Source organism: Paenibacillus sp. FSL R7-0272 (assembly GCF_037969905.1).
Lineage (GTDB): Bacteria > Bacillota > Bacilli > Paenibacillales > Paenibacillaceae > Paenibacillus > Paenibacillus polysaccharolyticus.
In genome coordinates, this window is sequence record NZ_CP150221.1 from 3,861,746 (window position 1) to 3,919,416 (window position 57,671).

A 57,671-nucleotide genomic window follows, 5' to 3' on the forward strand; every position below is an offset into this window, starting at 1 on the left:
TATCATCTGGAGCAAATTCAGGAGAAACGGCATAAAAGCAACCCTGGCCCCGGAATCCGCTGGACGGTCTATGTAAGCCGTGCCTTGCTCGTATATTCCATGGCTCTGTTAATCTATAGTGCGCAAGATGTAGAGCTACTCCTTGATTCACGCGTTGTGCTTCTTACTGGCTGGGTATACCTTGGAGGCTGGGTATCTCTGACGATTCTCGGGTATGCTTCCAAAATCGTACCTTTTCTATGGTGGACCCACAAATACGGCAAGCTTGCCGGACGTCCTGGCACTCCACTCATGGCTGGCATGTTAAGTGAAAAAAGGATCAATCATGGAATACTTGCGATGGTCGCAGCCAGTCTGCTCTTAGTCAGCGGTATTCTGATTAATTTGGCGGAAGTGATGATGGTTGGCGGAACATTACTGTCTATGATCTCTATCGTGTATATTTCAAATATAGCCTTGGTATTCAGACGTTAACAAGATGGATTGGAGCGTGGAAAAGATGGAACAAACCTCACAGTTACTAGAGTATTTAAAAGAAGTATATGACCCGGAGCTTGGTGTCAACATCGTTGACCTCGGCCTTGTGTATGAAGTAAAGGAAGAACCTGAGCGCATTCAGGTGCGAATGACGCTGACTACGCCAGGATGTCCCCTGCATGACACCATCGTTGGTGCGGTGAAATGGGTTTTACAAGAAAATACCGACAAAACCGATATTGACGTACAGGTGGTATGGGAACCGCAATGGTCTCCGCAGCTGATGTCCAGAGAAGCCAAAGAAATGCTCGGATATTTTTAAACAGGTGTTTATAATTAAGGATGTCGGCACAAGGATATATGTCCAAACAACTCTGTCTGATGAACATCAATACCCGAAAAAACGTACCCAAGCTCTGATCCAGTCAGGCCAAGGTACGTTTTTGTATGTGTTCCTTTTTGCATGGAAAGGAGAGGCACTTCACCAAAGAAAAAGAACTCCTCGCGGAGTCCCCATTCCCTATTATTCATCCGGCTCTATCGGATATTAGATATCTTTGGCGTAAGAAGCTTCCGGCACTTTATTCAATACCACGAACAAACGAACTTCCGCATCACTTGTGTTATGGAACGCGAATTCCGTCTCTCCTCCGCAGGATACCACATCTTCTGCCTGAATCTCATGCTCTATTCCGTCCAGAATCAGTGTGCCCTTGCCTTCAACAACAAGCAACGTGAGGTCTGCACCGGGATGTTTGTGAACGGGAAGCTGTTGTCCTGGCAGAAAATGAAGCATGAAGGTTACACCGCCTCCTTGTTGAAACAACACCCGTTTCGTGAAACGTTCCGTACTGTATGCTTTAACTTCTTGTAATGACGTGATACTCATGATCATCATCCTCCTGTATTTGTTCTGGTTATGTATTCATCTTATCGCAAAAAAACCTGCAACTCCTTGATTCAAATCAAGAAAATGCAGGCGTGAATTTAGGATTTACATTCTAAAATATCACTTGTTTTATATATCAGTAAATACAAGAACAAATACCAATATAATATATATCCATACTATAATAGAAGAAACTCATTCATATTACCAATTGTCCTCTCTTTTCCGCCAAACCAATCGTTGCGTGCACACCCGAGTTAAATTCCAGAAAATCCTGCTCCACCCCGTCACTGAAAATAACTCCATCCTCCGGCATTTGTGAAACAATGTGAAGGGGTTGCTTCGCATGAATCTGTCCAAACACGAGATTTGCCGCCGTGGTTCGACTCGGGAACGGTTCACGTACCGTAAAATATAAATAAGGGGAATCCCACGAAAACTCGTTCTTGTTCAATCCTCCCTCAGAAGCCGTTCCTCTTAAATCAACTGATCTTTCATCACTAGTCAATTGCTGGTGCTCCCCCCTGCTCACATGTTGCCAAGCCGCTGAACGGACAATACCTGAAGCACCAGCCAGCACACTCTTAAACCATCCGGTTGATCCCATGCCTGTAGATACAATAATACCGCTGGATGATTGATTTTCAGTGGAGGCTCCCAAACGCACTTCATAACGGGCAGATACATGTGTCTTCCGACCAATAAAGAGATCATTGACACCGTACAGCACCTGCCCGTCATTCAGCTCAACTTTGGCAAGGGTGACTTCCTTAAGCGAGCGCTGTCTACGTATCACGTCTGGAACAATGAAGCTTAAATCCTCCACTGTAAAAGGCAACAGCACCCCGTCCCACCGCATCGGATCTGGATTAACACCGATAAGCGGCTGCTCGGTAACATATTTCAACGTATTGGCAACCAGACCATCCTGTCCGACCACTACTACAATATCTTGCTCTCCAAAAATAAAGTTTGGCACATGCTCCCGGTCAATCATCTGAACACGTCCAAGTTGACTCAGTTGTTGCTGAGCAAGCTGTATCGATTGCTTATAACGGCGATCTTCCTCGACGTAATCGCTAAAGTCAGCACCAAGACGTTCAATGTAAAACTGAGCCTGCTGTACAGTGTTGTAACGTACAATCATTTCCTCCAGCCGGGTTCTGCGCTTAACCAAAATTAATTTATGCTCACTCATGGGTTCATTTATCTTAACCATCTGTGATTCCACCTCCCGCTTTCCCTTTGACTTAAGGAAAACCATTATTGATTTTTTTGGTTTTTTTGAATTTTTGAACTTGTCTCACTTGTTTCATTTGTCTCACTTGTCTCACTTGTCTCACTTGCCCGACTCACCAGATTGACTTGATTATCTGACACGTTTTGACTAACTCGACTGGATCGTATAAACCGTGTTCTGGAAGCGGATAGATTGGTTTGTTTCCCCCATCCAACAATCATCGTGTTGCCCCTCCCTTACCTCTTCCTTCTGCTGGTGCCATCAGACCCTGTAGCAGATCTGGTGAGATATTCAGCTGCCCGATTTTGCCAGCATTCTCGGCCAGTTCCTGGAACGCAAGTGCAATCAGTTTATCCGAATTCATGCCCATATTGGCCATGGCCTGTAATACGTTCGGCTGTACATGCTGAAGCGAATTCATGACTGCTGCAATCTCATACGCTTTGGCATCCGCTTCCGCATTCTGATTCGCAATGGTGAGCTCGATTAACTGTTGCTTGCGCTCTTCCATCGCGGTATTAAACTGGAGCTGCTCCTGTTCCATCTCGTTCTGCTTCTGTTTCACCGAGCGTTCGGCCTGTAATTGGGTTTCCCGAATCTGTTGTTTCTTCGTCTCCACCGCAATCTCGGTATTCAGTTCATTTTCTTTCACACGGCGTTCCTGCTCAATGGAAGCATTGCGCCGCACATATAAAGCTTCGTCGGCCTGCTTCAGAATTTCTTCCCGCGCCTGTGCTTCCAGCGCACGCATCGTTTCCTTATTAGGCAAAATAGCCAAAATGGACAGATTCATCAGCTCTACGCCCAGCTTTTCCAACTCTTCATGTTGTGCGACCTCTCGTTTCATGTTGCTGGCAAGCCGTTCGCTGGATTGAATCGCTTCTTTTAACGGCAACTGCTCCAAATATTTCTTCGTGAGCACTTTTGCTATGGTAATCACCCGCTGATCCAGCTTGTGAGGATCGTCAGACATATATTGATTTTTGCGCAAATTGTACGTGTAATTCAGGCTCTGTGTAATCTTGCTGTAATCCATAATGCGATAGCTAAGCTGTCCCTGTACGGTAACCGTCTGATAATCCGCTGTAATCTCTTCAAACATAAACGGCACATCCACCGAAGAAACAGGCAATACAACCACCGAAGTCGTCGGCTCATAATAATAAAAAGATAAGCCCACGCCTTGGCGCTGTACCTTGCCGTTCTTCACTTTCATAACATATTCACTCGGCTGAAACTTTACAAATCGGAATCCTAACATGGCTCATTCCTCATTTCTTATTAATGTCGTTTTGATATTATCGAAATGATAACAAACGATCTCGATATTGTCAATACGACATTAACAAATTCCGCACGAAAAAAGAGACCGAATCTTGGATTCGACCTCTTTCTTGTCTACATGTTATTTACTTTCCATTAAATCAAGTTACCGTTTCTAATACAGCTGTTCCATCAATCTCGCTACTGCAACGGCGCCTTGCGCACGATTAGCGGTTTGCTTGGGAGCAAATGTGTTATCAGGCAAGCCGTTTAGCACACCGAGATGCGACATGAATGCCACGGCGTCTTTGGCATAATCGGCAATATCTGCTTGATCTCTGAACTTCATCTGACCCGTGTTTACAGTAGCAGAGTTGTTATTACGTTCTGCTGCTTCCATCGCTCGATGTAGCATAACACCCATATCCTGCCGGGAAATGAGATCATTCGCACCGAATGTTCCGTCCGCTCTGCCCTGAATAATGTTCATTGCAAGACCTGCGCGAACCGCATCCGCATACCATTGATCTGACTTGACGTCTGTCGGTAGTTGGGTAGCCGAAGAATCAGTGAGATTTGTTTTGCCAATCCCTTTAACGAGCATCTGTAAAAATTGGGCACGGGTGAGTTCACCCTGCGGTTCAAAACGTGTGTCACTCATTCCCGCGATGATGCCTTTGCTATAGAGATGTTGAACCTCTTGAATTGCCCAGGCGTGTTGCTGCAAGTCGGTTAACGGCACTTCAATATTGGTTATAACGTAACTTCCAGGCTTAGACGGCTTGAATGCCATCGTAGCTGTGGTCTGCTCATACTTCGTATACGTCACAGGATGGAGTTCACCGTTTGTTGAGATGGAGTTGACAACCATGACCGTATGATCTGTTTTGACAGGTTGCACATCGGACAAAAGCACTTCAACCGTCTTGTCAGCCCACTGGATTGACTTGTTATTGAGCAGCATCTGCACATCAACTACAGGATGATTGCCCATATTGGCTCGCTGGGTATCGTTCACTTGCGCAGCTGAGCCTTCCGCAACGATAACGTCAAACGTACCTGTGTTCTCGGCAATCGTGAGGGGCAGGGACCGAAGCGGGATCCGAACTGTCGTTTTGCCTGCAACCACCTCAATAGACTGCACTTCCTCTGAACGAACCCATGAAGAGAGCTGACCTGCTGGTACTTGGAACTTCACTGTTTTGGAACTGTCTGGTACATCGGCCACCAGCTTCAATGTACGTTTACCTGTGTCCATTGATTTCAAGGCCTGAGCAAGCTCCGCTGTACTTGGACGCACCGCATATGTGCCATCTCCAGTTGCTGTTCCTTTTACAATAATAGAACCGCTCGCAGTTTCGCTACCAGGTGTTGGCTGAGGAGTAGTTGATGGGTTGTCCGTACTTGTTGAAGGTGCCGATGACCCGGACGGATTACTAGGCTGAGATGGCTGTCCTGTGCCCGGATTTGTCGTCTGACGTGCCAATTGTGCCATGGCTTCCTTCAGAAGTTGTTCCGCACTGGTGAGCTCTTCTTCTGTAGCTTCCGCATCCAGAACCAACTGCTGCGCTTGCCCCAACGCTTTACTGAACACACTCCAGCTTGAGGCCGTGTAATCCGTTTGTTTCAATGCTTCCGCAGATGCAACGGTTGATTTCAATACGGTCCTGTCACCCGGAATTGTGCCATATGCCTCAAATTCCATGAATCCAACCCATGTCGGACCAGCTGTAATGGTTACACGAATATAACGCCCATCTGTTCCCTCGGGGAGAACATGACTTGGGGATGTCGATACGACAACATCACTGGTTGTATCCACTACGGTCTTGAAATGCTCATTATCATCGGAGACATCTATTCTGTATTTGATCCCACCGCTCCACATCGACATTTCAATTTTCCGAAGATTGGCAACCTGTCCCAAGTCCACCTTCCACCAAGTATCGTTACCCGGGCCCTGATCCGTTCCCCATGACGTATTTGGATTATCATCAATTGCACCTGACGGGGCGTTGTCTTTACCGCCTCCATTTCCAGCACTACTATATGCAGTAGCGGTTTTACCCGTGGTCAAGGCTTCTAGTTTAACCAGATTTGTAAAAGCTTGTTTTAATGTATCCAGTGCTGCATTTACCTGAGATTGCATCGCATCTGCTTGGTCTCTCACCTGAATAGCAGCCTGTAAAGCTTGCTGTAGAACTGACCAGCTGCGGTGTGTATATGAAGATTCATTTTCCAGCTGCATGAGCTGAATGTACTGGTGCAGTTCTGTTTTATCCACGTCAGACAAGCCCTTAATGGCTGCTTCGAGACGCTCTACCGCTTTATTTGCATCAGTCTGAGTAGCTCGTGAGTTAGCCACAACGGATTTTGCATGTTCCAGTGCTTTACTGAATACGCTCCATGTTGCATCCGACCAGTTATTCCGTTGAATCTTCTCTGCTTCTGCAATTGCCGCTTGAAGTGGCTCCAGTTCTGGTGTAATCACGCCAAGCTGTAACATCACATTTTCCAAAGATGCTGATGCAGCATCGGTTTCCTCTTGACTCACACCACCTGACGTATACGCTTTGGCGTATACCCCTTTAGCTTCAACAATTGCAGGAGCCAGACTGCCCCAGCTTTCTGGTGTAAAATCACTTTCTACAAGCGAGTTTGCTCGTGTCAGTGCCGCTGCGAGCTGCTGCCGATCTGTCGGCATCTGTTCCATTCCTCTTTTGTACACATCGAGTGACCATAACGCTCTTCCTTCATAAGAATGCCCGCCATTCGCTGGATACTCATCGTAATCAAACATGCCCTGGTTCTCCCACGCATCGCCTTCGGATGCAATCCAGCCTACATCTGCCGGAATCCATGCCGGCTCCCAGTAAAAGAAACCTGCACCGCGATTATTCGGTACATTGGCAATCAAATCCATGATGCCAGCGATGGCATCGTATTGACCTTGCACTGTTGCCGGGAATGTGGCTCCACCATGAAAGAGCGCTTGATCCGAACCGATAATATTTCCATGCGCGTCCCCGTTTTTATAAGTGAACGGATAAGACGTTTCAGCTATAATGACATCTTTCCCAAAGGCTGCTGAAACTTCGTTCATCGTTTTCTGCACATCAGCAAATGTCCCGTGCCAGAACGGATAATAGGATAGTCCAATGATGTCATAATCGGAGCCCAGTCCTTGTTTTTTCAACTCCTCAAAATACCATTTGAATGTCTCTGCCTTGCCACCTTCAGCCAGATGAATCATGATCTTCGCCCGATCAGCTGCATTAACGTTTCCTTCAACTGCGCGAACCCCGTTGATTCCCTGCTTCAGCAAAGCTGCATTTCCCTCAAAATTCACATCGCTGCTTAGTCCATTGAGGAGACCACTGTTGATCTCGTTACCAATCTGCACCATATCCGGCATGGCTCCTGCCTTCTTCAGATCCCCAACGACTTCAACCGTATAATCATACACCGCTTGCTTAAGCTCTTCGAAACTTAACTTTTCCCACGCTTTCGGTCTGAGCTGTTGACCCGGGTGTGCCCACTCATCGGAGTAATGGAAATCCAGCAGCACCTTTAACCCTTTTTGCTTCGCGCGTACGGCCATGGTGATGACGTCAGCTTTATCGTTATAGCCGCCTGATTTTTGTGGGTCATTCCACAACCGCAGACGTACATAATTGACACCTCGATCTTTGAGAATATCAAGCAAGTCCCGCTCGGTGCCGTTGATATCCAGGTATTTTCCACCTTTATCCTCGATAGCCGTGAGTGTGGAAATATCGACGCCCCTCACATAATCGGAACGATAACCTTGTACAGCAACTGTTGCTTCGGGTTTAAGATTCGTACCATATACGGTACCCGTGACAGAGAATGAACCTGTTTTTTCATATTTCGTTGGATCAACGCTGTCCCATGTGACAGGAACGAGACCCGACTTATCATTCTTATAGTTGGCCTTGACTTCCGCAGGCAGAATCGGCGCACTTCGTGGAAGTGTGCTCACTTGAACGGAATCAAAATGGGTAATATTAGCCGGTTCCATGCCCTCCGATTCTCCCCACACTTTAAACTCCAATATTTGTGGCCAAGCTCCGCCCTCTTTATAAAAGGCTATGTTGAGCTTAATGTATCGTACATTATTTTGTTGAAATGTCAGATCAGCAATCTGTTTCGCATCTGCATTATCACTTTGATCCGTAACGGTAGACCAATGCTGCTGGTCAGCAGACGTTTCAACCGTATACTTCACTACCGTACTGTCTCTCCATGTTATTTCCGCTCCGGATAGATTGTACGTTTCACCCAGATCTATGATGACCCACTCCGGTTTTTCAGCAGTTACTCCCGTTTCTGTACTCCAATAGGTGCTCGCATCCCCATCTACCAGATGCGTTTTATCGCCTCCCCATCTTTTTTCATCCGAACTCACCGTTACCGTTTTGTTCAGCGCGATATTATTTTTTGCCGCCTCTGCGGGCCTGGCAATCAGACCCAGATCACAGAATAACAACAACAAAACAAGACAGCCGCTTATGTACCTTTTGTTCACCCTTGATCTCCCCTTCTTGTGTTTGTTTGTGCTTGGATCAATGAATGTCATGAATCCTCCCCATTGTAAGCGCTTCATGATCCTTAGCAACACGGCATTATGCAAAGGAAACAGCAGTTTTTTTAACAATGTCGACTTTTCTAACCATAATCCAGCCTAGCGTAATCCTTATTTTCCAGCCTCAGGGAGATGAACAGGTGTATTCTTTTTCCCAACAAAAATATCAAAAGCAAAAAATCTGTTTGCCCGCCCGGAGGCGGAACACAACAGATTTAGTGGCTTACTATATTAAAATCGTTCAATAGAATTCTTTACTAGAATATTTCAATAGAATAGTTTAAATCCATCTATTATTTCGCCAGCTTCAATTCAAGACGAACCTGGATATCATTTTCAGTAGAAAGCACAACCGAGTGTGGATTTTTCATACCAAAATCTTCGAATGTAACCATTGTTGTGCCTGACAACAGCACTTCATTATTTTGATAAGCCGCTTTAGCGTCAAACGTAACTTCCTTTTCAATGCCTCTTACGTTAAGTGTGCCTTTCATTTTCAAATCAGCCGTCTGTCCTTCTGTCCATTCCGAAGGCAGACCTTCAAATGAAGTCGCTTTGAATGTTGCTTGCGGATGTTTAGCCATATCGAAGAAGTCTGCACTTTTCACATGCTCGTCGCGCTGTCCATTACCAGAATCAATGCCGTTTACCTCGATTGTTCCTTCTGCTTTCGACTGGGCCGGGTCATTCACATTAATCGTCCATTTCCCGCTAACCTGCTCGTCCACAAAATTTACGGTTTCTTGTGAAGTGGTTACTGAGAAATATACTTTCGACCCCTGACTGATATTCCAGTCTCCGTTCAGCTGGTCTGCTCCAACCTTTTTATTTTCCACTGCTTTGCCCGTGCCGCTATCTGCAGCTGTAGTGGATGCAGCCGCGTTTGCCGGAAGTACCTGTTCAATCTCAACATTGTTACCCAAGTAACTATTTGCAAAGTAATAACCGCCCCCACCAATGATGGCTACTGCTGCTACCCCTGTAATAATCCACGTTTTGGCCTTTTTACTCATCTCTATTATTCCTCCAGTACAGTATGGTTTCGTTACCTCTTGATATGGATAGTAACAGTCCAATGTGTCAGGAAGAAGTCAAGATGAAATTCTTTTTCATTTTTTTTCAAAATGTGAAAACAGGATTGGCTTTATGTCCCGCCTCATGTAAAATCAGTACACAAGCTTGTCTGTGAAAGGAGAACACCCTGTTTGAAATCTGTACTCATCGTAGAGGATGAGCAAGCAATCGCACGCGTTCTGGCTGCTTATCTGAGAAAAGCTGAATTTGAAGTTCATCATGCAGCGGATGGCAAGACTGCTTTAACCCTTTTTGATTCCGAAAATCCTTCTATCGTATTACTCGATGTTATGCTACCCGGAATGGATGGATGGGATCTGTTACGAATTATTCGGGAAAAGAGTGCTTGTCCCGTCATTATGTTAACTGCACTGGACGATATTACAGATCGGCTTAACGGTCTGAATGCCGGTGCTGACGATTATATGAGCAAACCGTTTGTACCTGAAGAAGTGGTTGCACGCGTGAACGCTGTACTGCGACGAAACCCGCACTGGACTTCCGGAGGGCAGGACAAGCGTTCTTTTGGCAACCTGGTCATTGACCTTGCGGCTAAGCAAGTGCTACTGAACGGTGCGGAGGTCGCACTTACACCACGTGACCTGTCTCTTCTTATTTTTCTGTCCGAGTATCCCAACCGCACATTCACTAGAGATCATCTGATTGAACAAGTCTGGGGACTCGATTATGAAGGCAGTGATCGTGCTGTAGATCTATCGATCAAACGACTGCGTCAGGCACTCTCTCACTGGACAACAGACACAGGAGAAATCCGGACGTTGCGAGGAATGGGGTATCAATTTTGGATCGCCAACTAACATCATCAACCAAACCCAAACGAACAACATCTATTTTGTCACATTGGACACTACGTTACTTTCTGATTTTATGTATCGGCTTCTCCGTAATTGCTGCGGGTGCGCTGTACTGGATACGAACAACATCGATTGAGAAAAGTTTGAAAACGGCTGAGCTACTCGGTTGGGAGATTGCTGATCGAGTAGCAGTGAAGGATCATAAGCTTCAGGTACCACCTGATCTGAATACGATCGTAAGCAGCCGGGAGAAGCTGTTTAATACCGATAACTATTTTTGCGTCATGGTGCTCGACAATAACAACAAACTGATTTTCTCCCAGCCAAAAATGCAACAAGAGGATGTTTATTACCGACTGTCCGATGATTTTCTTGAACCGCGTAACAGCAAGTATGCTGGTGTAACGGTAGATATTGCTGACGGGAATCAAACGATTGGCAAAGTATGGGTCATGCAATCCAAACAATCTATCACCTTCGGTCCTGAAACGGTCTGGCTCGTCGCATTGATTTTTGGAGGCCTTATTCTCTGCGGCTGGTTCACGATTTATCTCCTGTCGAGCAAACTATCTAGACCGATTCGTCAGGTCGCTTACGCGGCAGAACAGATCCGAGGTGGAAATTATGATGTAAACCTAGATATTAAAACACGTGAACGGGAAATGAACGAACTTGTAGGTTCTTTTGGGGATATGGCAACCCGTCTGCGTCAACTCGAAGAATGGCGTGCACTTTCTCTTGCAGGCGTTAGCCATGAGCTAAAAACGCCTGTCACCTCGATCAAAGGATTGGTGATGGCTGTTCGCGACGATGTCGTCAGTCCGCAGGAAGGCAAAGAGTTTCTAGATATTGCTCTGAAAGAATCAGAACGCATGGAACGAATGATTGCGGACCTACTGGATTATAATGCCATGACCGCTGGAAGTGTTGCTGTTCGGAAGGAACGTACCGACCTGAAGTTGCTTGTTGGCGAGATCATTTACCAATGGAAAATTGCCTATGAGGAACATATGCCAGAAGTTCAGCTTCATGCGCCGTCAGACGCACTATACGTGATGGGTGATGCGCTCCGGATCCAGCAGATTATTGTAAATTTGCTTAACAATGGACTGCATGCCACAATACCTGGCCAACAAGCCCTCTTCCAGATGCATTTAAGCGTAGAGGAAGACATGTTACATGTCGATGTGCAGGACAACGGCACGGGAATTTCCATAGAGGATCAGCATAACATATTCGAACGATTCTATCGGGGAGAGTTGAAAAAACGCCGTAATCGTGGCTTGGGTCTCGGTTTAACATACAGCCGTCTTCTTGCACACGAGCAAGGTGGTACGTTAACCCTCGTTTCCAGCAGTCCAGATGGAAGTACGTTTAGATTAAGCTTGCCACGCTGGATTGCTCAGCAGGAAACATCTATTCCAGAGAAAACCTATCGTTCACCTGTCAAAGCGAAATCAGCATTATGATAAAAAGGCCCGGTGTTCCTTACAAGAAGGAAGCCGGGCTTTCGTTATTCGCCCAGGTACTGACTTCACCTCTACCCTTGTAGCACTCGAGGTCTGTATTCCTCGTACGCATCAGAGATCAACTGCCTGTGCAGAGCACTGCTTCCAATAATAGCTTTACGCTTTGCTTTTAACACAATCTGCTCCACATCCGCATAGCTGCAGCCAGCCAGACGTTCACAGATATAATCCTCCAGCCTGTGCTCCTGTTCAAACGTTCCAACCAGTTTGCTAATATACAGTCTACGGCTATCTTCATCTGGCATCGCGTACGTCATCTTGGTATCAAATCGGCGCCAGATCGCATGATCAAGCTGTGTCTCCAGATTCGTGGCAGCAACCAGAATGCTGTCCCCTTCGAATTCATCCAAACATTGCAAAAGGGTATTCACCACCCTGGCCATCTCTTTTACCTCGTCGTTACTTTCCCTTGTCCGGCCAATGGCATCAAATTCATCAAGAAACAATACGCAAGGATTAAGGCGAGCATATTCAAACAACTTGCGTACGTTACTTCCCGTTTCTCCCAAGTGGCTGTGAATAAGGGCATCCAGCCTGACCAGTACAAGAGGCAGTTCCAATCTCTGAGCCAGATATGACGCGGTTAACGTTTTTCCTGTGCCGGGAGGGCCAAACATGACCATTTTATTAGGAATGGATACATCATGTTCCCTGAACTTTTCTTTCATGCCAAGAATCGTAATGAACTCTTCGACAATGCGTTCATTTTCCGCCGAGAAGACAATATGTTGTGCTTTTCGTTTACATTCCTTCGGCGTGAAGAATGCCGCCATATCGATTCCTTTTGCACGAGGGATGCGGTTTGCGTGATTCATTTTACTCATGTGTATATGTAGCTCCTTCAAAAAAGATAGTCATTCGTATCGTCGTTATTTATTGTTAAAGATTTTGTTGTTGCGGACTGCTTGCTAATTAATCGTAATTTTTACTATTAAATAATAACATACAGATGCCTCTTTGCAAAGATTAGACTCCTGATCTGCATCCGTATGTCTCCTGAGCCGCCATTCAGTTGCATGGGAAAGCAAAATTTGCTATTCTGAAAGTGCATCGTTGTGTATAACACAAAAAAGCCCTCCAAATTCATGAGAGCGTGAAAATGGTTCCAGATTCTCAAGCGGCAACTTGCGAATCCGGATCTTTATACCAACGAATGTAAATCCAACTAAAAGTGAGGTTAACAATCATGGCAAAAGACGTATTGTGTGAAGTAAACTCCTGTCGTCACTGGGCTCAAGAAAACAAATGTAATGCTTCTTCCATCTACATCGTGAGCCACGCTTCCAAAGAAGCAAGCGAGTCTGCTGAAACAGACTGCAAAACGTTTGAAGTTAAATAAAAAGATCTGTTTCATTCCAAGGAGCCCACTCGGGTTCCTTTTTCTTTGTTTATTGTAGCAAGAATGATAATTATTATCAAGCCCTCGATGCAAATTTTTCACCCCATGGTCCGTAGCACATTAGACAACAGCTTCACGTAGTATAGGATAGAAATAAATGTGCTCATGAACCATGACCAAGAGGTGAAGAACTATGCCCGCTAAAACCGGCATGCAGTATTGTGAACGAATTAACGCCCAGACCGTACCCTGCTGGTATAAAGGAGAACTGCTTACTGCTAAACGCTCCGAGCACATCGCCTTCTCCGGTTTGATGAAAACTCAAATGAATATGTACGACCTGCAGTATGACCCGCAGCTTACAGAACTTATGACGTATCCTTCTCCTACCGATGGAAAGCCTGTAGGAATGTCCTTCCTGCCTCCAACCAGCGTCAACGATCTCCGCAAACGCCGTGAAGCGATGACGATATGGGCTCAGACTCATCACGGTTTTCTGGGACGCTCACCCGATTACATGAACACAGCGATGATGGCGTTTTTTACTGCTGCCGACTTGTTGAACGATCTCTCTCCACAATATGCTGAAAATCTGAGAAATTACTACGCCTATTGTCGTGATCATGACATCACACTATCCCATGCCTTTATTCAGCCACATGCCAGTAAAATTTCAGGACAGATGGATGCTACTGAAGATGCCATCGCTGCCAAGGTTGTTGATCGAACTGATGAAGGACTCATTATAAACGGTGCATTTATGATGGCCACACAGGCTGCTACTTCAGATGAAATTTTTGTCTATCCATCACCTTCTCCTGCACCTTTTGATGATGAAAATCCATTTGCTTTTTCGTTTGCTGTTCCTAATGATCTGCCTGGCATCACTCTGATCTGCCGAGATACGTATGCAGCTGAATCCAACTACAATTACCCCTTAAGCTCCAGATATGAGGAGATGGACAATATCGTCATCTTTGACCACGTGCTTGTGCCGCATAACCGCATTTTTTTTGCAGGTCATGAGCAGATGTCTTCGACTCTTTTCAGCGGCAGTAACTTCCATATCCATGCGGGGCATCAGGTGTTATGTCGTTATATTGCCAAAACCGAATTTATGCTCGGCACCATTCAACTATTAACCGATACGCTTGATCTGTCGAACGAGGCGCATGTTTTAGAAAAAACTGCACGTGCTCTCGCAGGTCTTGAATCCTTAAAAGCACTTGCTCTAGCTGCTGAGGCAGGCGCAATACCGGACGGACGAGGATATATCCTGCCAGCGCCTAAACCGCTTATGGCTGCCAATCTTCTCTATCCGAAACTGTATCCTGAAATGATCGAGATATTGCAGTTGCTCAGTTCCAGCGGCATGATCATGGTTCCTCAGGAAGAGGATTTCCAGTCCGGAACAGCTGACTCTTTAAACGTCTACCTCAAAGGCTCCGACATGGAATCCAAAGAACGAAACGCACTGTTTCGCCTGATCTGGGAACTTGGTGCAGGTTCATTTGGAGGCAGACAGACTCAGTTTGAACGATTTTTCTTTGGTAACAACATTACCGTTTCAAATCGCTTATATAAAGCCAGTTCTCAAGATCATTCTCAGCGAGAACGTGTTCGTCAGTTCCTCGGAAACCTTGCACGGTAACATTCACTGAATCAAATATCCGTAACCGCACCCCGGCAACGCAGCTGTCAGGCTCGTTGCCCTTCACTCCAAATGGTCATATACCGTCATGAGTTCTGAAGCTGGTCTACCTGTTGCCACACTGGGTAATCCACACTGCTCACCGTAACCGATGTGAAATACGCCAAGCACCCTTTCGCTCGATGTAAGTCCCATCAAGTTCATGAATACGGGATGTTGCTGATAATCATTCATCTTCCAGACGGCGTGTACCCCCTGTTCAGCAGCCAGAATAGAGAATCGTTTGCTCCATGCCTTCGCAGGCAAAACATGATCCTCTGGAGAATTGCCGGGGGCAACCACCACCAAATGAGCTGGGATCGCTTCCGTGTATTGATACGCAGCCCAGCTCCCGTGAGAATCTGCAAGATGAGGCGGATAGCTCTGTCTGACAGCTTCCATATAGAGCTGTCGCCCTTCACCGGAAAACAGCATAAAACGCCAGGGCGCTGAACTCATAACATATAATGATGGATCAGCTTCATCCAGCAACTTTCTTATGACAGCTTGAGGTACAGGCATGGAGCTGAACTCACATGTTCCTGCTCTTCTTTTTCCATTACCGATATCTTGCCTGAATAACGTCGTCACCTGTATTCCCTCCTCCGAAATAAGTGCTATCAACAGCTTCGAGTGTCACATCAACCATGTTTTTTGTGGCTTCGTCCCTTCCGTTCTCCAACGGTCCACTTCTTCATGCACACGGATCTTATCCTTTGAGGTAAAGTGCTCTGATTCTTGCTCCTCGGCAATGGGAATGCTGTCCCGAACAAGACGGATATAATCCATCGAACGCTGTAATGATTGGCGACCTGGTATGTACCTGATCTTCCGCCCTTCCAGCAGACAGTAAATTTCAATCATGCCTGGCAACTTGCCAAATGCTTCCCAGCAAAACACACTGACCATATGTTGAAAGGCTTCCACAACGTTGGCATCATGAACCACCATATATTTCTGAACAAGCAGTGCATCCCAGCCTTCTGGTTGCCAAGCCGCCTGAAAGATGACGGATAAAGACATCTGTAAAGAAGGTACTTCTGTTTTCCATTGTTCGAACAAGATCGCAGGCCGCTTTAAGTCATCATTCGCTGCAATGGCCAGTGACAGTTCATCAATCATTTTCTGCTTCACATCCCAATAATGAAGAACGGAATCAAAACCGTCCGTTTTTCTAGGCCACCATTTTTCGAGTACATATTGAATCGGGATTTCTTTGCGTACGTCAGGGTCCACACTGTAAAAATGATTAATGGCATGACTCACCGCATATTGCACACGATGTCTCCATTGTAGCGCTGGACGTTGCTCAGCCGAAGGTTCAGGGCGGATAAACCGGTGCGGGCTACGCAACATCTCTTCCAGCTTATAGTCCTCAAGCAAACGTTCAGGGAGCCCATCGCTCCCCTGAGCCTTTGCTGTATAGGCATCACGCTGTAACATTTCGATCAGGATATCTCCGCACCAGCAGTAACAAAACGTCTGCCGAAATCCCGGCATGATTCTTTTTCCTGCTCGAGCGGACTGTATTCAATTTTCAACATCTCTGGTGATACTTCCGCCCCACGTTCCTTCAGCTTCTCCGCTGTTAGATCAACTGCTCCGCAAAATTGTTCATAGGACGTATCTCCGCTTCCGAAGACAGCCGCTCTCTTTCCATGCAAATCAAGCTCATCCAGTTCTTCATAGAAGTCCAGAAATTCATCCGGCAGTTCACCATCTCCCCATGTGTACACACCAATCATAAAGCCCTCATAATTCAAAACTTCTGCGGCATTAAAGTCGGTTACGGATTTCAAGTCAGCTTCATAACCACTTGCTGTAATGCCTTCCACAATGAGTTCCGCAATCTCTTCTGTGTTCCCTGTCATACTGGCATACGCCACTAACCATTTAGCCATCTATTGTCCCTCACTTTGGTTTCGTTATATGGATTGAATTTCCTTAAAATACGTCTCGCATAGATTGCATATTGCAATATCAAAATCATAAGTGATAATGATTATCATTGTCAAATTAATTTTATTCAGATCTTCATTTTATGTTATGTCGAAATTCGTCTGCACATTGCCTTAATCCCCTGAGGCTAACTGGCGTACAGCCCCTTTTTTGTTGTACAATAGTATCCAAATGAATTTTGAAGGATGGATAAACCACTATGTACGTAGCTAAGAACTGGAAAGACTATGAAGTAATCGATACGGGAGGCGGCGAGAAGCTGGAGCGCTGGGGAGATGTCATCTTGCGCAGACCTGATCCACAGATTATCTGGCCGCTTGAACAAGAAACCCATGAATGGCGCCAAGCTCACGGTCACTATCACCGCAGCTCTTCTGGCGGCGGAAACTGGGATATGAAAAAGCCCATTCCTGAACGCTGGACGATCGGATATGAAAACCTGAAATTCCATATTAAACCGACAAGCTTCAAACACACCGGATTGTTCCCCGAACAAGCTGCCAACTGGAGCTGGATGATGGATAAAATTTCGAATGCAGGACGCCCCATCTCTGTCTTGAATCTATTCGCCTACACCGGCGGAGCAACCGTAGCAGCGGCTTACGCTGGCGCTTCTGTTGTACACTGTGATGCAGCGAAAGGTATGGTCCAATGGGCGAAAGAAAATGTGCAATTGTCCGGACTTGCTGATCGACCTGTTCGTTTCATCACCGATGATGTGTTCAAATTTGTACAGCGCGAACAGCGCCGTGGTAACAAATACGATGCGATTATTATGGACCCTCCTTCTTATGGACGTGGCCCGAACGGTGAAACATGGAAACTGGAGGAAAACCTCTATCCTTTCCTGAAATCCTGTATGACGATTCTTTCGGATAATCCGTTGTTTATGCTGGTGAACTCTTATACCACAGGTATCTCTTCAACGGTATTACGAAACATGCTGACGATGACGATGTCTGCCAAGTATGGTGGAGAGATTACTGCCGGAGAAATCGGATTGCCGATTACACGCAGCGGTCTCGATCTGCCTTGCGGTATTTTGGGCCGCTGGGAGTCCTGATTATGTCTCATGATGTGCAAAAAACTGGAGATATCGAGATTCTGTATGAGGATAATCATCTGTTAGGCATCACAAAACCGGTGAATGTCCCTACGCAGGAAGATGCTTCCGGTGATCCGGATCTGCTCACTTTACTCAAACAGGATCTGAAAGAACGTTATAATAAACCTGGCAATGTATATCTGGGACTGGTGCATCGCCTGGATCGCCCGGTTGGAGGTGCCATGATCTTTGCCAAAACCTCCAAAGCGGCTTCCCGTTTGTCCGAAACCGTGCGTGGACGTCATTTCCGTAAAATCTATGCAGCTGTTGTTCATGGCAAGTTGCCAGCACGTCAGGGCACGTTGAAGCACACGCTGCTAAAAGACAGCAAAACAAACACCGTAACCGCTGTACCCAAAGGTACGCCTGGCGGTAAAGATGCGGTTCTAGACTACGAGGTCGTCGGAGAAACCGATCGTTACAGCCTTGTGCATATCGAGCTTCATACAGGTCGATCCCATCAGATACGTGTGCAGATGAAAGAAGCCGGCTGTCCACTATTCGGAGATCAGAAATATGGCGCCAAAATAAACAAACCGGGGCAACAGATCGCGTTATGGTCTGTCATTGCTGCACTCCCCCATCCTGTCACCAAAGAGGAAGTTGTGCTGCAATCCCTGCCTGCACGAGAATTTCCTTGGGCTGAATGGCCTTTGGATATATACGAAAAAGCTTTCACATTGAAGATATAAACTGCATATAAGAAGATTGGATCAACTAGAAGCAGTAGCTTTCTGCACCTGTAACGTGTCGTTCGGATGCTACATCCGGGCGACACTTTTTTAATCGAAAAATCATATAACAACTCTTTCTATCTGCGTTCAATATTTTAATCTTCTAAGACAGGAGCCGATATTCATGACCCCGTTCACACAGCAGGTTGTCGCCATTATTGCTGCGATCCCTGAAGGAAAGGTAATGACGTACGGACAGATTGCAGCCTGCGCTGGGAGCCCAAGGGCGGCAAGACAGGTCGTTCGTATTCTGCACTCTATGAGCCGGAAGGAACGCTTACCCTGGCATCGGGTCGTCAATGCGAAAGGACAAATTGCCATAACCGATGAAGAATCACGCATGATGCAGGAAACCGAGCTTGTCAGTGAAGGTGTGGAATTCCAGCTGGATGGGAGCATTGATCTCCAACGTTTCGGTTATGAACCTGATCCAGATTGCTTACTGCATGATATGACTTCAATTAAAGATGAAAATGAATGACAGTATATTCTTTCGTTTGCTTAGTGATATGTCATCTGTAAAACCAAAAAAGAGAGCTCTCGTTGCCCTAGAAGATGTGTCCTACTGGCAGCCTGAGAGTTCTCTTTTTCTTATTTATTCGTTATACAAGTCTAATTTTAAGCTGTTGCTACTTTTTTGGCTTTTTCTTTCTCTGCGTTTACCGGCTCGGTAGCTGGTTTGGTTTTCTGAATGAAGAAAGCCATAATCAGCGCTGCAATTGTCATAAAGGTGGCTACCGTAAAGGCATAGTTGACACCATAGATGGTTGCATCTGCTGTAGCAGCCAGCACCGCTGTTTTGTTGTTCGGGTCAATTGTACCCGTAGCCATCGTTTCCGCCAGATGCGACTTGAGCTTGCTACTCATGATCGTTACGAGAATCGCTGTACCAATCGCACCTGCCACTGTACGCAGTGTGTTCGACATGGCTGTACCATGTGCATTAAGTCGTTGAGGCAACTGATTCAGACCAGCCGTCTGAATCGGCATCATCAGCATCGACATACCAAACATACGAGCAGTGTAGATAAACATCATGTATCCATACGTGGTGTCAATGGCCAAACGGCTGAGTCCCCATGTGGTAACCGCTGTAATAGCCAGACCTGTAACGGAGAGCCAACGTGCACCCACTTTATCGAAGATGCGACCTGTAATCGGAGACATAATTCCCATTAGGATGGCACCTGGCATCATAAGCAAGCCGGATTCAATCGGTGAGAACCCACGGATATTTTGCAGAAAGATTGGGAGCAAGATCATGCCTGCAAACATCGCCATCGTAACAAGCATATTAATAATGGTTGTTAAGGTATACATGTTGTATTTGAAAATACGGAACTCCAAAAGCGGATGATCGGTCGTCAACTGACGAATAACAAACAGAATCAGGGAAATGACACCAACGACGAGGCAGCTGATGACAACAGCACTTCCCCATCCGTCTGTACCCGCATCACTGAAACCATACAGCAAGCTACCGAATCCGAGTGTGGATAGAATTACGCCAACAGAGTCCAGTTTCGGCTTGGACTGACGTGTTACGTTTTTGACAAACGCAATACCAATCGCTGTTGCGATCACGGAGAATGGCAGAATGATGTAGAATAACAATCTCCAGGAATAGTGCTCAACGATATAACCGGACAACGTAGGACCAATTGCTGGTGCGAGAATCATAGCTATCCCCATCGTTCCCATCGCCTGCCCACGCTTCTCAATCGGGAAAATCGTCAGAAACACAACGGTCATCAGCGGCATCAGAATACCGGCACCCGCGGCTTGAATAACACGACCCACCATAAGAATCGAGAAGTTCGGACTTAGTCCGCAGACTAGCGTACCGATCGTAAATAAGGTCATAGCTGTTATAAAAATTTGCCTTGTTGAAAATTTGGCAATCAAGTATGCCGTAACCGGGATTAACACCCCGTTGACAAGCATGTAACCCGTCGTAAGCCACTGGGCTTTGTTCGGCCCGATGCCGAGATCCTCCATAATTTTGGGAAGAGCCACGTTCATCAGGGTCTGGTTCAAAAATGCCACAAAGGCACCAATTAACAAGGCCGCTACAATGGGGCCTTTCTTGATGTTGTCCATCGCAGAGGACGGAGCTGTAGCAGTTGTTGTGCTCATAAGTTGTTCATCTCTCTTCCTTGTAACTTTTCAATCATCAGACTATGAATACGAAGCAGGTGCTCTAGATCTTCCTTCGATATATCCAGTATAGGTGATACACGCTCCATCCAGAGCTGTTGTGTCTCCTGTTGAGCCTTTTCCCCTTTGGCTGTAATCTGTAGTACCACAGAACGGCGATCTGCATCAGATCGTGTCCGTACGATGTACTCGCCTTTCACGAGACGTTCTACTACAGCGCTCATCGAGCTACTACCCATATGGCACAGATCAGCAATCTCGTTAATGCCAAGTGCAGGTCGCTCCTTAAGGATGGATAACACCATAAACTGGATCGAAGTGAGCTCGATCTCCTTGTTTTCATTCCAGAATGCCCGGAAAAGCATCTGATTCACTTGTCGAAATGAGTTGATAATGTAAAATACCTCGTACGTATCCGTCATTGTTTCACCCTTTTACTTATGGAATATAATATTTCGTACACGAAATATCAGGGGAACAATTACTTATTATAACAAAAATATTTACATAGTCAACTCTTTACATATGATTTCAAGAAAATAATATTAAGACATATTATATTTGATATATACATTATATAAGCAAGCCCAATAGCAGCTAATCAGTTTGGTTGTAGCTTTTCCCTGAGTGATAAGATTATGCACCGTAGTCTAGACCTTCGATGTTGATGTTCTTGTCATCATGTAAAATAAAAAAAAACCTCCATTCCACTTTAGGTGAAATAGAGGTTTGTTACGATTAATAAGTTTAAACATAAGATCAGTTTTAGCTTTTGGTTAATATACACGCTCTAGATAAACAAATTATGATTTGCATGATCCGCTTGTCCGAGATAATAACCCACACCGCCAATGACAGCCTGATCGATCAATTCCTCACGTTGTATGCCCATCAGATCCATCGACATCTGACAAGCTACGATCTCAACCCCTTGATCGAGAGCCGATTGCATAAGTTGTTCCAGCGAAGCGACATTATTTTTTTTCATTAACCCTCGGATCATCTTCGGCCCTGCACCAAACATATTCATCTTGGAAAGTCCCAGCTTCAGACTGTTGCTCGGCAACATCAGATCGAACATACGGGCCATGCCTGTTTTGACAGGTGCCTGCTGCATCTCTTGTTTTCGAATAATGTTTAACCCCCAGAAGGTGAAAAACATCGTTACTTTACGTCCGCTGGCTGCTGCTCCATTAGCAATAATGAAGGAGGCGATGGCCTTATCGAGTTCACCACTGAATACGACCATTGTACTTGCTTTTTCAAGTTGCATTGAACCGCTTGTGACAGGCGAAGTATTCTTGGCCAGAACGGCCTCGATTACCCCGCCCTTATCCCGCTCCAGCTTGAGTACGTCAGACCCCGACATGGTTGCCCAAGCCTTCACATCCTCATAAAATCCTGGATCTGAAGCTTTGACCCGTAGGGTCTGTCCGTCTGCCAACTGATCCATTTTTTGTTTAACCTCGATTAGCGGGCCAGGGCAACTCAAACCACATACATTCAGTTCATTATCAATATGGAGCTCCTGTGATGAATCTGCTTGTGCTCCTTTGCTTACATTGCCACTGCCAGTCATCTGACTCCTCCCCTGTTCTTCTTGTTCTTGTAGTATGACATTACCACCAGTGCTGTTACTTTCATTCCTATTGTTATCACTATGGCTACTCCCACTTATCACGGCAGCAGGTTTGAATTGTGCCTGACGATAGGTTTTGTAGCCCCCGCTCAAATTTTTCACTTGATAGCCGTGCTGACGAAGAATTTGTGAAGCGGTATAACCACGAAGTCCAACCTGACAATACACCCAAATTTCTTTAGATACGTCCAGCTCATCGAGCCGCTGACGCAGCTCATCAACCGGAATCGACTTCGAACCTGGAATATGCCCGTTGCGGTGCTCCAGTTCACTTCTAACATCCAGCAATACAGAATTAGCAGGATTACGTTCTGCCAACTGAACATAGGTGTAAGACTCTACACGTTCGTCCATGATATTTTCAGACGCATAACCTAACATATTCACCGGGTCTTTCGCGGATGAGTATGGAGGTGCATAGCTCAGTTCAAGTTCAGTCAGATCTCGTACATTTCCACCGAAGTGAATCGCCACTGCAATATCATCAATTCGTTTGTCCACACCTTCGTAACCAACAGCTTGTGCACCTAGAATTTTCCCATCCGGAGCAAAGAGCAATTTCAACGCAATTGCGCTAGATCCCGGATAATAGGAAGCATGGGATGCGGGATGTACGATAACAGTGCGGTAGTCTTTCTGCATTCGTTGGAGTGTCTTCTCATTGCTGCCAGTGGTTGCCCCTGTCAAACCAAACACTTTAATGATCGATGTTCCCTGAGTCCCTTTATACGTTGTTGAAAGACCTGCGATTTGATCCGCTACGATGCGCCCTTGTTTGTTTGCAGGCCCCGCAAGCGGAATGGCTGTCTGTGTACCATGAATGTAATCCTTCACCTCGATGGCATCGCCCACGGCGTAGATATGCGGAACACTGCTCTCCATTTTTTCATTGACTAGAATGTGTCCGCGCGAACCGAGAGCTACTCCGCTGCCCTGCAAAAATGAAGTATCCGGTACAACTCCAATGGCCAGAATGACAAGATCAGCCGAGAGTACCGTGCCATCCGACAATTCCACACCGATCCCTTGATCCACTGTACGGAAGCCTTGAACACGCTGCGAGAATAAAAGCTTTACTCCATTTTGCTCCATCTCTTGAGCTAGCATAGATGCCAATTCCGGATCAAACGGGGTTAACAGCTGATCATTCCCCTCAATCAAAGTTACATCCAGCCCAGCTTCCTTCAAATTTTCAGCCATCTCTACACCGATAAACCCACCGCCAATGACAATCGAAGTACGGTTGTTATCAGAACTTATTTGTTCTTTGATTCGATCAATATCAGGAATGTTCCTCACGGTATATATCAATGGATTCTCTTTGCCGGGCAGATCGGGCACAAGTGGACGAGCACCAGGTGACAAAATTAATTCATCATAGTTTTCCTCGTATAAACCACGCTCGGCACTACGTACCTGCACGGTTCGTTTACTTGGATCAACAGCGATAACCTCACTTTGTGTACGAACATCGATATTGAAACGATCCTCCATACCCTTCGGTGTCTGTACGAGCAGTCGCCCCCGTTCTTCAATCGTACCTCCAATGTAATAAGGCAATCCGCAATTGGCAAATGAGATATATGGGCCTTTTTCAAACATAATAATCTCGGCATGTTCGTCCAGACGACGGAGGCGTGCAGCAGCAGATGCACCGCCTGCTACGCCCCCCACGATTAACACTTTTTTAGGTTTATTCATCTTCGCAACCATCCTCTTTAAATAAAATCATGACTAACTGCTCCGCGCGTGAGTCAGCCAGTACGTAATTGACTTCAAGGCCATTTCGCTCTGTAGCAACAATACCCGCACTGCGAAGCTTCTGCAGATGCTGTGACACCGTCGACTGCGGGAGATCCAGACATTCCTGCATATATGAAACATTACATTTTTTTTTGCGCATCAAACCACGGACGATACATAAACGTACGGGATGAGACAGCGCTTTAAGAAACTCTGCTGGCTCGTCAAACTGTTTTAATTGATTCCGATCGAACGCAGGCAACTCCAAAATGATTCCTCCTCAAACGTATAACGTAATATTACGATATAGTGATTTAATTGTCAATGTGTATTCTTTACAAACCATACTCAATAACGAATTGAGTTTCAGTCCTGTTGGCTATACATAAGAAAAGTTTCACATAACAAGAAAAAATAAAAAGACAAAAGCATACACCTGGCCCTAATGACCAGAAGTATGCTTATTGATCATTGCATTATTCGTTTTGTTTTTTTACATCATCAGATTATTTACTACACTCATTTCACGATCAGATTTTGCTCGTTTAACCTGAACTCGTTAAGGCAGGCTCTTGCGCATTCGTTTTGGGTGCAGTCATTTTCCCAAGCAGATATACAAGCAATTGTTGATTGTGCATCGAGATGTTGCTCAGTACGGAATTCATAAACTCATTACGGATCGTGATACCGCGCGTGGTTTCCATTCTGCCCTTATCGGATAATGAAACCCACACAATCCGCCTGTCCTGATCATCACGAACTCTGCATATGAGGCCATTTTTCTCCATTCGATCCAATAACATCGTTACTGCAGCAGGTGTTGTCGCAAGAAATGGAATCAAATCAGATGGTTTCATCTTTGCATGATCTTCGAGCACCTCAAGTACCGCAAGCTGTGCCTCTGTTAACGAAGGGGCTAATTCCTGATCCATATGCAGTTTATAATCTTTGGTTAATCTGGACCAGCATTTAGCAAAATCGGAATTATACATCGAACATCACTCCTCCTGCAACGGATAATCATTTCATTTGCTTAAGTTTTCGCGCTTCAAAGCCGCATTCCTGCTGCATTTTTTCAATTTCCCAGCGATCGACTGTAATCGACGAAGGTTGTTAAACTTCGCTTGATGATGCACTTCTCATCCGCCCAAGAACAACAAAAAAAGACTCTTCACCCGACAGAATCAGCACTGTCGGCAAAGAGTCTTTTATCTTTTTTAGGAGGTTGTCCCCGGTTGATTCTCATTAAAATCCTGAATAAGCTCGGTAATTTCGTCCTGTTTGTCCACAGGAACAAGTAATTTACCGATGTGTTTACGTTCTGTGAGTGGAACGCTCTCGGATGAGATCGTATGGGCTTGTCCCTCTTTGGTCATCACCGTCAACTGACGTTGCTCTTTACAGTAGAATGCACCTGCAATACGGCTACCATTCGGTTTAACACGTTTACCTTCCTTGAATTCAAAGGTAACCACGCCTTTACCACCACGGCTCTGCGGGGCATAGTCCAGAAGCAAGGATCGTTTACCATAACCGAGGTCACTCAATACAGCAACCTCTCCCTCATCTCCCTCTACCCATAGCACAGAGACAACTTCATCCGTATCTTTCAATTGAATACCACGAACACCACCAGAGACACGTCCCATCGGATTCACTTCATCTTCACGGAAACGAATCGCCATCGCTTCTTTGGTAATCAGCATGATGTCTTTCCCGCCCGTACTTAGATGTACGGACAGCACTTCATCATCTTTAGCAACCTTGCATGCCGCTACGGCACCCGAGCGCTTTGTAATGTATTCCTTAAGTTCAGTTCGTTTGACCTGTCCCTTGCGGGTTACAAATACCAGACTGTGATCTGGTTCCTCGAACGATTTGATCGCCAGTACACTGGTGATCCGATCATCCTTCGCCAGAGGAATTACATTAACGATGGCGGTACCCGGATCTTTCCACTTAAACTCCGGCACCTGATGCACAGGCAGGAGGAAATATTGCCCTTTTTGTGTGAAGACAAGCAAATTCTCCAATGTATTTACTTCAAGCACCTGGGAGATATAATCTCCTTCTTTTACACCGCTAGCACTTCGCTCACCGCCAGAACGTGTGAAGGACTGCATGCTCGAACGTTTAACATATCCTTCTTTGGACAATGTCACAAATACATCTTCTGCGTTGACCAATACTTCGAGATTAACCTTAAGTTCCTCTACTTCACCCTGAATGGCGGAGCGGCGCTCAATTCCGTACTTCTCTTTGATCTCCAGCAGTTCTTTACGAATGACCCCGATCAGCTTCCGATCACTATCGAGAATCGAGCGTAGCTGTGAAATTTTCTTCATGAGATCATCCAGCTCTTTTTGCAACGAATTAATCTCCAGATTCGTCAAACGATACAATTGCAAGGTGAGAATAGAATCCGCTTGACGTTCCGTGAACCCAAACATCCAGATCAGATTGTTTTGAGCATCCTGACGATTCTTCGAAGCTTTAATCGCTGCGATTACTTCATCCAAAATGTTAAGGGCTTTCACCAGCCCCTCCAGGACATGAGCACGGTCTTCCGCTTTCTCCAGCTCATACTTGGTTCGGAAAGTTACTACTTCGCGTTGGTGAGCAATATAAGCTTCCAGAATCGCTTTTAGACCAAGTTGCTGCGGCGCTTTGTTCACAATCGCGACCATATTGAAGTTGTATGTGACTTGCAGGTCGGTTTTTTTCAGCAAATAAGCCAAAATCCCTTGTGCATCCGCATCTTTTTTCAGCTCAACAACAATCCGTAATCCTTCGCGTCCACTTTCATCCCGAACTTCTGCGATACCTTCAACCTTTTTCTCCAGGCGGATATTTTCCATGGCCGTAACAAGACGGGATTTGACCACCTGATAAGGAATCTCCGTAATAACGATCTGCTGCTTGCCGCCACGCATATTTTCGATCTCGGTTTTGGAACGTATGTAGATTCGTCCTTTACCTGTACGATATGCATCCAGTATACCGTCGCCGCCCATAATTAAGCCGCCTGTTGGAAAATCAGGGCCCTTGATGAACATCATGATTTCGTCCAGTTCAATGGATGGTTTCTCCATTACAGCAATACAAGCATCAATCGTTTCACGCAAATTATGCGGTGGAATCTCGGTTGCAAAACCGGAAGAAATTCCGCTTACCCCATTGACCAGCAGGTTGGGATAACGGGAAGGTAACACAACCGGTTCCTTGGCTGTATTATCAAAGTTATCTTTAAACAACACGGTGCGTTTCTCAATATCACGAAGCATCTCCATTGCAATAGATGACAAACGAGCCTCTGTATAACGCATAGCTGCAGCCGGATCATCGTCTTGTGAGCCCCAGTTACCGTGTCCGTCTACAAGCATATGGCCCATTTTCCATGGCTGTGCCATTCGTACCATACCTTCATAGATCGAGGAGTCGCCATGAGGGTGATAATTACCCATAACGTCTCCTACCGTTTTGGCAGATTTACGATATGGCTTCTCCGGTGTATTGCCCGAGTCGTACATGGCGTAAAGAATACGCCGCTGTACTGGCTTTAATCCATCCCGCACATCGGGAATCGCTCGATCCTGAATAATATATTTGGAGTAGCGACCAAAACGGTCACCAACGACCTCTTCAAGAAAGGCCGGCATAAATTGTTCTGATAGACTCATTCCAAGCACCTTCTATTCTTCGTACTCTGTAAAGTCGACATTCTCTACAATCCAGCGTTTGCGTGGATCCACTTTGTCACCCATCAATGTAGATACACGACGCTCTGCTTTGGCTGCATCCACAATCTCCACTTTTAGCATAGCGCGTGTCTCCGGGTTCATCGTTGTTTCCCACAGTTGATCCGGGTTCATCTCACCAAGTCCTTTATAACGCTGTAATTCGACATTATTTCCGAACTCTTTCATATAATTCGCAAGTTCTTCATCCGTCCAGGCGTATCTTACAGTTGCCAACTTGCCGGATTTACGAGTGAGCTTATATAAAGGCGGTTGTGCAATATATACTTTCCCTGCATCAATTAACGGTTTCATGTAACGGTAAAAGAACGTAAGTAGCAACACCTGGATATGTGCGCCATCCGTATCTGCATCCGTCATGATAATGATTTTGGAATAATTGCTGTCCTCTACGGCAAACTCCGTTCCGATTCCTGCGCCTATTGCTGCTGTAATTGCACGATACTCTTCATTTTTCAGAATATCCGCAAGCTTCGATTTTTCCGGATTCAACGGTTTTCCCTTTAACGGCAGAATCGCCTGTATTTTGGAATCCCGTCCTTGCTTGGCTGAACCACCTGCAGAGTCACCTTCCACAATAAACAATTCATTGCGTGTAAAATCTTTCGATTGCGCAGGCGTCAGCTTGCCATTCAAGTTAGAACTTTCACTGCGCTTTTTCCCTGTTCGCATCTCGTCACGGGCTTTCCGCGCGGCTTCTCTCGCTTTGGACGCCTGCACTGCTTTGCGAATCAAGGTCTGTGCGACCTGCGGGTTCTCTTCCAGAAAACGTTGAATATTTTCGGAGACCACTGAATCAACTGCACTTCGAGCAGAAGCACTTCCGAGCTGATCTTTGGTCTGACCGACAAATTCCACTTCAGACATTTTGACGCTAATTACCGCCATCATGCCTTCACGCAGATCATTACCTTCCAGATTTTTATCTTTTTCCTTGATCATGCTGGTACGCCGAGCGTAGTCGTTCATTACACGGGTATAGGCTGCCCTGAATCCGGTCTCATGCGTTCCTCCACCACGGGTCGGGATCGAATTGACAAAGGAAGCAAGTGTTTCTGTATAACCCGCATTATACTGGATTGCCACTTCTACCTCGATATCGTCCTTATCTGCGTAGAAGTGTATAACGTCATGAAGTACATCTTTATTTTCGTTCAAAAACTCAACAAACTGGCTCGCGCCGCCCTCGTACATATATTCATCTTGGTTGCCTGAACGTTCGTCCTTAAGCACAATTTTCAGACCCGAGTTCAGGAAAGCAATCTCCTGAAGGCGTTCTGCCAGTGTATCATAATTCAACTGAATTCCATTCTGAAAAACGCGAATATCCGGTTTAAACGTAACTTTGGTGCCTGTGCGATTGGTATTACCCAATACTTCAAGACCAGTCACGGGTTCTCCTACATGTTCGACGCCTTTTTTGTCCTGCCAATATTCAAAACGTTGACGATGGATCTTACCATCACGGAAAATTTCGACTTCAAGCCACTCTGACAATGCGTTGGTGACCGAAGCCCCTACACCGTGCAGACCACCTGATTTTTTATATCCTGATCCACCGAACTTACCGCCTGCGTGCAAAATCGTAAACACGACCTGGGGAGTGGGAATCCCTGTTTTATGTATACCTGTCGGAATTCCCCTTCCGTTATCCTGAACTGTAATAGAACCGTCCTTATGCAGCGTGATATCGATTTTGGAGCAGAATTTGGCTAGGTGCTCATCGACAGCGTTGTCTACGATCTCCCATACCAAATGATGTAGACCTGAAGTACTGGTGCTGCCGATGTACATCCCCGGCCTTTTCCGAACCGCTACCAGTCCTTCAAGTACTTGAATGTCGTCCGCGTCGTAGCCCGAGGCGCCCTGTCCTCCGCCTGTCGAACCTGCCGACATATCGATTTGCTCGACCATTCATGCTCCCCCTTCTTAACTTGAAACTACAAAAATGCCTGAAATGCAAACAGATGTTTTCTTATCCTTGTCCATTTTAATTCAAGATATCCCGTTTCGTAAAGACAAGGAATGATACAATGAGTGATGCAACGCCCCAAACACTAAGCACAATAAGGGAAAATCCAAGGTTCATGCCTTCAATTGGTGGCAATCCGCCAGACAAATAATCAGGCAGTTCCAGGTTCACCATAAACAAATACTTCGCTGTTTCCCACGAAGCTGCCATATTGGTTAGAATCGTTCCAGCGATCAGCGCAGCCATCATAATTACGATACTTGCCGCTGTACTGCGAACAAGAACCGATACCATAAACGCCAGCATAGCCACGATGATACTTACAAACCAGATCAAACCTGCTTGCATCAGCATGTACTGCCATTGACTTACCGCATGTACGGCAGACATATCCACTTCGGTGCCAACCACTTTGAATCCAGTGAAGACAGGCATGCCGAAACCTTTGTAACCAAAAACGGCCCCGGATATCCCGTAACAGATCACATAAGCAGAAACGACGATGATCGAAACAAACATGATCAATGTGATCAGTTTGCTTAGAAGCACTTTCCACCGTCTAACGGGGCGAGTCAGCAACATTTTGATCGTGCCTGTCGTCCGTTCTCCTGACACTAGGTCTGAAGCAATTGCCATAATCAAAAGCGGGATAAACAATCCAACGGCATTGTTCATAAATTCCCTTGTAAACGTCACACCGCCTGGTTCTTTGGGATTAATGTTATTTTCCAGATAGTATTGCATCTGCTGGATATAGACGGTTCTATACTTTTTGTATTCCTCGGGAACCCGATCACTGCCTAGTGAGTTCTGATTATCCGTAATCGCTTGTTGTAATTCAAGCCTCCAGTCACCACCGAACTTGTCTTGGTTATTCTGAGCCGATTTCATCTGTGCATACGTGAACATCGGAACAAGGATGGCCAGAACGATAAAAATAATATAAAGGCGTTTCTTCTTGACCATTTTAATGGTCTCATTACGAATGAGCGGCATGATATTATTCAATGGATTCACCTTCTGTCATTTTTAAGAATAGTTGCTCAAGTGTAGGCTGAATCCGTTGTACGCCCTCAACCTGAATGCCTGCTTCAACCATCTGCTGTACCAGCTCCGGTATACGTTCTTCATGCATCTCGGCAACAACAGCATTCGCACCGAGCCCTGCAACAATAGTATCATCCATGACATCACCGGGGCGGCTAACCAGCGTAACCCCCTTATCAAGTAAAAGCTGACGGCCTGCATCAAAAGGTGTAAGATGCCATATCGCCACCTTGGAATGGTCTTCGATCAGTTCATTCACACCACCAACTGCAAGCACACGGCCGGTACTGATTATGGCTACCCGATCACAGAGAAGTTGAATTTCACTTAACAAGTGACTGCTGACGAACACTGCCATCCCCTCACTGGCAAGCTGTTTGATAAATTCACGTAACTCCTTAATCCCTTTGGGATCAAGTCCATTCGTTGGTTCATCCAGAATCAGCAACCGTGGTCTTCCAAGTAATGCCTGGGCAATTCCGAGCCGCTGGCGCATACCCAGTGAATAGGTTCTAACTTTATCATGAATACGTTGATCCAGACGCACAATATTAACCACTTCCTGAATGCGGTCATGATCAACGCCTGGTTGCATCCGGGCAAAGTGCTCCAGGTTTTCCCACCCGGTCAAATATGTATATACCTCAGGATTTTCCACGATGGAACCGACATATTTGAGCGCTCGTTCGGGATCACGATTCACGTCGTAACCACAGACCGAAATTTTTCCTTCTGTTGGTTTAATCAGATCAACCAGCATACGAATCGTTGTCGTTTTCCCCGCACCATTCGGCCCCAAAAAACCGAAAATTTCACCAGGTTTGACATCAAAAGTGACGTCTTTAATAATCCATTTCCGTCCAATTTTTTTCTTCAGGTGTTGTACGGACAAGACGGAATCATACTGCTTCTCTGCCATTTATTTCGCGCTCCCTTCTGCCGGTTTATTCCCTTTATATTCCTGTGCAATGCGAACGGCCATCTGCTGATAACCTTGTCCATTCGGATGGAAGTGATCAGATGAAAGATACTCGTCCAGATGATTCTCAAACAGATCAAAGGTTGGCACAAGTGTCATGTTATTTTCATTGTTCAAGATAGACATCGCCGCGTCATTCCAGGCCGCAACAACTGCGTTGCCCGGCTTCTCCAGTTCCTTCACATTACCAAACGGATTATATAATCCGATATATGCAATCTGAGCATTCGGATTGATTTCTTTCACTTTCTTCAAAATTTCCTGTAGACGTTTGGATGTCTCCGGCAAGGCGGCAGCCAGTTTCTCGGCTGTTGGCGGGTCTTCACCTTGAAGAACCTGTCCACCTTGAAACAGGTCATTCGCACCGATAGAGAGTAAAATAAAGTTGGATTGTTGCAAAACATATTGAACCCCTTGTTCATCCAGCTTTTTTAACAACGCATCTGTTCGCAGACCGTTTACACCCAGATTGTTAAGTACCTGTACATCATGACCCTCATCTTTGAGCAGATTAGCCGCCCGTCTAACAAATCCAAGTCCTTCATCATCCCCCGTTCCTCTTGCAAGGGAATCGCCAATGACAGCCATTCGGATTTTGCCGTCTTCTACAATCGCTTTATTGCCCCCATTTTGAGCATCTTTAGCTGGAGCCGCAGCCTTCTGTCCCTCATTTAACGTTGAATCCCCTTGCGGAAAAATAACATCTTTTATGGCGTAAGCAAATCCAAATATCAATAGCAGTGTTGCTACTATGGATATCGTGCTTACACTTCTCCAGATCCAAGGCGCTGAATCAAGATTTTTGTTCTTTTTCATCCATCACATCTCCAGTCAGTTACAAATAATTTATAATGGCTTTCACATCAAGATATTGCTTATTCTAAATAACATAAGTCTTCTGTCGTTAATTTGCAAATTTTGCTGTTATATTCGGAAAGCAGATCATTTCTCAACTCAAAAAGTGGAAAAAAGCCATAGTACACACAGCTTTTCGGCTATGTGCACATATGACTTCTTTTATTATAAAATAAGTTATATATTATTCATTTCCAACTCTTATTTACCGATAAACTCTTGAGCCCAATATCCGTTATAGTAGCCTACACCAATTTGCGTAAAGTTTTTGCTCAGGATGTTTGCACGGTGACCCGCACTGTTCATCCAGGCTGTTACAACTTCCTGAGGTGTTTTTTGACCTTTAGCGATATTTTCACCAGCGTAGCTGTACGTTACTCCGAATTGTTTCATCATGTCAAACGGAGAACCGTACGTTGGGGACTGATGATCAAAATAGTTGTTGTTGCTCATATCTTTTACTTTAGCCATAGCGACCTTGTCCAGAAGAGCGTCGGATGTCAGTGCACCAAGGCCTGCTTTGGCACGTTCAGCGTTCACGAGTTTCACCACTTGTGTAGCAAAATCAGATTGTGTGCTTTGTGTACCGCCGTTATTACCTGTGCTTGAAGGATCTTTTGCTGGTGTGGTCGTAGCTGGTTTCTCTTCTTGTACCGGCTTAGCAGGTGTACTTGGTTGTTCAGGCTTGGTTACAGGCTGTGTTGTTGGTTGCTCAGCTGTTTGACCTTCCGAGACTTTGTATCCGTTCTGCTTCAGCCATTGCTCAATATAAGCTTTCAAGCTATCCGCATTAACCACTTTATACGTTGTAACCGTCGTTGCTTTATATGTTGAATCTGCAGCAGACGCGGAGGCGGGAAGCATAATCCCTACGGCGAGTGCAGCTGTCAGACTGCCTGTCACAACTTTTTTCATCCAGTTCTTCTTCAAATTCATTCATCTCCTTAGAATTAATTATTACAACTTTGTAATGTCTACTCTAGGAGTATATCAATTCATTAGGAGATTGTGAACCCGTAAATACTGGAAAAATGACTTTTTTGTCATTATTGATTGTTTCAAAACAACCTTGGACAGTTTATATATGTAGGCTATACATCCGGCCTTATACGTCACAAAAACGAAGTTCCTTGTGGGTCTTTTCAATAAAATGATGTACACACCATATAAAAAAAAGGCACTCAGTCAAGTTTTCACTTGCTGAATGCCGTTTCATCTATTATAAAAGAACTTTACTGAAACGATAGCCTTTTTTCTGGAAGCCAATGTGCTCATAGAAGGAATACGTCGTTGAAGTTACTTCACGATTCGCCCCAGTGACAAATAATTGCTTACCACCTTGCTTTTTGCCCCAGTCTTCAGCACGAGCCATTAAACGGCGGGCAATTCCGCTACCGCGATGTTCCTGACCCACGATCAACGAAGTAATCTGGGCAGCAGGCTCCGGATAGGCATGACTTTGAACACATTGCAAGCCAATCACACCAATAATCTGTTCATCCACTTCGGCAACGAGCATGCACGCGTTCGGATTGCTCTCCAAACCTTCAATGCGTTCTTTCATTACATTGGTGGTTGTCGGATAGCTGACCTCTCGCATCAATCCTGTTACCGCTTCAGCATCTCGCAGTTCACACTCTCGGATCATCAGTACAGGGGCCTCCACATTATTGGACATGATTTACCTCCACTTTCAGCATATTTGCGGCTTGAACCGCTGTTTTACGAGCTTCTTCCACATCTGTTCCAGCACTAAGGGCTACAGCCATTCGGCGTCCTTGTTTCGTTTCAGGTTTGCCAAACACACGAACCTGAGTACGAGGTAATGCAAGTGCATCTTCAATTCCACCTATGGTGAAATCAGATGTTTCGACATCGGCCTTCAGCGTCGCTGAGGCTCCTGGTGTCAGCAAATGTACTTCTGTGACGGGAAATCCAAGAATGGCACGCACGTGAAGCGCGAACTCTGAATTATCCTGTGTAACCATCGTGACCATACCTGTATCATGTGGACGTGGCGAGATTTCACTAAATACCACTCCATCAGCTGTGAGAAAGAGTTCAACGCCAAAAAGGCCGTACCCGCCGAGCTCATCCGTAACCGTTTTTGCGATGTGACAAGCTTGCTTCCATTGCTCCGATGTCATCGCATGAGGTTGCCATGATTCGACATAATCCCCATCTTTTTGAATATGACCGATCGGCGGACAAAATACAGTGCCTGATGCCGATCTGACGGTAAGTAGCGTAATTTCACTCTCAAACTTCACAAAGCTTTCCACGATAACACGAACAGACTTGCCTCTCGCTCCCGAAAGAGCTATGTCCCAGCAGTCCGCTGCGTCATCCGGTATACGGCATACACTCTGGCCTTTACCAGATGAACTCATCAATGGTTTGATAACACAAGGTGTACCTAGTTCACGAACAGCCTCTTGCAACTGTTCTAAACTATCCGCAAAGAGATAAGCGGCTGTAGGGAGATTCAATTGTTCGGCCGCAAGACGACGAATGCCTTCGCGATCCATAGTCAAACGAGCGGCACGGGCCGTTGGCACGACACAAAAGCCTTCTTCCTCAAGTTCCAGCAATGCCTCAGTAGCAATGGCTTCAATCTCAGGTACGATGTAATGCGGTTGTTCCTTACGGATCAATTGTTTCAATGCCTCGCCATCTAACATGTCGATGCAGTAAGATCGATGTGCGACCTGCATGGCCGGTGCGTTCTCATAACGATCAACAGCGATCGTTTCCACACCGAGACGTGCAGCCTCAATCACGACCTCTTTACCCAATTCTCCGCTGCCTAGCAGCAGCATTTTTTTGGCTTGAGCCGAAAAAGGAGCACCCCACATGTTCTTTCCAATCCTCCCAAAGAGAAATCTTCTATATCTGTCTCTCTATTTTCGGGGTTTTGGTTAAAGATTGCAAGAGTACTCCCTATTTTTCTTGTGAATTTTACAAGATTTTTTGTGTTTTTTCGATCAAATTTTACAAATTACATTCCCGGATTCGATACTCTTTCCATTCCTCCCATTTTTAAGGATATAAAATTAAAGAAGCATACAACCTAATTTTTCCTGTTTTATAATTCATCCTTTTAATGAGTCACTTTTCTCCAAATCACGATTTTTCTCCCGAAACAGTTCATTATGGGACGAAACATATCCCATCCCAGCCGCGGTTGGTTCAACGTAAGTTTTGGCACTGTTGACCGCAACAATCGCATCATTAAAAGCTCCCGCAATCAAACGCACTTTGCCTTCCCGTATCGCGCAGTCTCCAGCTGTAAAAATACCTGGTAAATTGGTTTCACCCCGTTGGTTCATGGTAATCATGCCTTCATCCATAACCAGACCGCAACGGGCAAGATTGCTTGCTTGACTCGTATAACCATGGTTTATGATGATCTCATCGACTTCAAGATCTATGTTCTCACCTGTATCCACATTGGATATGGCAACTTGGTGTATACATTCTGCATTGCCGTACAAGCGATCAATTTTAAAGGGGGTGAGTACCTTCGTCCTGCTTTTCATCTGTTTCACATTATGCTCCAATGCACGGAAATCATCCTGTCTATGAACTACGGTTACCGTGTCAGCCAAGCCCGCAAGTTCAAGTGCCCAATCCACAGCGCTATTGCCACCGCCCGAGATTAATACTTTTTTTCCAGCAAAATAGTTCAGATTCTGTACCGTATAATGCAAGTTACTCCGTTCATAATGATGTGCACTGTCCAGTTCAAGCTTCTGCACCTCGGCGATGCCCCTGCCAATGGCAACTATAACACTCCTCGTATAATGCACTTCACCCGTAAGCGTGTGTAGTGCAATTACTCCATCGTCCTGCCGGGTTATTGCATCAACACTCTGGCCGAACACCAGATTCGGTTCGAAAGTACCCGCTTGCTGAACAAGCCAGTCGATCAGCTTGGCACATTTCATTGGGGGTAGTCCGCCCACATCCCATATCGTTTTATCAGAATACGTGTGCAGAAAACCACCTAACTGATCCTTTCCTTCAATCAGCTTCACTTTCATTTCACGCATGCCTGCATAAAAAGCCGCATACATTCCTGCTGGACCGCCGCCAATAATCGTTACATCAAAAATATCCTGATCATGCATGACTTAACACCTCCTATCTTATGTTCACCGCTCATATTAACCACAAGGTATCGAAGCCATTTCCAGATGTTTATTTGTTTTTCTCTTCAAAAGCAGCAACAAGATCATCGATTGCATAATTATCTGACATCGGTGCCATTCCAAGATTGAACCACTCTTTGCCGCCTACGAGATACACATGATTGTTTTTAACAGCCTTCAGGTTTTTCCAGATGGATGTACTCATCATGTCATTATATTTCTTCTGAATTTCCGGATTTTCCTCATCATCAAGCTGGATAATCAGGTGATCTGCATCGTATTCTGGCAATACTTCCATCGAAATGGACAGTCCGGTTTCATCTTTTGGAAAATTGCTCACAGGTTTTAAACCCAACCGTTTGTGGACAAAAGCACCTCGAGAAAGATTGGGACCATTCAAAACAATCTCTTTCTCCATCACTCGCGCATATAACACCGTTTCATCACCGATGAGGCTGTGCAGCTTGTCTGCTCCTTCTTTTTCATGTTGCTTAAGATCTTCCAAAACCTGTTTGGCCTCTGTTTCCTTGCCAAAAACCGCAGCGATATCCTGTAGTTCTTCAGGCCATTCTTCACGCTCTGGCAGAAGCACCGTCGGTGCAATACTTGACAGCTGATCATAATCCTTCTTCGACCACCATGCAGGTGCTATGATCAAGTCCGGATTCGCCTCCAGGATCGCTTCAAAATTGGGTGTCTTAGCAATCCCCATCTTCATTGTATTTTTGAAAGGCTCCTGCAAATACTTAGGGAAGTCCTCATGATAATTTTGAACAGCTACCGGAACAATACCGAGTGAATATAACAGCTCTGGATATACAACAGATAACCCAACCACACGCTTAGGAGACTTGGGAATCGTGATTTCGCCCATCTCGGTCTGAACGACTTTCACTTCACCTTTGTCATTCGTTGTATTCGTTGCGGCGCTGGATGAGCTTTTTTCGCTCTCTCCAGAAGCAGAAGTGTCTGGCCCAGCAGCCTTCCCACATGCACCCAGTAATAACACCATTAACAAGACACCTATAAGAACCCACCATTTTGACTTCACTTCTTATGTACCTCCTATATATGAAAAGATATGATAAGCACCAATCAATAATAATTATCATTATCAATTAGACATAGGAGTAGTATATTAAATAACGGCGTTCCAAGATATTGACGATTCCGACTTTATCTTATGGACGATATCGCCACAACTTTAACACTTCATCCAGCATCAATTCATGGGTAAAGGCCGTATAATCCAGCAGAACACTAGGGATCAACATATCGATGCAGTCATTTTGAGCCGCTTCTGTCGCCATCCATACCTCTGACTTTTGAATTTTTGCCCACGTCTGTCTTGATTCCTCGTCTTCACTCACAATAAGCAATGCCCTATCAATGGTTAATTCCGCTAGATCACCGATATTAAAATGCGGCTTATGCCAAATATACTCCATACCCTCTGGCGCCCTTAACTGCATGTCGTTATAGAACACCGAAGCGATGGTTTGCGGATTCATAACCTGTATTTCCGTACCATGCACACGAAGCACGATTAACCGGTCTTGACGCACCTGCTTGGATAGCTGTGATCTAATTACGTCAGCCTTTTGTTCATATCTTTCGAGCCACACCTCAGCCGCCTCAAGCCGATTCATAAATTCAGCTACCGTTCTCAGATGATCCCGCCAATCTCCTTCCGACTGAGTTAACACACAAACAGGTGCGATTGAACTTAAACGCTGCATCATACTCTCAGACATTTCCTCACGAACAGCGACAATATAATCAGGACGAATCGCTTCTAATTGCTGCAAACAGCCATGCTCATTATCGATCAGAGGTATTACCTTATCTGTTTGGTATTTTCGTCTGTAATACGCTGTCCAGGGATGACTAGCTTGAGCAGCGGCAGGAATAATCTGGAGAGCCAGTAATGTTCCAATGCCAAGCGAGTGAACCGCAGCAATACGTTGCTTGCTATTTTGTATAAAAGCTGCTGGCGGGAGACCTGTAATTTGCTTGAATTTTCGGCGGAAGTACATCTCGTCTTGAAACCCTACGCAAGCTGCAATTTCCTTTAGCCTTGGACTATGATCATTCCTCATCATGATCTGAGCCTGTTTGATCCGGTATATTGTCAAATAATCCATTGCGCTACAGCCATACATTTTCTTAAACAACCGCATGAAATGACGAGAACTCATTCGTGCAACCTCAGCCAAATCCTGGATCGTTATTTTCTTCATATACTGCTGTTCGATATAATGTCTAACTTGTTCAATAGGTAATGCTGGTTGGTGGGACTGTACATAAACCATATCATTAAAAATCTTATACAATAGCTCCTGAAAACGAATCTGACCTAAAAAATGCTGCAGCCTGTCTTCCCCACGGATCAGTTGCTCGATTTCCTGACATAACAAACTCACGGCAACCGGTGAGCTACATTGAATCACACGACCATTCGTCTGCGTACACACTTGCTTCATCATCCCCAAAGCGGATACTACGTTTGAGTTTGACTGTTCCCCTAAAAAAACGTTAAATCTGATCTGATAGAGTCCTCCTGCTTCTCTCCCCCTAAGCTCTGCTTCAATTAGTTGTCCAGGCAGACCTATATATATTGCTCCGCTCCGGAGTTCAATGAACTGACCGTCCACCGTAAGCCATCCTTCACCATCAGTAATACACAGTAACAGATAACGATCCAGAAAATGTTTTCCGAGACGCCAGTTTGATTCAGAATGACTTGTAACTGCTGACTCCAATTCAACCAACTTGAAATGCAGCAGATCCAGCTGATCAAAAGATGTATATAAATTAGCCTCATCAGTGGCTTTCATCTGCATATTTTCCTCCACATATCTCTATTGTGCTTCCTTCAATTATTTAAAATATAACATAATTTCGTTATTCATTTTTGAACAATAAAAACGATTCATCTTGCACTCAAGTTGATCCAGGAATGCCCAATGATTATATTCAAAAAAACACTTCAGCCTTGTCTCAGTGTTCTCATCAGGACCGTCCGATGAAAGGGTCACCCAAACAAAATAAGCTGAAGTGTCTGTAAACCTGCGTTACTCGCTATGTTTATTACAAAAACCGATACTGTGCTTCAATCAGACCGTTGTAGACTCCTTGTTTCTGGATAAGCTGTTCATGGTTGCCCTCTTCCTTGATCTCCCCATGATCCAGCACAATAATATGATCGGCATTACGAATGGTGGAGAGGCGGTGAGCCACCATAAAGGACGTTCGCCCCTGAAGTAATACTTTGAGGGCTTCCTGAATTTTCAACTCCGTTTCCGTGTCAATGCTGGCTGTAGCTTCATCCAGAATCAAGATGCGCGGATCAGCGAGCAATGCCCGGGCAAAAGATAACAATTGCCGTTGTCCCATCGACAACACATTACCTCTCTCTTCCACTTCGGTATCATATCCACCCGGAAGCTTCATGATAAACTCGTGCGCGTTAACGGCCTTCGCCGCTTCTTCCACCTCTTCGTTCGTCGCATCCAGCCGTCCAAAACGAATATTATCCCGAATGGTACCTGAGAAAATAAATGTATCCTGCAGCACAATGCTGATCTGACTACGCAGGCTTTCCACCGTCACATCACGCACGTCATGTCCATCGATGGTCAGGCGGCCGCCCGTGATGTCATAGAAACGGCTAATCAGATTGATGATTGTACTTTTACCCGAGCCTGTATGACCGACAAGTGCGATGGATTGCCCTGCCGCCGCCTTGAAGCTAATACCTTTCAGCGCCTGTCTTCCCTTTTCGTACTCAAATACGACATTATCGAATACGATATCCCCTTTAATAGAAGGAAGCGGCTTGGCACCTGGTTTGTCAGCGATATTCGGCTCTTCATCCATAAACTCGAAAATTCGTTCAGAAGATGCCATGGCAACCAGCAACTGATTGTACATCTGTCCCAAACGGTTAATCGGGTCCCAGAAGTTGCCGACATAGTTGGCAAAAGCCACGAGCAAACCCACGGTCAACATTTCATTTTGAATGAGATGTGCGCCGTACCAGAACAGAATTAACGTCCCGAAACCACCTGTAATTTCAATCAAAGGACCAAATCCCTGGTTCATTGCTGATGCTTTGTCCCACGACTTTTTGCTGGACATATTCATGTTGTCGAAGTATTTCATATTTTCTTTTTCTTGAGTGTACGCCTGCGTAACCCGGATTCCTTGAATGGATTCATTCAGGTGAGAGTTAATCCGAGAGTTCTTCATACGCACATCCTGCCACGCCCGGCGAATCAGCACCCGTAATTTTGTAGATATAATGAACATAATCGGCACCGTAATAATCACAGCCAGACCGAGTTTCCAGTTAATCAACAGGAGAATGACGATGATACCAAGCAGCTGCACACAGTCGATCATGACGTTAACCGCACCATTCGTGAACAGATCCTGTAAAGAATTGATGTCATTCGTTACACGTACAAGCACGGAACCTGCGGGTCTTTTATCAAAAAAGTTAAAGGACAGCTTCTGAATATGTTTGAACAAGTCTGAGCGAAGATCGTAAATCACCCGCTGCCCAATAATATTGGTCAGTTTAATACGGTATGTGTTCGCTGCCCACTGGATGAGATACAGTAGCAAGATTGAACCTGCGATAATATACAGCAGTGTCATGCTAGGTACCCCGGTCTGCGGTGCAATAGCTCTATCGATTGCAAGACTGATTAGAAAAGGTACGGCTAATTTCGTAATCGTTCCGAGAATCATCATTAGAATCACAAACGGCAGGAGCTGCCTCGCATACGGTTTCATGTAAGCAAACAATCGTGCAAACTCTTGCCAGTTAAACGGTTTTTCGATCACTTCATCATCCTGATAGACAAATCGTTCATTCATTTTTTTATTAGAGGTTTCCTTAACCTCTCGCCTGTCTGTTATTGTTTCGGCACTCATGAGTTCACCTGCTCCCCAGCCTCCCGCTTCTCGCGGGCAATGTAGTCTGCATATTGAATGTTATAGACATCCTGGTACGGTCCAGGTACTTGAATTAACTCCGTATGTTTGCCGCGTTGTACCACGCGTCCTTCGTCCAGCACCAGAATCTCATCTGCATGTCGCAGCGAAGAGATCCGATGGGCAATGATAAATGTCGTTCTGCCGCGCATAACCTCTTGAAAGCCCGACTGAATCTCATGTTCGGTTTCCATGTCCACGGCACTTGTGGCATCATCAAGGACAAGAATCTTCGGATTTTTCAGCAAAGCCCGCGCAATAGCAATCCGCTGCTTCTGTCCTCCGGACAGTCCCATACCGCGTTCACCGACGACCGTATCATATCCTTCGGGAAACTCCATGATAAAGTCATGAGCCTTCGCCAGCTTGGCGGCGCGGATAATCTCTTCCATCGTCACATTTTTCAACCCGTAGGAGATGTTGTTACGTATGCTAGAGGAGAACAGGAACGTCTCCTGGAACACGGAAGCAATCTGACTTCGCAAGCTACGAATGCCCATATCTTTAATGTTTCTGCCATCGAGTTTGATCGAACCGGAGTTCACGTTATAGGCACGCATCAAAAGCTGGATAATCGTAGATTTCCCTGATCCTGTTCCTCCGAGGAAACCGATTACAGAACCAGGCGGAGCATCAAAATTAATATCGGTTACAGCAGGCATTTTGTTACCATAAGCAAACGTTACCGATTCAAAGGTCACATGACCTTTCACCTGATCTGTCTCCACAATAACCGGGTCTTCGGTCTCTTGCACATCCACAGGGGTGTTCAGCAACTCAAGCACCCGTTCACCTGAAGCTTTGGACTGAGTGTAGTTGTTAATGTGAAAGCCGAGGCCCCACATTGGACCAATTATGTACCAGATCAAACTGAAGAAGGCAACAAGTTGACCCAAGGTCAGGGTTTGCTGGATTACCATTCTGCCACCGACAACAAGCAGTAGTACAACACTCACCGAAGCCAGAATCTCCATAATCGGAAAATAGCGGCTCCACAACGTGGCGGCATGGATCTGATTCGTTTTGTAGCGTTCATTTCGTGTGGAGAACTTCTCCACTTCATAAGGCTCACGTGCAAACGATTTAACCGTTCTTACACCTGTAATGTTTTCTTGCACCGCTGTAGTCAGCGAGCTTAATGCCAATCGCATTTCCTGAAAGGCCGGATGAATTCTGGATTCGAATCGAAGCGCAACGAAGGCAAGCAGAGGGATGCAGACGAGCGTCAACAGTGTTAACTTCCAGCTCATCGTCATCATCATAATTGCGCCGAATACGACCATTAGAACCATGTTAAGAATCTGGGCGAAACCAAATCCGATAAAGTTACGGATGGCCTCCAAATCTCCCGTGAGGCGGGACATCAGATCACCTGTTTTGGCCGTATCATAATAACGGAAGGATAAAAATTGAAGTTTTTCATAACAGGCATTACGTAAACGATACGCCAAATAATTGCCTAGACGTCCGCCAAAGAAACCGTGTAAAAATTGCATGCCTGCTTTCAAAATAACAACACCTAACACCGTCAGGGCAAGCATGGGAACGTCTTCAAAATTACGTGGCACAATAACGTCATCGATCAAAATTCGAAGCAGGTTCGGATAGACTAATCCTAGTGCGGTCGCTAAGGCGAGAAACAAGATCGATACCAATAAATACGTTCGCTTCTCCCAAAAATAGGTTTGCAGTTGCCTGAGAACATCCATGTGTCTCCTCCTCTAATGTTGCTTGAAATGATATGAACATTTATGAAGTTTATCACCGTCCCTCATTCGCGGCAAAGCGAATAATAGACCATATTCAGGCGACTTTCAGCTAATTATCGCATTAACGGATGCCAATAGCCGACTTTCAATCAAATGTTTGAATATTCTCTATATTTCAGGTTGTTCATGCCAAAAAAAGGCTCCCTATATGCCTTTGCGGCGGGAGCCTTTTTTGACGCTTTTTTGCAACATTTTCACTGGGTTATGGAAGAAATCAATTATTTTACAAACGTTTCCAAAATATTTGCAGATGTGATCAACCAACCTTGTGGCAATATAGCGTATCACTTGTCAGAAGTTTCACACGGTGATGCAACCCCCATGACCATCTATTCCTGCATTTGTTCAAGCTGTTCGGACAAGGCCACCCATTGCTCAGCCTGGATTCCACTTGCAAGGGTATCCTGTATGCCCGTAACGGCTTCTTCCAGCCTTTCGGTGAGCTGACGAGAGTGATGCTGCACCGATTGATGAACCTGTGTATCATAAAATTGCACCAGCTTCTGTTCTGAGGTCGGGAGCACTTCAATCATCATCTGTTTGAGCACCGGCTCAAGTGCCTCCTGAAGGCGCTGACGCCCTTCTCCTTCAAAGAACTGCTTCGGATTCCGGAAGTAACTCCAGTAGTTTTTCCAGCCCGACGGTTCTTCTAGCCGGATTTCATCCAGCACAGGAGTACTCCACTTTTCATCCAAGGTTAAGGACAAGTCGATACCGCCTGTCAGCTGCTTCACTTCATTAATACATTCAGTTACTTGCTTGCCAACCCAAGCATGACCAGTCTGCTCCAATCGCAGTGTTGTGGCGAGTAATTCCTGTTCAAGCTCAATGCCGATCATACGCAACAGCTCCCGGCCGCAAGCTGCGAACGCCGTTTTCAAGTTGCCCTGATCTTCACGTAATACGGATGGATGAAACGCTTCTGCCATAAACTGACCCAGTCGGAAGGCTAAACGCTGTCTGACATGGAAAAGCAATTCATTCGTTTCCTGTGACAGTTCATCCTTCATTGATCGCTGCGCTAATCGCTCAATCCGCAAGCGTGACTGCTCCGAGATCGTGCCCAGTTCATCTCGCCGCTGACGCAGTGTTTCTTCCCCCTGTGCCGCATCCTCTGCACGTTGCTTTAACCGCTGAATGACACGCGCCAGCTCTTCGGAGGCTCCACCAACTGCGAGATCAGCCAGTTCCTTGCCTGCAAATTGATTAAACTCTTCTTCGAAACGCATAAAGCCCGATTGTTGCAATCGATCAACGTTTCCATCCATTTTACCTTCCATCGCAAGCATGCTGGATACCGGGAAAAGACGTGGTGAACGAATCCCGTTTTTCCGCAGTTCTGTCCCTACATGATCGAGCACCTGTTCCAATTCTTCTTCCGAGGAAGATAAATCACTCGCATTGACGACAAAGAACATCTGATCCATCGCGGAGCTATCTTTCACTCGCCCAAGTTGATTCAGGAACTGCCGGTCTCCCTGGGAGAAGGCATGATTATAATAGGTTACAAAAATCAATGCATCTGCATTTTTCATATAATTAAACGTTACGCCTGTATGCCGGGCATTGACTGAATCTGCTCCAGGTGTATCCACAAGCACTATTCCTTGTTCAGTCACGTCACAGCTGTAATACAGATCAATGGAATCTACAAAACAGGATTTCTTCTCATTGGCTACAAAATGGCGATATCCATTCAAGTCCACCAGCACATCTTGCCCAAGTTGATCCGCTGTTTCCTCCCAGCCAGCCGCAGCAGCCTGTAAGAAGCTGTAATGCGGACGCCCTGCTGGGTGTACATCCTGAGGCGTGAGTGATTGCACCCGCTTTTGCCATTCCGTGCCCGGCTCTCCAAGACCAAGCAGACGGAAGGAATAGGCAAGGTCCTCCTGGAAGGCCTCCCGGGTCTTCATGCGGACCCGGGCAGTACCATGCTCCATGCCACCGGCCGGAGCCATAATACGGTTGATCGCCGCTGTCGTTGGATGCGGCGATACCGGGAGGACCGCTTCGCCCAGCAATGCGTTGGCGAAGGAGGATTTGCCCGCACTGAACGCACCGAACAGCGCGAGCGTGAACGTGCCACCCGCAAGCGAAGCCGCGCGTGCACGCAAATCCCGTACCGCCGACCCCATGGCGGGGTACGGCTCCACCAGCGCAGCAGCGGCTTCCAGCCGTGCCGCTGCTGCGTCCAGGCGCCGGCGGCGTTCCGCGCCAGCCGCCGCCGGTGCGCCCTGCGCCGCTGCTACGCGCGGCGGCGCAGGGGCCTGCGTCTGGGGCTGCGCCGCCACAGACGCGGACGTGCCCGCCTGCGAACCGGGAGCTTCGCCCGGTTCAGGCGCGGGCACGTGCGGGCCCTTCACCTCCGGCAATAGCCCGGAGGGGAGGGGGCCCGCAGGAGGCAGCAGGCTGCGCAGCCCTGCTGCCTCTTCGGCGGCGGCGCGCTGGAGCGCCGTGTAGCGCGCCGCCACCGCGGATTGCGCCAGCAGCGCTGCGCGGCTGGCGTCCAGCGCCTGGAGCGCGGCTTCGCCCTGCGCAGCCAGTGCTTCCAGGATGCGGTCGGCCAGCAGCATGGCCGACTTACGGTACCGGGCCTCAATCTCGCCCCGGACATCTTTGCTGAATTGCATGACATACTCAGGCGATAGTTCTGCACTCGCACTTCGTTTCAGTTCAAGCAATCCTTCATTAATTGCAGGTAGCTCTGTGTTAAGTGCCTGCTCCCACGCGGCATCCCAGACCTGATAAGCTTCCCCTAGCTGTCTGAGCATCGTCCGAATATGAACCTCCACTTGACTGGAAGTCTGATCCTGAAGCAGTCTCACCAGTTCCGAAGCCCGGCGCTGCTTCTCCTGTTCCGTTTTGCCTCCTGAAAAGAGCAGACCTACCCGGAATCCCGGCTTGCGGCTCTCCAAATAATGACCAGCCGAAGTTCGGATATCCGCTGGGGTCAGGTTTGCGTTAGCAAGCAAAGAATCCACCTCTGCCCTGAATTTCTCACGGACTCGCGACGGTTTGGCTCGAAGCTCTGCGACTTGTTCATCCAGTAGAGCAATCTCACGCTCCAAACGTTCGATACCTTCTTGTCCTCCTACTTCTTCAAGCAGTGCAGTTTCTTCATCTTCTCTCTTCCCGGCTTCCCGTCTCAGATGTTGCTCCGTGATATGACTGGCTGAACTGGCTAAACTGTGAGAGATCAGCTCTTCTTTCTTGGTCATCAGCTCAGTAATCAGTTCCGGTAATTGACTCCACTGATTATATCGATGCTGCTGGTCACGCAAGGAAGTGAATAACAGACCGTCATAACGGACTTCCCATGCGGCAAAAATCGCCTCTACCCCATCCACATATTGATCAAACGAAAGCTCCCGTTCCCGATGTTTGTCGATCTGATTCACAATCAAAAATAGTGGCTTCCCCCAGTCGGACAAACTTTTGGCAAAAGAAAGATTTGTCTCCGACTGAACATGATTGTAATCCATCACATAGAACACAACATCAGCCAGATGTAGTGCCGAATGCGTAGCCAGGCTATGTCCGCGATCCGTCGAATCCACACCTGGCGTGTCCAGCAATACAGCATCGTCCTGTAGTAGCGGAATATGATCCCATACTTCTATCGAACTGTACGCCCCTCCATTTTTACAATACGTCTCCAGCTCCTCTGGTGAAACTTCCAATGTTCCTGCTTTATTGTCAGCGCTTACGTTCGGTGAAGTATAAATAAGTGCTCTCGGCTTGCCGTTGCGTATTGCGACGACATTGGCACTGGTTGGCACCGGACTTGATGGCAGTACTCGCTTGCCACACAAGCTGTTGATCAAACTCGACTTGCCTGCCGAGAAATGTCCACAGAACGCAATCGTCAGATGTTTCGTTTCAGCCTTGCTGATTAAATCCGTTAGTGTCTCTACAGCGGTATGGTCCCCTGACTGCTTCATTGCTTCACGTAGCGGTAACAAAGGTGTGGCCATTTCTGCTGGGTAATCTGTTCTGGACATGACTGGCCTTCCTCCTGGCTCCTCTAATTTGACATCCGTTTCGACGTCAATCTCTGATTTATCTTCATATAGTTTAACATCATCATGTTTGAATTTGAACGATTTCACTTGAATCTGCATGTAGATGGATTCCAGATCAATATAAGTTCAATTTGAGATGATTTGTCACGCCCGATGATGTCAAAAAATTCTTTCGAACCAACTCATCACGCTAATTTCCACGTTTACGTTTGTTTGGTACGTTAATCCGTTACTATGTATCTATAAAAAAATAAAACCGACATGTCGGTTTTATACAGGTTATACTTTTAACTCCCACACTAATTAGGGATGTTTATCATCAAGTAACTGGCTGCATGACATGTCTAGCAGCTACATTAACGATCACTTCTCGGCAATGTCAATGCAACCAGGTTCCTGATCATAGGTTAACAAAAACTTAAGATACTGCGTTTTCCATTGTAGGCAACAGGATTTCAAAAACTTGACCATGTTGCAAAATGGTAATGCCACGGCCTTTGTCTCTCATTACAACAACCTCAGGCTTTGTAGACATACGCTCCAGATAATGCTCAGGCACGTCACCAGAGTGACTCACAGTAATGCCTTCAACTTCTTTTTCTTCATTCTCCGCCATTTCCTGTTCAACGATTTGTTCAAAAATATCGGAGAAGGCTTCAAAATTGTCAGTGTACACGGAAATGCATTTCATCGTTATTCATCCTTTTCTACTTATGAATTTAATTTTCGTTTTCGGGTGGTGACACGTTCCTTATCTTTCCTGATCTGGGACGTTTTCATACGTTTTTTCCCTTCCCTGCATATGTCTAAGAGCGGACAGATATGGCATTGGGGAGTTTGAGCCTTGCAATGGTAGCGTCCAAAAAATATAAACCGGTGATGAGTTATTGTCCACTCATCCCGAGGTACGCGCTTCATCAGTTTCTTCTCGACTTCAAGTACGGAGTCATCCCAACCCGCGAGCCCCAGTCTCTTCGACACACGTTCAACATGAGTATCTACAGCGATCGCCGGTACTCCAAACGCATTTGAAACGACAACATTCGCGGTTTTACGTCCGACACCTGGCAGTGTGACAAGCTGATCATGTTCCTGCGGTACATCGCCGCCATACTGCTCTATTAAAATTCGGCACATGTTCTGGATATGCTTGGCCTTGTTTCGGTACAATCCAATTCGGCGAATATCCTGCTCCAGCTCTTCAAGAGGAACCATTAGATAATCGGCCGGGCTTTTGTACTTTTGAAACAAATCTGCAGTGACCTTGTTCACCGTTTCGTCTGTGCACTGCGCAGATAAAAGGACCGCTACCGTTAGTTCAAATGCATTGCTGTGATTTAACTCGCAATGTGCATCAGGAAACATGGCTTCCATGGTTTCGAGTATATGTCTTACCGTCGCTGCATTCATGAAGGGCTACCTCCCACAAGTCTGCTCCACACTGTAGAGCCTTACTTCAAGCTTCAGCCAAGTAGCTTGGCGGGGATCCAAAAAGCTTGCAAAAAAAACGTCTTGATGCGGGAAAGATCCCGTATCAAGACGGTCATTCTTTTGATCCTCGAAAAAGAAACGATTACTGTTTTTGAATCTCCATCACGACGTTGTTCAGGAGATACAATACAATATTATCATTATCTCTGAGAGATTGCACGCTTAAAGTATTGTCACCCTGGTGAACAAATACATTAGATCCCAGTGCAAAACGGTAGTTCATGTCTGATGTTGTTTCGCGTTTAACCAAAATCTGGTTACCCACTCCATCATAAGACCAGAACTGTTTACTCATGACAGTAAGCACTCTGAAACGCGTGGAATTATCTGTATCTTTAGTCATTTCCACACGGTCGCCAACCGTGAGGTTAGTCAAAGATGTTAATGTCGAACCGGCTTTAACAACTTTAACAGGTCCACTCACAGATACTTTATCTGTCGCACCATTAAACTGTTTCAATGTAACCGAAGTTGCATCCACTGCAGTAACCTCAGCCAGCGTACGTTTAACCACTTGAACAGCCTTCGGTGTAACTCCTTCAAACGTTACATTAATCAAATTGCCTGCAGTCAACTGGGAAGGTGTAATGGATTGACCACTTTCGCCAGTCAATACCGCTTGATCCACATAAAACTGACTTGTAAGCAGATCTGATTTTACCCGAACACGACCGTTGGATTCCATGGAGACCACTTCGAATTGAGCAACTGTTTTCAATGCAATCTTCTGCGCTACATCCTGATTTGTTCCAAGGGTAACCGCAACATTATCCCCTACCTTCAAATCAGACAGACTAGCCGTTGATTTGTTATACATTTCAACCGCTGGTGCTGTCGTATAAGGAACTGTAATCGTCTGGTTGCCAGATAACAAGCTGATTTTTCGGTTTGTTGTATCAATATTACTAATTGTGCCTTCGTATTTGTAAATTATCTTCACAGACAATGCACGAGTTCCCACATAAGTCAGATCCAGTTTGCGTCCGTCATTGAGCAAGGACTCCAGACCTGCCAGTGTCGGTTTGACTGTGTTATAGTCCATTTTTGTTTTTTCATCCAGTGTGAATACATAAGGTTTTTTATTTGCATCCAGTACAGTAAGCACTTTGGTCTTACTGTTATAGGATACAACTGTAGCCCCGTTCAGAGGCTCCATTTGCCGGCCAATCACCTGAATGCGAGTTACCTGGTCATCACTGTTTAATGTTAATTCAACCTTGTCACCATTGTTCGCATCTGTAATCAGGTCATTCAGCGTTGCATCTTGAATACCATTGATAATCACTTCCGGTTTCTCGCTCAGCAATTTTGCTTCAAGTGAACCTCCATCACGTTTATACGTCAATGTGGATTGATTGCCGCCGATCTCAACTAATGTTCCACGAACGGATTGTTCTACGCCCTGATTCAGCTCAATTGTCTGCAGAACACTGTCTTTGACAGTGTATTTCACAGTGCTGCCTGCCTTCAAATCAGCCAAAGACAAAATGCGGTTTTGATAACGAATAATTAAATTATCTGTATACGTATACTGCTCTGTTGCCCCCGCAGCATTCACGAGCTTGATCGTTTTTCCGGAAGTAACCACTTCCGCAACTACACCGCTGTCACTCTTGTTAACGATACCGGATTTAACCCGGATCACCACTGTTTTTTTGTCAGCAGAGAACGTCTCGCGCTGTACTTCAATGATGCTGTCCACTGTAATATCAGACAATTTAATTGCTTTTCCGTTCTGATCCATGAATGCAGTATTCTCATCATAAGTATATGTTTCATAGTTTTCGCCTACAAAGAGACCGATTTTGTTCCCGGACAATGCACGCGCAAACGTACCTTCTACGCTCTCCATTTGTTGCTTGGCATCAACAACCTCCACATAGGAAGCTGCACCTGCCGAACCAACGATAAGAACTTTCGTATATAGTTTCACATCCGATGCAGATGCGCGTGTTTCACTATCTTTGGTAAAGTACGGGGTATTGCTGTTCACTGCATAGTTAACCGTTTTACCGTCAACTAGTAGCGTGATCTGCCCGTCTTTCAATCCGGTAACATAACCCGTAGAAGTATTCGGATACTTCGTATCCGTCAACGATTCACCACGACTAAAAAATGTCGCAAGCTGAGCACGAGTTACAGAGCCTGTCGGATTGAACTTGTTGTTTTCCAAACCTTTGGCCAGATCCAAACTAACAGCCAGATTTACATACCCTTTCGCACTGTCTGAAATATTTGCGTTGTCAGCAAATCCAGTGGACTGATTATTCTGTGCTTTCGCTTCAGCATCTTTGTTCAACGAGCGGATTAATAGTTTAGTAATCCATTCACGAGTTGCCGGCTTTTGTCCCCATGTTGTTTTGGAGACATCAGATGATGCTTCTTCCGTTTTATCCACGAGTCCCAATTGAAGTGCAAGCGCAACATATGGCTTAAAGTAGTTTCCTACTTGCATATTTGTCGGTAATGCCGCAGCCGTGCTCGTGTTCAACTGCGATTCCATATTCATAAAACGGATGGCCATCGTTATCGCTTCTTGTTGCGTTACCGCGTCCCCTGGACGAAACAGGCCGTTATTGCCGAGAAGAATACCTTGATACGCCAGCTTGTATACATGTTTCTCAGCCCAGTATCCAGCCTTGATATCACTAAACAAACCTGTTGGTGCAGCCGTACTTTGTACTGCCGCATTTTGGCCCTGTCCCGTTTCTGTTGTGTCTGCTGCCATAGCAGCTCCACCCGCGCTAAGGGCCATCATGCCTGCAAGCACGGCTGATACTACTTTTTTAGAGTGTGATGGATGGTTATATTTAAAAGTCACCTATGATTCCCCTCTCTCATATAAAAACGACCTCAATCCGTGAGTCTACGGTAACGCACTTGAAGCAAAACTTAATTGGATCTTGTCATTGGATGTTCAAGATCCACATGTCCCATCAAACTTTCAGTTGATTTACCATCTACCAGCAGATCAAGTGATTTTACCTCATCGAACTGGAAGAACGTTTGTTTCAACGCATCGATGGCAAACGATTCACCACCAGCACCAAGACGTGCCGTATCCGGCATATGAATATCCAGTGTCAGTGCTCCATCCTTGAATTGAACTGATTTCAGCTCAATATCTTTGGACCATAGCGGAACGAGCTTCTCATCTTTGCTTTGCTGCAAAGAAGCAAAAGCCTCTTTATATTTGTCATCTTCCGATGCAAACGTAATTTCGGCTGACGCTTTGTGAAGTTCCAGCTCCTCCGGATCGGTATAAAACACTTCGATAGACTTCTTCTCCTTGCTGTCGGATGTTGAAGGTTTGTCCGTAGATACTTCACCAGAAGAAGCTCCACCAGAAGACGTTGTTCCCTCCGAGCTTCCGTTCGCTGAGTTAGATGGTGTTGTGTTATCGTCGGAACCAGCTGTCGTAGGGTCGGTAATGACCTGACCGTCCACTTCTGTAGCGCCGTTCCCTGTTTGTGTCTCTGATCCCGCACCTTGTGTCTGGTTTGGAGCAGCTGTCGGTTTACTACCACATCCAGCAGCTACGGCCATAACCGTTACCAGCAAAACTGCGATCCATATTTTTTTGTTCATTCTAACTCATCCTCCTCAGCATAAGGGTTGTCCCTTATTGAATTCCCAAATACTCCTTGATCCCAGCAACAATACCTTTGGCTACATTGTTCTGGAAATTTTCCGTAAACAATACAGCTTCATCACTCTTGTTGCTAAGGAATCCTCCCTCTAACAGCACCGCAGGCATCGTTGTTTCACGGGTTACGTGGAGACTGGCCATTTTTACTCCCCGGTCTTTTAAACCGGAAGACTTCACGAGATACTTGTGCATAATATTAGCCAGTTCCTTACTAACCGAGCGGGAATAAAAAGTTTCTACCCCCGTTGCCGCGACAGGGCCGCTATTCGCATGAATGGAGATGAAGATATCTGCATTTATGTTCTGTGCAACCTTCACACGTTCTTTCAGTGCGAGAAATGTATCATCACTACGTGTTAATACGACATCGATCTGAGGCTCTTTTTTCAGAAGTGCCTCCACTTTTAATGCCATGGCAAGATTGAAATCTTTTTCTCTTTTGCCTGTAACACCAATCGCTCCAGGGTCTTGATCTCCGTGCCCCGCATCGATGACTACAACTTTCTTGCCATTCCCACCAACGGGCGGAGCAGGTGTGCTACCTTGATTGTTTAGATCAATGATGAGCAATCCTGAATCGTTCTGCACACTGTACCCTTTGGCGCCTGTCAGATCAATAACAAACCGAATGGTAGAAGGACTGTTGCTATATAAGGAATAACGAATTTGAGACACATCTGGATAACCGTTAACAACGAGTTGACCATTTTGATTGCTATCCAGCGCCTGACCTTGACTAAACGAATCCGCAAAAGCCGTATTTGGCAGATCAATTACAATTCGATCCGGGCCGTTCATCGTAAATACGTTCGGCTTTGTGCTTCCACTTGTAGCAATCATGAAACGGTTGTCGCTAAAGCTAATGCCGTTCACTTGTACAAGACCTTCCTGACTCGATCCTCCGCCATCGTTACCAGAGTTCGGGGGAGTGGTTGTCCCGTTTCCGGAACCTGCATTCTGGGTAACTAATGTTACCGTCTTCGTGGTGTTGTTCCAACCCACCTTAAGACCCATTTGCTCTCCGATGAAACGGAGTGGTACTAAAGTCGTACCATTTTTTACGAGGGGCGGGGCATCCAGGTCTACGTTACTGCCGTTCACTGTTGCCGTCTTCTGTCCAACAATCATCTGCATGGCAGTGTTGTCTTTGCTAATCGTCACCGTTTGCGACTGTTGTTTCCAATCGACAGAGTATCCCAAACTTTCGGAAACCGTACGAATCGGGACCATCACCTTACCATTGATGTTATCCGCTTTCGCATCCGAAGGCTGTACGATCTCATTCCCGTCTAGGATAATTTTCGTGTCTGCTGCTGCATGACTATAGCCCGGGAAAACGAGCCCAAAGACAAATAACAGTACCAAAAAACCGAACTTCTTCATCCTTCACCCCTACCAATCTCATATTTTTTTGCCGCATGTTGTAGGCTTGCAACTTTCACTGCGCACTTGGGCATTACCAGACACCTATTAGACGTCTCCCAATCTCAAAAGTTGCGAATATATTCCAACATAACAGAAAAAAAACGTTGTCAGATCAAGCTTTTTTTACATTTTAATGTCTTATTTTTTCCTAATTTATCAATTATGCATCTTGAAACAACGGACTTCCCTACTCTGCATATTTACGAAAAATCCCATTCTACAAACTCAAATAATCTAAAATTCCGTCGACAATCGCTTGAGCACACTGATCCTGATATGACTCTGTAAGCATCAGAGCTTCATCGGTTGGATTGCTCAAAAAACCCAATTCAAGGAGTACAGCCGGCATCGATGTTTCCCGAGTCACGTGCAGACTCGCCACTTTTACGCCGCGATCTTTAAGTCCTGTAACAGGTAATACGTGCTTGTGAAGGATTTCCGCTAAACTTTTACTTTCTTTTCGTGTGTACAATGTTTCTATCCCGTTTGGAACCGGAGTTGTGAATTTGTTTCCATGAATGGACACAAACAGATTCGCCTGGTTCAGCTTCGCTATATCCACACGTTGTTGCAAGGAAAGTTCTGTATCATCCTGACGTGTAATCACGGTCTGAATGTTGGCATGCTGTTCCAGAAGCGCCTTCACTTTAAGTCCTACCGCTAGATTAAAATCTTTTTCGTAAGCACCTGATACACTGACTGCGCCAGACTGACGTCCACCATGTCCAGGGTCAATAACAATCACTGTTTTACCGTTATTCTCCGGTAAGGCTGGCTGACTACCCGATGTTCCATTCGCAGCTGAGAGATCAACGAGCAACACGTTATTCTCTCCAAGTGACCAGTTTGCTGTTGTACTTTGATTTAGATCCAAAACCACTCGCACCGTCGATGGCGACTGGCTGAACATGGCAAATCGGACTTTAGAAACAAGAGATGAGTCCATAACATCGATTTGGCCACTTCCGTCCGGATTCGAAGCCTGTCCCTGTACAAATGTCTGTGAAAAGGTTGTATTCGGCAGATCTACAATAATCCGCTCAGGCCCGCTAATACTAGACACTTTAGGGCTGATGTTTCCATTTGTCGCAACGATTAAACGGTCTCCGCTGTAACTTATGCTTTGCAGTTCCGTCAAACCAACCGGGGCAGGAGTCACCACCGGATCACTGTCAGGCTCCGTATCTACTACAGGTGGAATACTAAACAGGCTAACCGTTTTAGTACCATTGTCCCATCCTACCTGTAGTCCCATGCCCTCACCTACAAAACGCAAAGGTACTAGTGTTGTACCCTGTTTAATCAAGGGAGGTGCATCCAGATTGACGACATTTCCATTAATCGTAGCTGCATCTTTGCCAGCCGTCATCTCGATGGAGCTTTTGCCTCGCTGAACGTGCACCGTTTGCGTTGCCTGTTCCCATTTCACGTCATAACCCAGGTTTTCGGATACAATCCGAATCGGAACCATGACCGTTTTCCCAATATTCTCTGCGGGTGCTCCTACTTTTTGGTCAATGGTGACTCCATCAAGCACGATCGAAGGCGCACGGTCTGCATGAGCCATCACTGGGAAAAGACAAAGGAACAGAAAAAAAATGACTGCTGCCGACCATTTCTTCATTCGTCATCCACCATTCTAGTTAAGTTATGTAGATTTGAGGCCTGATTCACTACCTGTATTACGCTATGTACCCTTCCATAATCTACTATCCAGTCTATCAGATAATGTCTAGTGATCCGGTTACAACGTTGTCATATTTAGTCGGAAAATAACAAAGCAAAGAAGCCTCCATCTTGAGCAGAGGAAGGTGAACATTCCTTGTCCAGATGGAGGCTTGGTGTTTAATCACTTTATTTAGCCAAAAAGTTTAGCCGCATGGCGCTCTTCATAGGCAGTAATCGCATCATCATGTTGAAGTGTCAGACCGATGTCATCCAGTCCTTGCAACAGGAATTGACGACGGTGTTCGTCCAGATCAAAATCGATATGCAATCCGTGTGCGTCTGTAATCGTTTTGTTTTCCAGATTCACATTCATCTCATAATTTTCATGCTTTGCTGTACGCTGGAACAAGTCTTCTACCTGCTCTTCGGACAGTTTAATCGGCAAAATTCCGTTTTTGAAACAGTTGTTATAGAAGATATCCGCAAAAGATGGTGCAATGACACAACGGAATCCATAATCCATAATTGCCCATGGTGCATGCTCACGGGAAGACCCGCAACCAAAATTAGCACGAGAAATTAGAATTGATGCTCCTTCATAACGAGGCTTGTTCATTTCGAAGGAAGGATTGTTGTTTCCCTCTTCATCAAAACGCCATTCGTAGAACAAAAACTGTCCAAATCCGGTGCGTTCAATCCGCTTCAAAAATTGTTTCGGGATAATTGCGTCTGTATCTACATTGACCCGGTCTACCGGTGCCACGATGCCTTGCAGTGTTTGAAATGCTTCCATATGTTCCGTTCTCCCTTCTGGCGATTATCGCTTAGATCGCTGCTTCTGTTTTGAAATTCCAGTCACGTACGTCTACAAAATGTCCTTTAACCGCTGCCGCTGCCGCCATTGCTGGTGACACCAGATGCGTACGTCCTCCGCGTCCTTGACGTCCTTCAAAGTTACGGTTGGAAGTAGATGCACAACGTTGTCCCGGCTTCAGTACGTCCGGATTCATCGCAAGGCACATACTGCAGCCTGCGTCACGCCATTCAAAACCAGCTTCAGTGAAAATTTTGTCCAAACCTTCTTCTTCCGCCTGGATTTTAACACGTCCGGAGCCTGGTACAACAATAGCAGTTACATTACTGGAAACGGTGTGACCTTTGGCAACTTTTGCCGCTGCACGCAGATCTTCAATCCGTCCATTCGTACAAGAACCGATAAATACATAATCAATCGGAATCTCTGCAATCGGTGTTCCAGGTGTAAGTCCCATATATTCAAGCGCTTTTTCAGCCGCTTTACGCTCATTTTCTGTAGGCAGTTCTGCTGGTACAGGAACTTTGGAAGAAATATCGGTTCCCATTCCAGGGCTAGTACCCCAGGTTACTTGTGGGATCAGTGATTCCACATCAATTTCAACGACATGGTCAAACTCAGCACCTTCATCCGTCACAAGCTCTTTCCATGCTGCAACAGCTTCATCAAACTTAACACCTGTAGGAACATACTCGCGTCCACGCAGATATTCAAACGTTGTTTCATCCGGAGCGATCAGTCCTGCTCTTGCTCCACCTTCAATGGACATGTTACATACAGTCATACGCTCTTCCATGCTCAGTTCACGGAT

45 protein-coding genes (2 of these 45 running past the window's edge) are annotated in these 57,671 nt (G+C 45.8%); 9 read left to right on the forward strand and 36 right to left on the reverse strand.

Annotation, left to right across the window (positions count from 1 at the left end):
- Together MKY23_RS17070 and MKY23_RS17075 are read left to right on the forward strand one after the other, a co-directional pair.
- Positions 1 to 474: the end of a hypothetical protein gene (locus MKY23_RS17070; RefSeq protein ID WP_339831037.1), read on the forward strand. The gene continues 759 nt to the left of window position 1, outside the view; the window shows 474 of its 1,233 coding nt (coding positions 760-1,233); the start codon falls outside the window, past its left edge; it ends in the stop codon at positions 472 to 474.
- A gap of 25 nt (positions 475 to 499) precedes the next feature.
- Positions 500 to 799: a metal-sulfur cluster assembly factor gene (locus MKY23_RS17075; RefSeq protein WP_154890560.1), complete on the forward strand. Its 300-nt coding sequence runs from the start codon at positions 500 to 502 to the stop codon at positions 797 to 799.
- A gap of 225 nt (positions 800 to 1,024) precedes the next feature.
- Here MKY23_RS17075 and MKY23_RS17080 read toward each other — a convergent pair whose 3' ends face one another.
- The 5 genes from MKY23_RS17080 to MKY23_RS17100 all read right to left on the reverse strand — a co-directional run bounded on the left by MKY23_RS17080 (position 1,025) and on the right by MKY23_RS17100 (position 9,488).
- Complete coding sequence (locus tag MKY23_RS17080) at positions 1,025 to 1,366, reverse strand: cupin domain-containing protein (protein WP_308723372.1); 342 nt, start codon at positions 1,364 to 1,366, stop codon at positions 1,025 to 1,027.
- 199 nt (positions 1,367 to 1,565) lie between these two features.
- Positions 1,566 to 2,576: a sugar kinase gene (locus tag MKY23_RS17085; protein ID WP_308723397.1), complete on the reverse strand. Its 1,011-nt coding sequence runs from the start codon at positions 2,574 to 2,576 to the stop codon at positions 1,566 to 1,568.
- Between the two features lie 247 nt (positions 2,577 to 2,823).
- Positions 2,824 to 3,867, reverse strand: coding sequence for an SPFH domain-containing protein (locus tag MKY23_RS17090; protein ID WP_154890562.1), 1,044 nt, complete (start codon positions 3,865 to 3,867; stop codon positions 2,824 to 2,826).
- Positions 3,868 to 4,044: 177 nt separating this feature from the next.
- Positions 4,045 to 8,418, reverse strand: coding sequence for a glycosyl hydrolase 53 family protein (locus MKY23_RS17095; protein WP_339831041.1), 4,374 nt, complete (start codon positions 8,416 to 8,418; stop codon positions 4,045 to 4,047).
- Between the two features lie 350 nt (positions 8,419 to 8,768).
- Entirely contained in the window at positions 8,769 to 9,488 is a 720-nt protein-coding gene (locus tag MKY23_RS17100; RefSeq protein WP_253493622.1) for a YceI family protein, read from the reverse strand.
- A 192-nt stretch (positions 9,489 to 9,680) separates the two neighbouring features.
- Between MKY23_RS17100 and MKY23_RS17105 the strand changes: the two genes are divergently transcribed.
- Positions 9,681 to 10,367, forward strand: a complete 687-nt coding sequence (locus MKY23_RS17105; protein WP_090917028.1) for a response regulator transcription factor — start codon at positions 9,681 to 9,683, stop codon at positions 10,365 to 10,367.
- The gene (locus MKY23_RS17110) at positions 10,352 to 11,833 is read left to right on the forward strand and encodes a HAMP domain-containing sensor histidine kinase (protein WP_339831043.1); all 1,482 of its coding nucleotides are present in this window, start codon (positions 10,352 to 10,354) and stop codon (positions 11,831 to 11,833) included. Before MKY23_RS17105 ends, MKY23_RS17110 begins: the two co-directional genes overlap by 16 nt.
- A 71-nt stretch (positions 11,834 to 11,904) precedes the next feature.
- On the opposite strand, the gene MKY23_RS17115 is transcribed toward MKY23_RS17110, so the two are convergent.
- Positions 11,905 to 12,717 (reverse strand): ATP-binding protein, encoded by an 813-nt coding sequence (locus MKY23_RS17115; protein ID WP_154983631.1) that lies wholly within the window; start codon positions 12,715 to 12,717, stop codon positions 11,905 to 11,907.
- Positions 12,718 to 13,079: 362 nt separating this feature from the next.
- Here MKY23_RS17115 and MKY23_RS17120 point away from each other — a divergent pair, with 362 nt between their 5' ends.
- Together MKY23_RS17120 and MKY23_RS17125 are read left to right on the forward strand one after the other, a co-directional pair.
- Positions 13,080 to 13,232, forward strand: a complete 153-nt coding sequence (locus MKY23_RS17120) for a DUF1540 domain-containing protein (RefSeq protein ID WP_090917035.1) — start codon at positions 13,080 to 13,082, stop codon at positions 13,230 to 13,232.
- A gap of 193 nt (positions 13,233 to 13,425) precedes the next feature.
- Positions 13,426 to 14,883: a 4-hydroxyphenylacetate 3-hydroxylase N-terminal domain-containing protein gene (locus MKY23_RS17125; protein ID WP_154983632.1), complete on the forward strand. Its 1,458-nt coding sequence runs from the start codon at positions 13,426 to 13,428 to the stop codon at positions 14,881 to 14,883.
- A 63-nt stretch (positions 14,884 to 14,946) separates the two neighbouring features.
- Here the strand turns inward: MKY23_RS17125 and MKY23_RS17130 are convergent, their stop codons facing one another.
- Genes MKY23_RS17130 through MKY23_RS17140 form a run of 3 tightly spaced genes read right to left on the reverse strand, consistent with a single transcriptional unit; the run spans position 14,947 to position 16,823 of the window.
- Positions 14,947 to 15,513: a nitroreductase family protein gene (locus MKY23_RS17130; RefSeq protein ID WP_339831047.1), complete on the reverse strand. Its 567-nt coding sequence runs from the start codon at positions 15,511 to 15,513 to the stop codon at positions 14,947 to 14,949.
- Positions 15,514 to 15,558: 45 nt separating this feature from the next.
- Entirely contained in the window at positions 15,559 to 16,422 is an 864-nt protein-coding gene (locus MKY23_RS17135; protein WP_339831049.1) for a hypothetical protein, read from the reverse strand.
- Positions 16,371 to 16,823: a flavodoxin gene (locus tag MKY23_RS17140; RefSeq protein WP_090917043.1), complete on the reverse strand. Its 453-nt coding sequence runs from the start codon at positions 16,821 to 16,823 to the stop codon at positions 16,371 to 16,373. Before MKY23_RS17140 ends, MKY23_RS17135 begins: the two co-directional genes overlap by 52 nt.
- 257 nt (positions 16,824 to 17,080) lie before the next feature.
- Here MKY23_RS17140 and MKY23_RS17145 point away from each other — a divergent pair, with 257 nt between their 5' ends.
- From MKY23_RS17145 to MKY23_RS17155, 3 genes are all read left to right on the forward strand, one after another.
- Positions 17,081 to 17,944 carry a class I SAM-dependent methyltransferase gene (locus tag MKY23_RS17145; protein WP_090917045.1) on the forward strand — a complete coding sequence of 288 codons (864 nt, stop codon included), beginning with the start codon at positions 17,081 to 17,083 and terminating at the stop codon, positions 17,942 to 17,944.
- A gap of 2 nt (positions 17,945 to 17,946) precedes the next feature.
- Positions 17,947 to 18,678, forward strand: coding sequence for an RNA pseudouridine synthase (locus tag MKY23_RS17150; RefSeq protein ID WP_336120205.1), 732 nt, complete (start codon positions 17,947 to 17,949; stop codon positions 18,676 to 18,678).
- Between the two features lie 166 nt (positions 18,679 to 18,844).
- Positions 18,845 to 19,201 (forward strand): MGMT family protein, encoded by a 357-nt coding sequence (locus MKY23_RS17155; RefSeq protein WP_339831053.1) that lies wholly within the window; start codon positions 18,845 to 18,847, stop codon positions 19,199 to 19,201.
- Between the two features lie 137 nt (positions 19,202 to 19,338).
- On the opposite strand, the gene MKY23_RS17160 is transcribed toward MKY23_RS17155, so the two are convergent.
- From MKY23_RS17160 to leuC, 27 genes are all read right to left on the reverse strand, one after another.
- Positions 19,339 to 20,856, reverse strand: coding sequence for a DHA2 family efflux MFS transporter permease subunit (locus tag MKY23_RS17160; protein WP_253493590.1), 1,518 nt, complete (start codon positions 20,854 to 20,856; stop codon positions 19,339 to 19,341).
- The gene (locus tag MKY23_RS17165) at positions 20,853 to 21,299 is read right to left on the reverse strand and encodes a MarR family transcriptional regulator (RefSeq protein WP_090917054.1); all 447 of its coding nucleotides are present in this window, start codon (positions 21,297 to 21,299) and stop codon (positions 20,853 to 20,855) included. Before MKY23_RS17165 ends, MKY23_RS17160 begins: the two co-directional genes overlap by 4 nt.
- Before the next feature lie 368 nt (positions 21,300 to 21,667).
- Positions 21,668 to 24,217, reverse strand: a complete 2,550-nt coding sequence (locus tag MKY23_RS17170) for an FAD-dependent oxidoreductase (protein ID WP_339831059.1) — start codon at positions 24,215 to 24,217, stop codon at positions 21,668 to 21,670.
- A complete protein-coding gene (locus MKY23_RS17175; RefSeq protein ID WP_090917058.1) occupies positions 24,210 to 24,527 on the reverse strand; it encodes a metalloregulator ArsR/SmtB family transcription factor in 318 nt (105 codons plus the stop codon). Before MKY23_RS17175 ends, MKY23_RS17170 begins: the two co-directional genes overlap by 8 nt.
- Before the next feature lie 277 nt (positions 24,528 to 24,804).
- Entirely contained in the window at positions 24,805 to 25,251 is a 447-nt protein-coding gene (locus MKY23_RS17180) for a MarR family transcriptional regulator (protein WP_154890571.1), read from the reverse strand.
- Positions 25,252 to 25,476: 225 nt separating this feature from the next.
- On the reverse strand, positions 25,477 to 27,939 hold the full coding sequence (gene gyrA, locus MKY23_RS17185; protein ID WP_090917062.1) for a DNA gyrase subunit A: 2,463 nt from the start codon (positions 27,937 to 27,939) through the stop codon (positions 25,477 to 25,479).
- A 12-nt stretch (positions 27,940 to 27,951) separates the two neighbouring features.
- A complete protein-coding gene (parE, locus tag MKY23_RS17190; protein WP_339831062.1) occupies positions 27,952 to 29,931 on the reverse strand; it encodes a DNA topoisomerase IV subunit B in 1,980 nt (659 codons plus the stop codon).
- Positions 29,932 to 30,007: 76 nt separating this feature from the next.
- Positions 30,008 to 30,997 carry an ABC transporter permease gene (locus tag MKY23_RS17195; RefSeq protein ID WP_090917066.1) on the reverse strand — a complete coding sequence of 330 codons (990 nt, stop codon included), beginning with the start codon at positions 30,995 to 30,997 and terminating at the stop codon, positions 30,008 to 30,010.
- Positions 30,990 to 31,955 (reverse strand): ABC transporter ATP-binding protein, encoded by a 966-nt coding sequence (locus MKY23_RS17200; protein WP_339831064.1) that lies wholly within the window; start codon positions 31,953 to 31,955, stop codon positions 30,990 to 30,992. The genes MKY23_RS17195 and MKY23_RS17200 overlap by 8 nt, the downstream gene beginning before the upstream one ends.
- Complete coding sequence (locus MKY23_RS17205; RefSeq protein WP_339831067.1) at positions 31,956 to 32,831, reverse strand: GDSL-type esterase/lipase family protein; 876 nt, start codon at positions 32,829 to 32,831, stop codon at positions 31,956 to 31,958.
- Between the two features lie 240 nt (positions 32,832 to 33,071).
- Positions 33,072 to 33,800, reverse strand: a complete 729-nt coding sequence (locus MKY23_RS17210; protein ID WP_260510802.1) for a CAP domain-containing protein — start codon at positions 33,798 to 33,800, stop codon at positions 33,072 to 33,074.
- A gap of 289 nt (positions 33,801 to 34,089) precedes the next feature.
- On the reverse strand, positions 34,090 to 34,548 hold the full coding sequence (locus MKY23_RS17215) for a GNAT family N-acetyltransferase (protein WP_339831070.1): 459 nt from the start codon (positions 34,546 to 34,548) through the stop codon (positions 34,090 to 34,092).
- The gene (gene purT, locus MKY23_RS17220) at positions 34,538 to 35,725 is read right to left on the reverse strand and encodes a formate-dependent phosphoribosylglycinamide formyltransferase (protein WP_339831072.1); all 1,188 of its coding nucleotides are present in this window, start codon (positions 35,723 to 35,725) and stop codon (positions 34,538 to 34,540) included. The genes MKY23_RS17215 and purT overlap by 11 nt, the downstream gene beginning before the upstream one ends.
- Positions 35,726 to 35,962: 237 nt before the next feature.
- Positions 35,963 to 37,000: an NAD(P)/FAD-dependent oxidoreductase gene (locus tag MKY23_RS17225; RefSeq protein WP_339831074.1), complete on the reverse strand. Its 1,038-nt coding sequence runs from the start codon at positions 36,998 to 37,000 to the stop codon at positions 35,963 to 35,965.
- A gap of 70 nt (positions 37,001 to 37,070) precedes the next feature.
- The gene (locus MKY23_RS17230) at positions 37,071 to 38,072 is read right to left on the reverse strand and encodes an iron-siderophore ABC transporter substrate-binding protein (RefSeq protein WP_339831076.1); all 1,002 of its coding nucleotides are present in this window, start codon (positions 38,070 to 38,072) and stop codon (positions 37,071 to 37,073) included.
- Positions 38,073 to 38,202: 130 nt separating this feature from the next.
- Entirely contained in the window at positions 38,203 to 39,858 is a 1,656-nt protein-coding gene (locus MKY23_RS17235; RefSeq protein ID WP_339831078.1) for an AraC family transcriptional regulator, read from the reverse strand.
- Positions 39,859 to 40,111: 253 nt separating this feature from the next.
- Complete coding sequence (locus tag MKY23_RS17240) at positions 40,112 to 41,962, reverse strand: ABC transporter ATP-binding protein (RefSeq protein ID WP_339831080.1); 1,851 nt, start codon at positions 41,960 to 41,962, stop codon at positions 40,112 to 40,114.
- On the reverse strand, positions 41,959 to 43,731 hold the full coding sequence (locus MKY23_RS17245; protein ID WP_339831082.1) for an ABC transporter ATP-binding protein: 1,773 nt from the start codon (positions 43,729 to 43,731) through the stop codon (positions 41,959 to 41,961). Before MKY23_RS17245 ends, MKY23_RS17240 begins: the two co-directional genes overlap by 4 nt.
- Positions 43,732 to 44,120: 389 nt before the next feature.
- The gene (locus MKY23_RS17250; RefSeq protein ID WP_339831085.1) at positions 44,121 to 47,792 is read right to left on the reverse strand and encodes a dynamin family protein; all 3,672 of its coding nucleotides are present in this window, start codon (positions 47,790 to 47,792) and stop codon (positions 44,121 to 44,123) included.
- A 439-nt stretch (positions 47,793 to 48,231) separates the two neighbouring features.
- Positions 48,232 to 48,504 carry an NAD/NADP transhydrogenase alpha subunit gene (locus MKY23_RS17255; protein ID WP_090917088.1) on the reverse strand — a complete coding sequence of 91 codons (273 nt, stop codon included), beginning with the start codon at positions 48,502 to 48,504 and terminating at the stop codon, positions 48,232 to 48,234.
- A 20-nt stretch (positions 48,505 to 48,524) separates the two neighbouring features.
- Positions 48,525 to 49,223, reverse strand: coding sequence for an endonuclease III (gene nth, locus MKY23_RS17260; protein WP_090917090.1), 699 nt, complete (start codon positions 49,221 to 49,223; stop codon positions 48,525 to 48,527).
- A gap of 163 nt (positions 49,224 to 49,386) precedes the next feature.
- On the reverse strand, positions 49,387 to 52,125 hold the full coding sequence (locus MKY23_RS17265) for an S-layer homology domain-containing protein (RefSeq protein ID WP_339831088.1): 2,739 nt from the start codon (positions 52,123 to 52,125) through the stop codon (positions 49,387 to 49,389).
- A 71-nt stretch (positions 52,126 to 52,196) separates the two neighbouring features.
- Positions 52,197 to 52,892, reverse strand: coding sequence for a GerMN domain-containing protein (locus MKY23_RS17270; RefSeq protein WP_339831090.1), 696 nt, complete (start codon positions 52,890 to 52,892; stop codon positions 52,197 to 52,199).
- 34 nt (positions 52,893 to 52,926) lie between these two features.
- On the reverse strand, positions 52,927 to 54,336 hold the full coding sequence (locus MKY23_RS17275; protein ID WP_090917096.1) for an N-acetylmuramoyl-L-alanine amidase family protein: 1,410 nt from the start codon (positions 54,334 to 54,336) through the stop codon (positions 52,927 to 52,929).
- Between the two features lie 259 nt (positions 54,337 to 54,595).
- Positions 54,596 to 56,002, reverse strand: a complete 1,407-nt coding sequence (locus MKY23_RS17280) for an N-acetylmuramoyl-L-alanine amidase family protein (RefSeq protein WP_154890582.1) — start codon at positions 56,000 to 56,002, stop codon at positions 54,596 to 54,598.
- A 234-nt stretch (positions 56,003 to 56,236) separates the two neighbouring features.
- Complete coding sequence (gene leuD / locus MKY23_RS17285; protein WP_090917100.1) at positions 56,237 to 56,839, reverse strand: 3-isopropylmalate dehydratase small subunit; 603 nt, start codon at positions 56,837 to 56,839, stop codon at positions 56,237 to 56,239.
- A 31-nt stretch (positions 56,840 to 56,870) separates the two neighbouring features.
- Positions 56,871 to 57,671: the 3' portion of a 3-isopropylmalate dehydratase large subunit gene (leuC, locus tag MKY23_RS17290; protein WP_339839516.1), read on the reverse strand. Its footprint extends 621 nt past the window's final position; the window shows 801 of its 1,422 coding nt (coding positions 622-1,422); its start codon lies beyond the right edge, outside the window; it ends in the stop codon at positions 56,871 to 56,873.

Excerpts from the sequence above, each read along its gene's own strand:
- MKY23_RS17235 (WP_339831078.1), bottom strand. The coding sequence starts at position 39,858 with ATGAAAGCCACTGATGAGGCTAATTTATATACATCTTTTGATCAGCTG.
- MKY23_RS17075 (WP_154890560.1), top strand. The coding sequence starts at position 500 with ATGGAACAAACCTCACAGTTACTAGAGTATTTAAAAGAAGTATATGAC.
- MKY23_RS17160 (WP_253493590.1), bottom strand. The coding sequence starts at position 20,856 with ATGAGCACAACAACTGCTACAGCTCCGTCCTCTGCGATGGACAACATC.
- MKY23_RS17155 (WP_339831053.1), top strand. The coding sequence starts at position 18,845 with ATGACCCCGTTCACACAGCAGGTTGTCGCCATTATTGCTGCGATCCCT.
- MKY23_RS17080 (WP_308723372.1), bottom strand. The coding sequence starts at position 1,366 with ATGAGTATCACGTCATTACAAGAAGTTAAAGCATACAGTACGGAACGT.
- MKY23_RS17150 (WP_336120205.1), top strand. The coding sequence starts at position 17,947 with ATGTCTCATGATGTGCAAAAAACTGGAGATATCGAGATTCTGTATGAG.
- MKY23_RS17270 (WP_339831090.1), bottom strand. The coding sequence starts at position 52,892 with ATGAACAAAAAAATATGGATCGCAGTTTTGCTGGTAACGGTTATGGCC.
- MKY23_RS17240 (WP_339831080.1), bottom strand. The coding sequence starts at position 41,962 with ATGAGTGCCGAAACAATAACAGACAGGCGAGAGGTTAAGGAAACCTCT.
- MKY23_RS17200 (WP_339831064.1), bottom strand. The coding sequence starts at position 31,955 with ATGGCAGAGAAGCAGTATGATTCCGTCTTGTCCGTACAACACCTGAAG.
- MKY23_RS17145 (WP_090917045.1), top strand. The coding sequence starts at position 17,081 with ATGTACGTAGCTAAGAACTGGAAAGACTATGAAGTAATCGATACGGGA.
- MKY23_RS17165 (WP_090917054.1), bottom strand. The coding sequence starts at position 21,299 with ATGACGGATACGTACGAGGTATTTTACATTATCAACTCATTTCGACAA.
- MKY23_RS17250 (WP_339831085.1), bottom strand. The coding sequence starts at position 47,792 with ATGTCCAGAACAGATTACCCAGCAGAAATGGCCACACCTTTGTTACCG.
- gyrA (WP_090917062.1), bottom strand. The coding sequence starts at position 27,939 with ATGAGTCTATCAGAACAATTTATGCCGGCCTTTCTTGAAGAGGTCGTT.
- MKY23_RS17115 (WP_154983631.1), bottom strand. The coding sequence starts at position 12,717 with ATGAGTAAAATGAATCACGCAAACCGCATCCCTCGTGCAAAAGGAATC.
- parE (WP_339831062.1), bottom strand. The coding sequence starts at position 29,931 with ATGGTCGAGCAAATCGATATGTCGGCAGGTTCGACAGGCGGAGGACAG.
- nth (WP_090917090.1), bottom strand. The coding sequence starts at position 49,223 with ATGAATGCAGCGACGGTAAGACATATACTCGAAACCATGGAAGCCATG.
- MKY23_RS17280 (WP_154890582.1), bottom strand. The coding sequence starts at position 56,002 with ATGAAGAAATGGTCGGCAGCAGTCATTTTTTTTCTGTTCCTTTGTCTT.
- MKY23_RS17125 (WP_154983632.1), top strand. The coding sequence starts at position 13,426 with ATGCCCGCTAAAACCGGCATGCAGTATTGTGAACGAATTAACGCCCAG.
- MKY23_RS17170 (WP_339831059.1), bottom strand. The coding sequence starts at position 24,217 with ATGAATAAACCTAAAAAAGTGTTAATCGTGGGGGGCGTAGCAGGCGGT.
- purT (WP_339831072.1), bottom strand. The coding sequence starts at position 35,725 with ATGTGGGGTGCTCCTTTTTCGGCTCAAGCCAAAAAAATGCTGCTGCTA.
- MKY23_RS17205 (WP_339831067.1), bottom strand. The coding sequence starts at position 32,831 with ATGAAAAAGAACAAAAATCTTGATTCAGCGCCTTGGATCTGGAGAAGT.
- MKY23_RS17245 (WP_339831082.1), bottom strand. The coding sequence starts at position 43,731 with ATGGATGTTCTCAGGCAACTGCAAACCTATTTTTGGGAGAAGCGAACG.
- MKY23_RS17140 (WP_090917043.1), bottom strand. The coding sequence starts at position 16,823 with ATGGCTAAATGGTTAGTGGCGTATGCCAGTATGACAGGGAACACAGAA.
- leuD (WP_090917100.1), bottom strand. The coding sequence starts at position 56,839 with ATGGAAGCATTTCAAACACTGCAAGGCATCGTGGCACCGGTAGACCGG.
- MKY23_RS17275 (WP_090917096.1), bottom strand. The coding sequence starts at position 54,336 with ATGAAGAAGTTCGGTTTTTTGGTACTGTTATTTGTCTTTGGGCTCGTT.
- MKY23_RS17100 (WP_253493622.1), bottom strand. The coding sequence starts at position 9,488 with ATGAGTAAAAAGGCCAAAACGTGGATTATTACAGGGGTAGCAGCAGTA.
- MKY23_RS17255 (WP_090917088.1), bottom strand. The coding sequence starts at position 48,504 with ATGAAATGCATTTCCGTGTACACTGACAATTTTGAAGCCTTCTCCGAT.
- MKY23_RS17120 (WP_090917035.1), top strand. The coding sequence starts at position 13,080 with ATGGCAAAAGACGTATTGTGTGAAGTAAACTCCTGTCGTCACTGGGCT.
- MKY23_RS17215 (WP_339831070.1), bottom strand. The coding sequence starts at position 34,548 with ATGTCCAATAATGTGGAGGCCCCTGTACTGATGATCCGAGAGTGTGAA.
- MKY23_RS17225 (WP_339831074.1), bottom strand. The coding sequence starts at position 37,000 with ATGCATGATCAGGATATTTTTGATGTAACGATTATTGGCGGCGGTCCA.
- MKY23_RS17180 (WP_154890571.1), bottom strand. The coding sequence starts at position 25,251 with ATGTATAATTCCGATTTTGCTAAATGCTGGTCCAGATTAACCAAAGAT.
- MKY23_RS17135 (WP_339831049.1), bottom strand. The coding sequence starts at position 16,422 with ATGCCGGGATTTCGGCAGACGTTTTGTTACTGCTGGTGCGGAGATATC.
- MKY23_RS17090 (WP_154890562.1), bottom strand. The coding sequence starts at position 3,867 with ATGTTAGGATTCCGATTTGTAAAGTTTCAGCCGAGTGAATATGTTATG.